The following is a 57,671-nucleotide window of genomic DNA, read 5'->3' on the forward strand; positions in this document are numbered from 1 at the left end:
CAACATCCAAAGGGTAACGAAAAAGGCCGTAACCCTGTCAACCTATCTTAGGACGAGACAACTACCAAGGCTCGGTTCAGACGCCTTCGGTCACCTTCGGCAGCGGCGCTTTCACCAGCGGCACCGGTTTCGCCGGAGGACGGCCGGTGGCGTAACCGACGCCACGCATGACCAGGCGATACAGCAGGCGCACGAAGGTCAGCGTCAGGATCGCTTCCACAAACGTCATCAGGAAGGCCGGCATGCCGTGATAGCGCTCGGCGCGGCGGTGGAACTTGGCCGCCATGCGGTCGCGTGCGATCTCGATGCTGTCGTAGAAGGTCGGCACCACCAGCAGGGTCAGGAAGGTGGAGGTGATAGTGCCGCCGATGATGGCCACGGCCAGCGGCTGGTAGAACTTGCCGTCCGGGCCCAACGCCAGGGCGACCGGCAACATGCCGGCGATCAGCGCGAAGGTCGTCATCAGGATCGGGCGCAGGCGCATGCGCCCCGCCTTCATCAGCGCTTCCTCGCGGTCATAGCCTTCCGCCTCCAGGGCACGCGCCGCGTCGAGCAGCAGGATCGCGTTCTTCGCTACCAGGCCCATCAGCATGATGATGCCGATCATGCTCATCAGGTTGAGCGTGCCGCCGGTCAGCAGCAGCGCCAGCACCACGCCGATCAGCGACAGCGGCAGCGACATCATCACGCCCAACGGCGCGGTGAACGAGCCGAACTGCATCACCAGGATCAGGTACATCAGGCCAATACCGCTCAGCAATGCAGTGATCATCGCGCCGAACAGGTCAGCCTGGTCCTTGCCGGCGCCACCGAGGGCCAGGCCATAGCCTGGCGGGAAGTCGAAGGTCTTGGCCAGGGCCATTGCGTCCTGCGTCACTTCGCCGTTGGAACGGCCTTGGGCATTCGCCGACACGGTGATCACGCGCTTGCCGTCCTTGTGCACGATTTCCGACGGACCCTTGCCCATGCTGATGCGGGCGATCTGCTCGAGCGGCACCATGGTGTTGGTGCCGGCGATCAGGATCGGCAGGCGTTCGATGTTCTCGATGTTGACGCGGTCTTCCGGATGCAGGCGCACCGCGACGTCGCGCGTTTCGCCGGTCGGGTCGACCCAGTCGCCCACTTCGATGCCCGCGAAGGCCACGCGCAAGGCGGTGGCGGCGTCGCTGACCGACACGCCCATCGAGTTTGCCAGGCCACGGTCGAGCTCGATCTGCAGCTCGTTCTTCGGGTCCTGCTGCGACAGCGTGACGTCGACCGCACCCGGCACCTGGCGCAGTTTCTCCATGTAGGCCGAAGTCAGCTCCATGAGCTTCCTCGAATCGGCGCCCGTGAATTCGATCTGCACCGGCTTGCCGTTGCCGTTCAGGTCGTCCTGAACGGTGTACTCGGCACCGACCAGGCCGGCGACCTTGGTACGCAGCTCGGCCGCGATATCGGCGGCGCTGCGTTGGCGGGTGTTACGCTTGCCGATCTCGACATAGATCTGGCCGCCGTTCGGGCGCGCCACGACGTCGGTGGCACGCACCTCCTTCATGGACAGCGCGAGCGACTCCGCCTGCTGCATCTTCAGCTTGGCGTATTGCAGGCTCGACGAAGCCGGGGTGCGCACTTCGATCATGATCTTGTTGCCGTCGCCCTTGGGCAGGAAGCTGGTACCGCCGAAGAAGTGCTGCAAGGCGATCGCGCCGGCGAAGCTGGCCACGGCAATTGCGCCCATCCAGCGGCGGTGGTGCAGCGCCCAGGCGATCACGTTGCCGTAACGGGCCGCCTGGCGGTCAAACCAGTCGTTGAAGCGGGCCAGCACCTTCGAGATGCCCTTCTTCGGCGCATGGTGGTGACCTGGAGGGTCGCCCCAATAGGCCGACAGCATCGGGTCGAGCGTGAACGAAATGAACAGCGACACCAGCACCGAGCAGGTCACGGTCAGCGCGAACGGACCGAACCATTCGCCCGAGATGCCCGGCATGAAGGCAACCGGAATGAACACGGCCATGATCGAGAACGTGGTCGCAGCAACGGCCATGCCGATTTCCGAGGTGCCGACCAGCGCGGCGGTGCGGCGGTCGGCGCCCATCTCCATGTGGCGCACGATGTTTTCCCGCACCACGATGGCGTCGTCGATCAGCACGCCGATCGCCAGCGAAAGCCCGAGCAGGGTCATGAAGTTCAGGGTGAAGCCGCACAGCCAGACCGCGATGAAGGCGGCCAGCACCGATGTCGGCAACGACAGCGCGGTGATCAGGGTCGAGCGCCACGAGTTCAGGAAGGCGTAGACGACGAACACGGTCAGCACGGCGCCGAAGACGAGCGACTCGATCACGTTGTTCAGGCTGCTTTGGGCTTCCTCGCCGCCATCCCGGGTGATCGTCAGTTCGGTACCCTTCGGCAGTTCCTTGTTGATCGCGGCCACTTCTTCGCGCACCCGCTTGGCGATCGACACGGTCGACGCCTCGCGCGAGCGGACGACCTGGATGCCGACGTTCGGGTTGCCGCTGTGGATCGAGGCGCTGTCGATGTCGGCGAAGCCGTCCTGGATCTCGGCCACCTGGTTCAGGCGCACGATGGTATCGCCGCTACGCTTGACGACGATCTGCGAAAAGTCTTCCGGACGCTCGATGCGGCCGATCAGGCGGATGCCCTTCTCGTCCATCTCACCGCGCACCTTGCCCACCGGCGCATTGGTGTTCTGGTTGCGCAGCGCTGCCGCCACTTCGTTAACCGAAACATTGTATTCACGCAGCTTTTCAGCGCGCAGCAGCACCGACAGTTCGCGCCGCAGGGCGCCATTCACGCTCACCGTGGCGACGCCGTCGATGCCGCGGAAGCGGTCCGCCAGCTCGTCTTCGGCCAGGCGGGACAGTTCGGCATGGGTCTGCCCTTTCGAGGACAGCGCCAGGCCCATGATCGGGCGCGCGGCCGGGTCGACGCGGCGCAGGATAGGCTCGCGCATCTCGATCGGCAGCTTGTAGCGCACCGCCGAGATGGCGTTGCGCACGTCGTCGGAGGCTTCGATCAGGTTGCGGTCGAAGTCGAACTCCATCACCAGGGTGGCGCTGCCTTCGTTCGCATAGGCCGTGACCTCGGTCACGCCCTGCACGCTTTGCATCTGCTTTTCCAGGCGGTCGATGATCTCGCGCTCGCTGGTCTCGGGCGAGGCGCCCGGATACGGGATGTTCACCACGATCACCGGGATGTCGACGTCGGGTTCCTGGTTGACGCGCAGCTTCGACAGGGCCAGCAGGCCCATGCACATCATGCCCAGGATCAGCACGATCGTCGCGATCGGCTTCTTGACAGAAAAATTGGACAGGAACATGGCTTAGTTCCCTTTGGCCGGCGCGGTAGCCGCAGTAGCAGCGCTGGCCACGCGCGGGCCCGTCAGCTCCACCTTTTGGCCATCCTTCAGGTTCGAGCTCGGGTTGCGCAGCACGGTGTCGCCGGCGGCGAGGCCCGACTTGATCTCGATGTTGCCGGTGCGCTGGTCGCGCATGCCGACCTGCAGGTCGACTTTGGACAGCTGTGCACCTTTCACGCGCCAGGTGTAGTTCTTGTCACCCGCTTTCACGATCGCGCTTTCCGGCAGCATCAGCGCATTCGAGGTGGCGGCATCGATCCGTCCTTCGGCATACAGGCCGGCCACTTTCGGCTGCTCGCCGGTCAGGCCCACCAGCACCTCGACCTGGCGGGTGATGGCGTTGGCCGACGGGTCGATGCGCTTGACGACGCCCGTGAACTGCTGGTTGCCATAGCCGTTGATGTGGAACTTGACCGGCTGGCCGACTTTCACGGTGGCGATCTTGTCGGTCGAGACGCGGCCCTCGAAGCGCATGCTGGTCGGGTCAATCACCTTGACCAGTTCCTTGCCCGGGGTGGCGGTGTCGCCGGCCGAGACCTTGCGGTCGCTGACGATGCCGTCGAAGGGCGCGCGCACCTGGGTGCGCGAGATCTGCTGGCGCGCGGCCGCTGCGCGGCTGCGGGCTGCCGACAGTTCGCTCTGGGCAGTGTTGCGGCGCACTTCGGCTTCGTCCTGGGCCGCAGCCGAGGTCATGCCCGAGGCGCGCAGGGTTTTGAGGCGCTCGAGCTGGCGGTTCGCCTGCTCGAGTGCCTGGCTTGCCGCGCGCACGCCGGCGTCGGCCGACAACAGGCTGTCGCGGATCGCCGTCTCGTCGAGTTTCACCAGCAGGTCGCCACGCTTGACGACTTCGCCGTTTTCCTTCAGTACCTGCAACACGACAGACGAGACCTCGGCGCGCAGGTCGGCGCGCCGCTCAGGCTGGATCGAGCCGGTGATCACCGGGCCGGAGGCGAGCGCATCGCTTTGCACCGTCAGCAAATCCTGGGGTGCGACCAGCAGCTGGTTCGGTTTGTTGTCCTTGGCCGCAGCCTTGGGGTCTTTCGCCTCCTTGCCGCAGGCGGCCAGGGCGGACGCAATGGCAAGGACAAGTAGAGTGTTGCGCAGCATGAGTTGGATCTCCCGATTGGACGCTGAATGTTTTTATAAAATTGGAATGGATATCTTCAGCGCGCAGTATCCGGGAGGCGACCCCACCCGTCAATTGACGATCCCGCCCACTGTGGTTTTGTATGGATGAACTGCATTCTGGCGCGATGGACTGCAAGCGCGCACGATGAAATGCATACGCGCCGATGCCGGCGCCTATACTGCGCTTCTGCCGGTTTATGCGCTGAAAACGGCGTGGATCAGGAAGCCCATGCCAATGCCGGTGGCGATGCCGCCGCAGATCTCGACCAGGGTATGCCCCATGCGCTCGCGCAGGATGATGTGGCCGGTCACGTCAACGGCCAGGCGGTTGATGGCAGCGGCCTGGCGTCCCACGTGCTGGCGCAGGCTGTTCGCGTCGATCATCACGATGAAGGCCAGCGTGACGGCCACACCAAAGGCCGGGTGATCGATCCCCTCGCGCAGCGCGATCAGCGTCGCCATCGCGGTCACCACTGAACTATGGTTGCTCGGAAAGCCGCCGTTGCCGACGAGGTTGAACGCCCAGCGGCGCTGGCGCGCACTGTTGATCAGGAATTTGATCGGGCCGACGACCATCCAGGTCAGCACCGGTGTAACGAGGTAAGCGAAGTCCATTCTGTTCCTAGTGTGTTTGCCATGCGGGTTGCATGCGGATGTTGCGTGCAGGTTTACTCGTGATGAGGGCCGCGCGGAATTATCGCAGAAGCAATGCGCGGCGGCGACCTGCGCTGCGCCGCCCTCCCCGGCCCGCGCGTAAGATGCTCCAAAACTGTGGCATTTCAACCAATAGGAAAGGAGGCAGCATGCGGCACTTCAGGATATCCATTGCAGTGACTGTCGTGCTGATGATCCTGGCCGGCTGGTGGGGGTACGAGCGCGGCGGCGTGGCCGGCCTTGCCAGCGCGCTGTGGATCACTGCGGTGCTCGGCGTGCTCGAAGTCTCGCTGTCCTTCGACAATGCCGTCGTCAACGCCTCGGTGCTGAAGCACTGGAATGAATTCTGGCGCAAGCTCTTCCTGACCGTCGGCATCCTGGTCGCGGTGTTCGGCATGCGCCTGCTGTTCCCGCTCGTGATCGTCTCGGTCGCCACCGGCCTCGGCATGGTCGACGTCTGGAACATGGCGATCGAGACCCCGGACGAATACTCACGCCACCTGACCGAGCACCACGCCGAGGTGTCGGCCTTCGGCGGCGCCTTCCTGATGCTGGTTTTCCTGAATTTCCTGTTCGACAACCAGAAAGAGCTGCACTGGCTCGGCTGGATCGAGGAAAAGCTCGGCAAGTACGGGTCCGAAGGACTGGCCACCCTGCTCACCCTACTGGCCGTGTTCTTCGCCATGAGCCTGATGCCCGAGGAACGCAAGCTGGCCGTGCTGACGGCGGGCGTCGTCGGCGTGCTGATCTATATCGGCGTCAAGTGGATCAGCAGCCTGCTGGAGGAAGAGGAAGAAGACCCGACCATCGGCAAGATGATTTCCCAGGGCAGCATCGGCGGCTTCCTGTATCTCGAAGTGCTGGACGCCTCGTTCAGCTTCGACGGCGTGATCGGCGCCTTTGCCATCACCAACGACGTCGTCATCATCATGCTGGGCCTGGCGATCGGCGCGATGTTCGTGCGCTCGATGACGGTGTTCCTGGTCTACAAGGGCACGCTGCAGGAATTTATCTACCTCGAACACGGCGCGCACTATGCGATCGGCATCCTGGCGCTGATCATGTTCGCGAATGTCCATTACCACATTCCCGAATGGTTCACGGGCCTGTCCGGCCTGGCCTTCATCGTCGTGTCGCTGTGGTCGTCGATCCGCCACCGCAAGCGCACAGAGCTCGAAGAAGCGCGCGACAAGGCCGAAGTGGTGTAATTGTGTGCGGACACGCGCTGCCATTTTGACAATCGGAGCGACCGTGGCAGAATGGCGCCACTTCCTCTACCTTACCGAACCAGAACAACCATGCCGAAAGCCCTGCCGCAACGCTCCATCGCCATCCTGCTCTCCGTGCTCGTCGCCCTCGTCGTCGTGTTCGCCCTGTACACCTGGTTCACGCTGACCTGGTCGTATTCCGAAGGCACGCGGGCCGGCTATTTGCAGAAATTCTCGAAGAAGGGCTGGCTGTGCAAGACCTGGGAAGGCGAGATCCTGCTCTCGAGCATGCCAGGTGCGATCCCCGAGCGCTTCGCCTTTACCGTGCGCGACGACAGCCTGGTACGCAAGCTCGAGTCGACCATGGGGCAGCGCGTCGAGATCAGCTATGAACAGCACCGCGGCGTGCCGACCAGCTGCTTTGGCGAAACCGAGTATTTCGTCACCGCCGTGAATACGGGGCCGAAGAATCCGGTGGCGCCGAGCGATGCGCCGGCGGCGGTGCAGTAAGTCAGTTTATGTAGCGCGGGCGGCCCTCCGCCCACGCGCTACGGCCGCACAGTCATTGCAGCTCAGGCAGCCACCGGCATGGCTTCCCGCAGGCTAGCCAGTTCTTCCTCGCCCAGCGTTTCCTTGTCCATCAGCCGCCTGGCGGCCGTTTCCAGCAGCTGGCGCCGCGCGCTGAGCAATTCCACCGCGCGCGCAAACGCCTGCTCGACGATCTCGCGCACCGCGCAGTCGATCTCGCGCGCCGTCATTTCCGAGTAGTCGCGCCCCCGGCGTTCGGCCAGGGGCATGCCGAGGGACGACTGGCGCTCCTCCTCGTAGGCAAGATGGCCCAGCTTCTTGTCCATGCCATAGCGGGTGACCATGCTGCGCGCGATGTCGGTCACCTTCGCCAGGTCGTCCGCCGCGCCGGTGGACAGGTGGCCGAACACGACATGCTCGGCGGCGCGTCCGCCGAGCAGCACCGCCATCTTGTTCTCCAGTTCCTCGCGCGTCATGAGGAACCGGTCCTCGAGCGGCCGCTGCAGGGTGTAGCCGAGTGCGCCGACGCCGCGCGGAATGATCGACACCTTGTGCACCGGATCGCTGCCAGGCAAGGACATGGCGACCAGCGCATGGCCCATCTCATGGTAGGCGACGATCTTGCGCTCCTGCGGGTTGAGCAGGCGGTTCTTCTTCTCGAGGCCGGCGACAATGCGTTCGATGGCGCCGGTGAAGTCATCCATGCTGACGGCTTCCTGCTTCCTGCGCGTCGCCAGCAGCGCCGCCTCATTGACGAGGTTGGCGATGTCGGCGCCGGAGAAGCCGGGCGTGAGCGCCGCGATCTTCTCGCGGTCTACGTCGGGCGCGGTCCTGATCTTGCGTATGTGCACATTCAGGATCTGCAGCCGCCCCGCCTTGTCCGGCCGGTCGACCAGGACCTGGCGGTCGAAGCGGCCGGCGCGCAGCAAAGCCGGGTCGAGGATTTCCGGACGGTTGGTCGCCGCCAGCAGCACCAGGCCCGATGTCGGGTCGAAGCCGTCCATCTCCACCAGCAATTGATTGAGCGTCTGTTCCTTCTCGTCATGCCCGCCGACGTAGGCGCCGCGCGCGCGGCCGAGCGCATCGAGCTCGTCGATGAAGATGATCGCAGGCGCCTTCTGCCGCGCCTGTTCGAACAGGTCGCGCACGCGGGCGGCGCCGACGCCGACGAACATTTCGACGAATTCCGAGCCGCTGATCGAGAAAAAGGGCACGCCCGCCTCGCCGGCTACCGCGCGTGCCAGCAGGGTCTTGCCGGTGCCGGGCGGCCCCACCAGCAGGACGCCCTTGGGCGTGCGCGCGCCGAGGCGGCCATACACCTTCGGCTCCTTGAGGAAGTTGACGATTTCCTTCAGTTCCTCCTTCGATTCATCGACACCGGCCACGTCGTCGAAGCTGACCTTGACGTCGGTTTCGACATAGATCCTGGCCTTGCTCTTGCCGATCGACATGAAGCTGCCGCCGAGGCCGCCCTGGTCGGCGAGGCGGCGCATCAGGAACATCCAGATGCCGAAGAAAATGACCGCGGGGAGAATCCAGCCGAGCAGCGTCCGGAAGAAGGTGTTCTGCACGACGCCGGTAAAGCGCACATTGTACGGGGCGAGATCGCGCGCCAGGTCGGTCTCGACGCGGGTGGTGACGAAGCGCGTGCTGCCGTCCTGCAGCGGTTTGCGCAGCTTGCCCCGGATGTAATTCGGGTCAACGGCAATTTCCTCCACATTGCCCTCTTTCAGTTCTGCCATGAACTGGCTGTACGGCAGGGGCTCGACCTCGCGCACGAGTACCCATGCATCGCGCAGCAGCAAGACGCCGAGCAGCGCAAAGGCCATGTACCAGAGATTGAATTTGGTCTGCTTTTCCATCATGTTCGCTCCAGGCAATAGCCGCCGGACGAAAGGCAACGGCGACTGCGGTTGCTGCATAACGGAGAGACTTCATGCGGGCAAAAAAAATCCCCCGGCGGGATGGCGGGAGGATTTTCGATGGACTGCAGGTTCAGCCGATGTCGTCCTGGGAACGACCGCTCCAGGAGCAAGTGGCAGGTCTTGCCGGGCGCCCTTAATCGTTCCCGGAGCGGCGCTGGTGCAGGATGACTTCAGCCAGGCGGGCGGCGGCCTGCTGGGCTGAGGGCAGCTGCTTCAGGCGGCCCAGGACTTCGCGGGTGATGTTTTCCGACGCGGCGCGCTGGCGCTCTTCGGCCTTGCGGTCGTTGATCGCGTCCTCCGTTGCCGACAGCTCGGCGGCCTGCTCTTCCAGCCGCTTCGTTTCCAGCGCCAGCAACTCGCGCCGGGCGTCGGCCATCTGCAAGGTGGTGGCGGCCGTCTTGCGCTGCATCTCCGCGTGCGCCTGGGCGTGCTCGAGCAGCGCGCGCTGGGCGTCGCGCTTTTCCAGGGCCGAGCTGGCAGCGGCCGCCTCGGCCAGTTCGCGCTCGCACGCCAGGCGCGCGGCTTCTTCCTCGGCTTCGGCGCGCACCCGGGCGGCGAGCAGCGTTTCCTGTTCGGATGCCAGGCGCGCCGCCGCCGCTGTCGCGGCCCGCGTTTCCGCTTCCAGCCGCTCGCGCTGGGCCGCCAGTTCGCTTTCGGCCAGCGCCAGCGCATCGCGCGCGGCCAGCACTGCCTGCTGTTCGGTTTCGGCGAGGGTGGCGGTGGCGCGCAAGGCTGCTTCCTCGCCCGCGGCGCGCTCGGCCTGCAGCTGCGCCAGCCCGGCTGCGGCCTGAGCGCGCGCCCCGGCTGCGCTTGCGGCAGCTTCCTCGCTGGCTGCCTGCTGGAACACCCTGGCGGCTTCCTCGCGCTGCGCGTCGAGCGTGGCCTGGCGCGCGTCGGCGATGCGGCGCTCGGCCTCGGCCTGCTCGCGCAGCAGCGATGCCGCATGCAGCTCGGCCCGGGCACGGTCCTCGGCGGCGGCGGCCAGCGCGCGTTCGGCGGCCAGCTTTTCTTCCAGCCGGGCCAGTGCCGCTTCCTCGATCGCGAGGCGCTCGCGCTCGGCGTTTGCCAGTTGCTCGGCCTGGCCCTGCCGGCGCTGGGCCAGCGCTGCCGCATCCACGGCCAGCGCGGCCTCCTGGGCCTCGAGTTCGATCGCGGCCGCTTGCGCCGCGTTGGCGGCAGCGCGCGCTTCGGCCGCGGCCTGGGCCTGGACGGCGCGCTGCTCGGCCAGTTGCCGTTCGCGTTCCTGCTCCTGCGCCTCGAAGGCCGCGGCTTGGGCTGCGGCGCGGTCGGCTTCGGCGCGCTGCTGCGCGTGCGCCGCCGCGACGGTTTCCGCCTGCAGGCGTGCTTCGACTTGCAGACCCGCTTCGTGCTCGGCCTCGGCGCGCGCGTCGGCCGCATCGCGCAGCTTGCGGTCCGCTTCGATGCGGGCTTCGGTGGCGGCGACGATGCGCGCCTCGGCTTGCACCCGTGCTTCGGCACTGGCGGCGGCCATCGCTTCGACCCGCTCGCGATGCACGGCGGCGTCGCGCAATTGTTTTTCCAGTTGCAGGCGTGCGCGCAGGGTATCGGCCGCGACCCGCTGCGAGTCGGCCTGGGCCTGGGCGATCGACGCGCGCTCATGCTCGACGTGGGCCAGCGCCCGTGCTTCTTCCAGGGCGCGCGCTTCGGCGCCGGCGCGGGCAAAGGCCGAGGTCAGCGCGACCTGGTCGGCGCGTTCGCGGGCCAGCGCCAACTCGAGTGCTTCGGACTCGGTTTCGGCCAGCTTTTCCGCCGTTTCGGCGGCGGCCTTTTCGGCGCGCTCGCGCTCGCGCGCCAGCACCGAGACGCGCGCATCGGCGGCGGCGCTGTGCAGCACGGCGTCGCGCGCGGCCTGCACGGCCGCGACGCGTTCGGCGGCCTGGCGGCGCGCGTCTTCGGCCTGGACCAGCAATTCCTCGGCGGCGCGCGCGGCCTCGATCGCCATCGCCGCTTCCGCTTCGATCTGTTCGGTGGCGCGCCGGCGCGCATCCTCGGCGGCGCGCGAACGCGCTTCGGTCGCCAGGCGGCTTTCGGTATCGGCCTGTACCCGGGCACGCAGCTCGGCCGTTTCCTGGCGCATCGCTTCCAGCCGCTCGCCCGCTGCCTGGGCCGCGGCGCGCAGCGTCTCCAGGCGGTCGCGGTTGGCTTCGATGGCTTCTTCCGATGCCTGGGCGTTGGCCAGCGCGGCCGCGGCGGCGGCGGCATCCATCGCCACGCGTTCCTCGGCCAGCGAGCGGGCGCGCGCTTCGGCGTGGGCCCGGCTTTCGGCTGCGACGTTCGCCCTGGCTTCCGCTTCGACGCGCGCGATCGCTTCCTTGATCGCGACCTTCTCTACCGGGCCGTGACTGGCCGCAGGCGCGCCAGGCAGCGCGCGGCCGGGGGCCGATGGCAGGTCGATCGTAATGTCGGTATCGTCGTCTTGGGCTGGCAGGTTTTCCATGGCGTTTCTCGTTCAGGCTGGCGCAGTCGGGGAGATCGCGCGCAATCCATTATCGACCAAACCCAGCAATCCCGTCACGCGAAGCTGCGCGGTAAAAGGCGCGCAATTCCGTGATTCAATTATTAGAGCGTCTCACAAAGCCCACAGGGCAAGGCGCACCGTCGAAGACAGTACGCTAGTACGGCGAGACGGTGCAACGCCCCATGTGGGCTTTTTGAGACGCTCAGACCGGCCACAGTGGCGGCTCATCCATGAGAGCCACCTGCTCGCGCAGTTCCAGGATACGGTCCTGCCAGTAACGCTGGGTGTTAAACCACGGGAAGGCGGCGGGAAAGGCCGGGTCGTCCCAGCGCATCGCCAGCCAGCCCGCATAATGGATCAGGCGCAGGGTGCGCAGGGCTTCGACCAGGTACAGCTGGCGCGGGTCGAAATCGCAGAAATCCTCGTAGCCGGCCAGCACGTCGGCCATCTGGCGCACCATGTCCTGGCGCTCGCCCGAGAGCAGCATCCACAGGTCCTGCACGGCCGGGCCCATGCGGCTGTCGTCGAAGTCGACGAAATGGGGGCCGTCCCCGGTCCACAGCACGTTGCCGCCATGGCAGTCGCCGTGCAGGCGCAGCAGCGGCACCTCGCCCGCGCGCTCGTAGCAGCGCGCCACCCCAAGCAGGGCCTGCTCGACCACGCTGGTATAGGTGGCGCGCAGTTCGACCGGGATGAAGTTGTTCCGGCAGACGAATTCGAAGGGCTCGCGCCCGAAGGTCTGGGCATTGAGCGCCGGGCGCAGCTGGTAGCTTGCAAGGCCGCCGACCGCGTGGATGCGGCCGATGAAGCGGCCGGTCCACTCCAGCACTTTCGGGTCGTCCAGTTCCGGTGCCCGTCCGCCGCGGCGCGGGAAGACGGAAAAGCGGAAACCTTCGAATTCGTGCAGCGTGCGGCCATCGATCACCTCGGCCGGCACCACCGGCACTTCGCGCTCGGCCAGCTCGGCGACGAACGCGTGCTCCTCGAGGATGGCTTCGTCGCTCCAGCGCGCCGGCCGGTAGAACTTGACCACCACCGGATCACCCTCCTCACGGCCGACCTGGTAGACCCGGTTTTCGTAGCTGTTGAGCGCAAGCAGGCGCCCGTCGCCGCGCAGGCCGACGCTCTCGACGGCGTCAAGCACCCGGCTCGGCTCGAGGCTGGAAAAGGGATGCGACGCCGCATTGGCGGAAGAAGTAGACTCGGTATGCATAAACGCCATTGTACGGCGACGCGCTCTCGGCGCGTTTTATTTGGTGCGCGCGCCGGTCGCTGGCGTTAAACTGCGACCTTCATTGAAAGAAGAGCCCACATGCAACTCGAACAGCCCCTCACCGAAAAAGAATTCGACGAACTCGACCAGTTCCTCCTCTCCGAGCGCAGCCCGGACGACGCGATGACGATGGATACCCTGCACGGCTACCTGACGGCCATTGCCATCGGCCCGGAGACCATCATGCCGGCCGAGTGGCTGCCGCGCGTCTGGGGCGAGGAAGACGGCGCCGCGCCAAAATGGAAGAACGCAAAGGAAGAGGAACGCATCCTCAACCTGATCATGCGCTTCATGAACGAAGTGCTGATCACCTTCGAAGTCGCGCCGAAAGAGTTCGAGCCGCTGTACTGCGAGCACGAGCACAATGGCCAGACCCTGATCGACGGCGAAGCCTGGTGCTGGGGCTTCTGGGAAGGCATGGAGCTGCGCCCGGGTTCCTGGGAGCCGATCTGGGAGTCCGAGGTGGCCGAGCTGATGCGTCCGCTCTACCTGCTCGGCGCCGACGAGATCGAGGAAGCCGAACTGCCGCTGGTCGAAGACCCGTCCAAGGCCCACCACCTGGCGCTCGAGGTCGAAGCGAACCTGCCCGCGATCTACCGCTACTGGCTGCCGCTGCGCAAGGCTGCGGTAGAAACCGTTCGCCACGACACCCCGAAACCGGGCCGCAACGACGACTGTCCTTGCGGCAGCGGCAAGAAGTTCAAGAAGTGCTGCGGCGCTGACGTGGCGTAAGACCGAGCAGCCACCTTGCCGACCGCACCGCCCTCCCCTTCGACCGAACAGGCGCGCCTTGCGGTGCTCGACTCCTACGGCATCCTCGACACGCCGCCCGAACGCGCGTTTGACGACCTGACCCGCCTGGCCAGCCAGTTGCTGGACGCGCCGATCGCCGCCGTCAACCTGCTGGCCGATGACCGCCAGTGGTTCAAGTCGGAGATCGGGCTGGGGGTGCGCGACATGCCGCTGGACGACTCGATCTGCAAGTTCGCCCTGTTGCAGCAAGGGCAGATGGTCGTTCCCGACACCCTGCTCGACCCGCGTTTCGCCGGCAATCCACTGGTGACCGGCGCGCCCGGGCTGCGCTTCTACGCCGGCGAACTGCTCATGACCGCCGACGGGATTCCGCTCGGCACCCTGTGCGTGCTCGACCTCAAACCGCGGCCCCAGGGCCTGTCTGCCCAGCAGCGCTTCGTCCTCGAAACGCTGGCGCGCCAGGTGATGAGCCTGATCGAACTGCGGAAATCCTTCAAGGACCAGGAACAGCTTCTGCTGCAACAAAAATCGGTCGAGGAAGAACTGCGGGTCGAGCGCGACCAGAGCCGGCGCCTGCTGGAGGGCATGGACGAAGGTTTCATTTTCCTCGATACGGAATTTCGCCTGCGCCAGATCAACGCCGGCGCCATGCGCTTCGAACACCGCGAGGCACGGGACATGCTGGGCCGCAGCCACTGGGACGTCTGGCCCGGCTCGGAATCGCTGGCCGTCGCCGATCATTACCGGCGCGCGATGACGCAGCGCGTGGCCGTCAATTTTGAGCAGGAATATGTGTTTCCAGACGGCCGCGGCTACTGGATGGACATTCGCGCGTATCCGGCCAATGGCGGCCTGGCCGTGTTTTACCGCGACATCACCGAACGCAAGAACGCCGAGCAGGCCCTGCAGGACAGCCAGGCCCAGGCGCTGGCGGTGGCGCGCCAGGCCGAGGGCGAGCGGCGCCGGCTCGACGCCCTGTTGGAGGCCGTGCCGGTCGGGATCATCGTCGCCGACGCCGGCGGCGCATTGGTCCGCGTGAATGCGGAGAACCGCAAGATCTGGGGCGGCCACCCGATGTCGGCCGACATCCACGAATACGTGGAATGGAAGGGCTGGTGGGCCGACGGCTCGAGCAAGCACGGCCAGCGCCTGCGCGAGGACGAATGGGCGATGGCGCGGGCCCTGGCCGGCGAAGCGGCGCCGCGCCAGGTCATCGAGGTCGAGTCGTTCGACGAGCCGCCACGGCGGCGCATTGTCCTGAACCAGGGCGCGCCGATCCGCGACGCGGCGGGAACCATCATCGGCGCCGTGGTCGGGCAGATGGACGTCACCGACCGCATCCGCGCCGAGGAAGCCCTGCGCGATGCCGACCAGAAGAAAGACGAATTCCTCGCCATGCTGGCGCACGAACTGCGCAACCCGCTGGCGCCGATCACCTCGGCCGCCGCGATCCTGTCCAGCCGGAACGTCGACCAGGCCACCGTGCAGCGCACCAGCGCCATCATCGCGCGCCAGGCCAGGCACATGACCGGCCTGATCGACGACCTGCTCGACGTGTCGCGCGTGACACGGGGCCGGGTCGACCTCGATACCGTCGACCTCGACGCGAAGGACGTGATCGCCGACGCTATCGAGCAAGTGCGCCCGCTGGTCGAGAAGCACGGTCACCGGCTGACGGTCGGCCTGTCGCCGGCGCCGTCGATCGTGCTGGGGGACCGCAAACGCCTGGTGCAGGTGATGACCAACCTGCTCTCGAATGCCGCGAAATACACGCCGAACGGCGGCAACATCGGCGTGCTGTTGGAGACTGAAGACAGCCACCTGGTGATCACGGTGCGCGACGACGGCATCGGCATGACGCCCGAGCTCATCGCCGATGCGTTCGACCTGTTCTCGCAAGGCAAGCGCAGCCTGGACCGCAGCCAGGGGGGCCTGGGCATCGGCCTCGCCCTCGTGAAAAGCCTGCTGCTGCTGCACGGCGGCACGATCAGCGTCCATAGCGACGGGCTGGATGCGGGCAGCACCTTCCAGGTCCGCCTGCCCAGGTCCAGCGGCATCGGGGCCCTGCCGGGCCTGGATGCCGCCCATCAGGGAACGAAGGCGCCGCCACTGCTGCGCATCGCCATCGTCGACGACAACGAGGATGCCGCGGCGACGCTGGCGATGTTCCTCGAGGCCTTCGGGCACCAGGTGTCGGTCGCGCACGCGGCGCGCGCCGCGCTAGAGGCGCTGCCGGCATTCGCGCCGGACGTGTGCCTGCTCGACATCGGCTTACCGGGCATGAACGGCTTCGACCTGGCCCGCGCCCTGCGCGCGCTGCCGGCCACGGCCAGCGCGGTCCTGATCGCCGTCACCGGCTACGCGCAGGAACAGGACCGGCAGCAGGCGCTGGCGGCCGGTTTCAATGATTTGTTTGCGAAACCGGTCGATCTTGCGGCCCTCAATAGCCTGCTCACCCGGATCGCCGAGCGCCGCCTGAGGTAACCGCTCACGCCGCCTCCAGTTTCTGCTCCACCAGCGCGGCCAGCAGGTCCGAGCGGCTGACAATCCCCACCACCGCCCCATCGGCCCCCGTGATGACGACCTGGTGGTAGCGCCCGTCGCGCAGCAGCGGCACCAGCTCGGCGAGCGGCGCGTCGGCCCCCAGGGCCGCCACCCGCTGCTGCATCACGGCAGCGACCCGCTGGCCGGCGCCCGGCACCAGCGCGCGCAGGCGCGCGCCCCAGCCGGCCTGGCGCAGCAGGTCTTCCTGCGCCAGCACGCCAAGGATATGGCGCTCGCCGTCGAGCACCGGCAGCGACTGCAGGCGGTGGCGCAGCAGCAGGGTCCGAGCATGGTCGACCGTGTCGCGCGGGTGCAAGGCGATGATGTGGGTGGACATCAGTTCGGCACAGGTGCGTTCGCGGAAATGGCGCGCCAGCGCCAGCTGGCGAGCGTCCTCGACGATGGCCAGCAGGTCGTCGCGGCTGACGTCGAGCACCTCGCCATAGCGCTCGAGGGCCGCTTCCAGGTCGTCCTCGGTGATGCCGAGGCGTGCCTCCGGGGCCGGGTCGCCGGTCGCGTGCAGGTTCTTGTCGGCGGCGTGCTGCGCATGCGGATAACGGCGCCCGGTCAGGTTGTTGTAGAGCAACGCCGTCGCCACGACCAGGGCGGAATTCAGGGCGACCGGCGTCAAGGCAAACAGGAAGCCGCTCTCGTGTACCGCCTGCCCGCCCAGCACGGCGGTGAGGGCCACGGCGCCGCCCGGCGGATGCAGGCAGCGCAGCGCGAACATCGCTGCGATCGCCAGGCAGCCGGCGAGCGCCGCGGCCAGCAGGAAATCCGGGACCAGCTGGGCGCAGGCGACGCCGACCAGCGCCGACAGGGTATTGCCTCCCACCACAGACCAGGGCTGGGCCAGCGGGCTGGCCGGCACGCAGAACAGCAGCACGCTCGATGCGCCGATCGGCGCGATCAGCCAGGCTGCCTGGCCAGGCGCCAGCAGGTGGGTGAAGAGCGCGGTGGCGAACAGGCCAAGGCAGGCGCCGAGCGCCGAGCGGACGACGTCGAAGCGGCCAGTGGCAAGTGGCTGCGGCAGGAAACCGTGCAGCCAACCGTGCAGCCAACCGATGAATATTCCTCGCATGGGGATACTTCAGGCAAAGAGTTCAATTACACCACAAAGCGTAGCCCTACGTTACTTGACTGAACGTCCCAAACAATTGCGGGGCCACCTCACAAACTTCGTCAAATTCGTCAGTGCGCGTTCGCGCACCGACGGGGGCGCCCTTGCCGTCCACTCTCCGTGCTCGGCAACCAGGAGCAGCGCACCGCGCTGCATGCTGCCGATTTGACGAAAAAGAGGTGAAAAAGATGAAAAAAGCGCTTCCACTGACACTGCTGGCAGCCGGGGTGCTGCTGGCGACCGGGGCCTGGGCCCAGTCCGCCAAGCCGCCCAAAGCCGAACCAGACATGCAAAAGGTGCTCGACGCGATGGCGTCCCTGAAACCGAAACCGATCGAGAAACTGACGCCGGCAGAAGCGCGCAAGCAGCCGACGCCGGCCGACGCGGTGAAGAAGGTGATGGGCGAGATGGGCAAGTCGACCGCGCCGGAAGCGGGTGTAACCGTCAAGACGATGACCATCGGCAGCGGCGCCGCCAGCTTCCCGGTGCACATCTACACACCCGAGGGCAAGGGTCCGTTCCCGGTGATGGTGTATTACCACGGCGGCGGCTTCGTGATCGCCGACACCAAAGTCTATGACGCGACTCCGCGCGCGCTGGCGAAGATGGCCAATGCCATCATGGTCGCGGTCGACTACCGCCAGGCGCCCGAGCATCCCTTCCCTGCCGCCCCGAACGACGCGTTCACGGCCTACCAGTGGACGATCGACCATGCGCGTGAATTCAATGGCGACCCGACCCGCGTCGCCGTGGGTGGCGAAAGCGCCGGCGGCAACCTGGCCACCGTTGTCTCGATGATGGCGCGCGACCGGAAGGTCGCGCTGCCGGTGCACCAGTTGCTGGTCTACCCGGTCGTGGACAACGACATGAACCGCCCCTCGTACAAGCGCAACGCCAACGCCAAGCCCTTGAACAAGGCCATGATGGCCTGGTTCTTCAAGCACTATGGCGGCGACCCGGCCAATCCCTACGCGCTGCCGATGAAAGCCGCCTCGCTCAAGGGCCTGCCCCCGGCGACCGTCGTCACGGCCGAAATCGATCCGCTGCTCTCCGAAGGGAAAGCGTATGCGGAGCGCCTGCAGCAGGACGGCGTGCCGGTCAGTTACAAGGAGTACAGCGGCGTGACGCACGAATTCTTCGGCATGGGCGCCGTGGTGCCGAAAGCGAAGGAGGCCGAGCAGTTCGCGGCGGAGGCGCTGAAGAAGGCGTTTGCGGCGAAATAGCGGAACGCGTGAACGGCGGAGCCGTCCACCCTGCGGATCACGCCCGCAAGGCCTTTTCCTCGGGGCGCAGCGTCAGGACACGCACGCCGTGGCGGGTGACCGCGACGGTGTGCTCGAACTGGGCGGACAGTTGGCCGTCGTTGGTAACGACAGTCCAGCCGTCGTCTTCGGTGCGGACGGCATTGCGCCCCTGGTTGAGCATCGGTTCGATGGTAAACACCATGCCTTCGCGCAGTACCAGGCCGGTTTGCGGCTTCCCCCAGTGCAGCACTTGGGGAGGTTCGTGCATTTCGCGCCCGATGCCATGACCGCAGTATTCACGCACCACCGAATAGCCATTCCTGCGCGCGTGGCGCTCGATGGCATGACCCACGTCGCCGAGCCGGGCGCCGGGACGCACGGCCTTGATGCCTTTCCACATCGCCTCATAGGTCACTTGCACCAGGCGCTTGGCCAATGGCGAGACCTGGCCAACCAGATAGGTTTTGCTGGAATCAGCGATATAGCCGTTCTTCTCCAGGGTGATATCGAAATTCACGATATCCCCGTCCTGCAGCAGCTCGGAGTCCGAGGGCACACCGTGGCAGACCACGTTGTTGCGGGAGGAGTTCAGTGCATAGGCATAGCCGTACTGCCCTTTGCTGGCCGGGCGTGCCTCCAGCGTATCGACGATCAGGCGGTCAACCAGGTTGTTCACCGCCATGGTGGACATGCCGATCAGATTCAGCCGGTCCAGGTGGCCGAACACTTCCGCCAGCAGCTTGCCCGCCTCGGCGAGCAATGCAATTTCTTCAGGACGCTTGGTCATCCCTAGGCCGCCTTGATGGCTTGCGGCACCACCCCCGCCGCGCGCAATTCGCGGGCGACGATCTCATTGAAACTCACGGTCGGATTCATTTCGCACAACATGCCGATCTTGACCCAGAACGCCGCCTGCGCGTTGATCGACCGGCACGAGACGACGCTGGCCTTGCGCAGCTGATCGTGCAACTCATCGTCGATATTCACAATACCCATGCTACCCCCTATATACGAAACGTATACGAAGTATATATAACGGTTCAGCAGCCGCGCAAGCGTTCTTTGTACATTCGACACGGCGCTTGCGTGACGCGGATCAAGCCTGTTGATGTACGATACGCAACGTTCTCTTGTACACATCAACATCAACAACGCCTGGAGACTCCATGACTGCCCGCCTTACTGCTACCACCCTGCGCTCGGTTGCCACCACCTTGGCCGCCGCCTGCGCCGCCGCCTGCATCGCCGCCCCCTCGTTTGCCGCCGCCCCCATGGCGAAGACCCCTGCCCCCGGCTACTTCCGCATGATGCTCGGCGATTTCGAGATCACCCCGCTCTCGGACGGCACCGTCGACCTGCCGGTCGACAAGCTGCTGACGCAAAAGGCCGACAAAACCACGGCCGCGCTGGCGAAAGCCCACCTGAAGACGCCGCTGGAAACCTCGGACAACGCTTTCCTGGTCAACACCGGGAGCAAGCTGGTCCTGATCGATACCGGCGCCGGCGTGCTGTTCGGGCCGACCCTCGGCAAGCTGCTGGCGAACATGAAGGCGGCCGGCTACACGCCGGAACAGGTCGACGAGGTCTACCTGACGCATATGCACAGCGACCACCTGGGCGGCCTCGTGGTGCAGTCGAAAATGGCCTTCCCGAACGCCCTCGTGCGCGCCGCGAAGCGTGAGGCCGACCAGTGGCTGAGCCAGGCGAACATGGACAAGGCCCCGGCCGAAGGGAAAGACACCTTCAAGAACGCGATGGCCGCGCTCGACCCGTACGTGAAAGCCGGCAAGTTCAAGACCTTCGAGGGCGACGTCGAGGTATCTCCCGGCATCCGCGCCCAGGGCGGGCACGGCCACACGCCGGGCCACACCACCTTTGTCGTGGAAAGCCGCGGCCAGAAAATGGTCGTCATCGGCGACCTGATCCACGTGGCGGCGGTGCAGTTCGAAAACCCGGCGGTGACGATCGGCTTCGACGGCGACCAGAAAGCGGCGGCAGCCGCGCGCAAGAAGCTGTTCGACGCCGCAGCGAAAGACGGCGCCCTGATTGGCGGCGCGCACCTGCAGTTCCCAGGCCTGGGCCACCTGCGCAGCGAAGGCAAGGGCTACCGCTTCATTCCGGTCAATTACACGCAGATGCGTTAAGAGCGCAGGCGGGCGGCGTCGGCGCCGCCCCGCGCCGCGCAGGTGCCGCGCACGGCCGCCAGCAGCGCGGCCAGGCGCTCGAAATCGACCGGTTTCACCAGGTGGTCGCTGAACCCGGCTTCCAGGGCCTGGCGCCGGTCCTGTTCCTGTCCATAGCCGGAGACGGCGATCAGCACACTGTGCGCCGTTTCCGGCTGCGCGCGCAGGCGCCGTGCCAGCTCGATGCCGTCGATGTCGGGCAAGCCGATGTCGAGCAGGAACACGTCCGGCTGCGCCGAGCGCGCCTGGGCCAGCGCGCGCAGCGGTTCGTGCTCGACCATCACCCTGTGACCCGACACTTCCAGCAGCATGGCGAGCATGCCGGCCGCGTCCACGTTATCGTCGACCACCATGATGTTCAGGCCGGATGGCGCGCGGCGCTCGGCGGGCGGCGCCGGCTGCGGGCTCGCCACGGGCACGGCCAGGGGCAGGCGCACGGTGAAGGTGCTGCCCTGCCCCGGGCCCGGACTGGTGCAGGTCACCGTGCCGCCGTGCAGTTCGACCAAGTTGCGCACCAGTGCCAGGCCCAGGCCGAGCCCGCCCTGCGAACGGTCCGACGAGCGTTTGGCCTGGGTGAACAGGTCGAAGGCGCGCTCGGTCAGCTCGCGCTCCATGCCGATGCCCTCGTCGCTCACGGAAAGGACGAGCATGCCGTCCTCGGCTGCCGCGTGCACATCGATCGCCCTGTCTTCGGGCGAGTACTTGACGGCGTTGCCGAGGAGGTTCGACAGCACCTGGACCAGGCGCGCGCGGTCGCCCTCGAGCAGCAGCGGGGCGGCCGGCAGGTGCAGCATCAGGCGCTGCCTGCGCCCCATCAACTGCGGCCGCACCTGCTCGGCCGCTTCGTCGACGATGGCGCGCACCTCGAGCGTCGTCTTGTCGAGCTCGATCAGGCCGCGCGTGACGCGCGACACGTCGAGCAAATCATCCACCAGGCGCGTCATGTGGCGCACCTGGCGCCCGATGATGGCGCTGCTCTGGCGCACCCGCGTTTCGTTGAGTGAGCCGATGTCGAGCAACTGCGCCGCCGCACTGATCGGCGCGAGCGGGTTGCGCAGCTCGTGGGCCAGCATGGCGAGGAATTCGTCCTTGCGCTGGTCGGCCTCCTTCAGCTTTGCTTCGGCCAGCTTGCGGTCGGTGATCTCGCGGAAGAACACGGCGATGCCGCCGTCCTGGGTCGGGAAGGCGCGGATCTCGTTCCAGCCGCCGCGCCCATCGATCTGCGGCACCCGGTATTCGACAGCGCCCGGCTGGTGGGCTTCCATGGCCCGGTACAGCATGTTGCCGGCTTCGGTTCCCAGTACTTCCGGGAACAGGTCGAAGTGGTTGCGCCCCACGACTTGGTCCGCCGTCTTGTGGCAGATGCGCAGGCCCTCGGCATTCATCTCGACGATGGTCCAGTCCGGGGCCATCAGCGAAAAGCCCTCGACCATGGTATCGAAGATGTAGCGGCTGCGGTCGCGTTCGGCGCGCAGCTCGGCCTGGGCGCGGGCCGTCTCCAGCGCCGCCCAGGTGCGCTCGGCGGTCTCGCGCGTGAAGCGCACGTCGGCATCGCTCCAGTGGCAGGGCTCGGCGCGGTTCAGGCTGAGGAAGCCGACCAGGTGGCCGCCGCGCATCAGCGGCACGGTCAGCACGGCGGCGGCGGCTTCCGCGCGGAAGATCATCCGCGACTCGATGCAGCGTGGATCGGTTTCGACATCGTCGACGACGAAGGTTTCCCCCGCGCGAGTAAGCGCGGCAATCCTCGGTCCGAATCCATCGAGGGGATACGCGGGGCGCGACAACTCGTGGGCGCCGTCGGCGTTCCACTGGTGGCGCACGGTAAATGAAAGGCCGGCGTCGTCCACCTCGGCATACGTGGCACGGGAGAGGCCCAGTTCTTCGCCCAGCAGGGCGCTCGCCGTGGCCAGCACTTCGTCGGGCGTGCCGAGCGGATGCAGGGCGTCGGAAAGCTTCAGTTCGAGCGCGGCGCGGCGCTCGGACTGCACCCGGTCGGTCGTTTCGATGGCGGTGCAATACAGGCCGGCGACGCGGCCCTTGCCGTCGTGCAGCGGCGAGTACGAGAACGTGAAATAGCCCTGCTCGGGGTAGCCCTGACGCAGGACGGTCAGCGGCAAGTCTTCGTGGAAAGCGGACTTGTCCGACAGGGCACGGTCAATGATCGGCACGAGGTCGGCCCAGATCTCGCCCCACACCTGCTGGAACGGCTGGCCGAGCGCGCCCGGGTGCTTGGCGCCCATGAGGCGGGAGTAGGCGTCGTTGTACAGGAAGCGCAGGTCCGCCCCCCAGGCAACGAACATCGGGAACGACGAATTCAGGGACATCTTGACGGCGGTCGCCAGCTCGGGCGGCCAGCAGTCGGGGTGCCCGAGGGGGTTGCCCTGCCAGTCGTGGCGGGCCAGCAGCGCGCGCACGCCGGCGGGGGGCATAGGAGAACTGCTGTGAAGGATTCCGGGCATCCCGCGATTTTCGCACAGGAATGCATTACCGACGTACACACAGCGCCGGCCGCGGCGCGCACCACGGCCGTTTCGCCTTTTTACAACTTGCGCATTACAATTTACGCATCACAACTTAATGAAATGCTCACGGTAATACTTCAGCTCTTCGACCGACTCGATGATGTCGGCCAGCGCCGTGTGCTTCTGGTGCTTCTTGAAGCCCGAAGCCAGTTCGGGCTTCCAGCGGCGGCACAGTTCCTTCAGCGTCGACACGTCGAGGTTGCGGTAATGGAAGAAGGCTTCCAGCTTCGGCATGCCGCGCGCCATGAAGCGGCGGTCCTGGCAAATCGTGTTGCCGCACATCGGCGATTTACCCGCAGGGACGAAATTCTTCAGGAAGGCGATCAGCGCGGTTTCGGCGTCCGCTTCGGTGACGGTCGAGGCTTTCACGCGGTCGATCAGGCCCGAGCGGCCGTGGGTGCCCTTGTTCCAGTTGTCCATCTTGTCCAGGGTGGCGTCGGACTGGTGGATGGCGAACACGGGACCTTCGGCCAGCACGTTCAGGTGCATGTCGGTGACGACGACGGCCACCTCGATGATGCGGTCGCTGTCCGGGTCGAGCCCGGTCATTTCCATGTCGACCCAGACCAGGTTCATCTCGTTTGGACGGTGCGCTGCCGCTGGTGCTGCTGCCTGTGCTGCGTTATCTGTGGCTTGTGACATAATTCTCTCTTTGCCTAATCAATCCTGCATTTTCTCACAGGCACGGAATGTCTTCATTCGCGTTTTCGGTTTTGTTCGTCGTTTTCTTCATGCTCACGCTCGGGCTGCGCTTCTGGCTGGCCAATCGCCAGATCCGCCACGTGCTGCGCCACCGCGCGAGCGTGCCGGCGGAATTCGCGCACAAGGTGTCGCTTGCTACCCACCAGAAAGCGGCCGACTACACGGTCGCCAAGACCCGTTTCGGCATCGTCGGCCTGCTGTGGGGCGGCCTGACGCTGATCGGCTTCACGCTGCTGGGTGGGCTGCAGGCCTTGTCCTCCGCACTATTGCAGGTGGCCGGCCCGGGAATGCTACATCAGATCCTGCTGGTGGCCGCATTCGCCCTCGTCTCCGGTGTGATCGACCTGCCCTTCGACTACTACCGCCAGTTCGTGCTGGAAGAACGCTTCGGCTTCAACAAGATGACGCGCGGCCTGTGGATCATGGACATGGTCAAGGGCGTGCTGGTGGGCGCGGCCATCGGCTTGCCCCTGCTGTGGGTGGTGCTCACGCTGATGGAGAAAACCGGCTCGCTGTGGTGGTTCTGGGTGTGGTGCGTCTGGAGCGGCTTCCAGCTGCTGATGATGGTGCTCTACCCGACCGTGATCGCGCCCCTGTTCAACAAGTTCACGCCGCTCGCCGACGACAGCCTCAAGTCGCGCATCGAGGGCCTGATGTCGCGCGTGGGTTTTGCTTCAAAGGGGCTGTTCGTGATGGACGGCAGCCGCCGCAGCGCGCACGGCAACGCCTATTTTTCCGGCTTCGGGGCTGCCAAGCGCATCGTCTTTTTCGATACCCTCATCGAGCGCCTGTCGCCGCAAGAGATCGAGGCAGTGCTGGCGCACGAACTGGGCCACTTCAAGCTGCGCCACATCGTCAAGCGCATCGTCGTCATGTTCGCCCTGTCGCTGGCCTTCCTCGCCCTGCTCGGCTACCTGAAGGAGCAGAGCTGGTTCTACACGGGCCTGGGCGTCACCCCGATGCTGGCCGCCCCCAACGACGCCATGGCGCTGCTGCTGTTCATGCTGGTGCTGCCGATCTTCACCTTCGTGCTCGGCCCCCTGAACTCGATCACCTCGCGCAAGCACGAATTCGAGGCGGACGCCTTTGCGGCGAAGCACAGCGACGCCAGCTACCTGGTGTCGGCGCTGGTGAAGATGTACGAAGACAATGCCTCGACCCTGACGCCGGACCCCGTGCACTCGGCCTTCTACGATTCGCATCCGCCGGCTTCGGTGCGCATCGCCCACTTGAATTCTCGCCTTGGCTCCCGCCTTGGCGCGGCGGCGGCATGAAGCTGCCGAGCTTAGTTGAGCAACGTTGCAGCCATGGCGCCCCGGCCCTGAGCGAAGCCGAACTCGCGCCGCTGCTGGCGCAGGTGCCGGCATGGCAACGCATTGGCAACCGCATCGAGCGCTCCTACGCGTTTCGCGACTATCATGAGACGATCGCCTTCGTGAACGCGCTGGCCTGGATGATCCACGCTCAGGACCACCACCCCGACCTGACAGTGCGCTATCGCCACTGCATCGTCTCCTATACCACCCATTCGGCGGGCCATGCGGTCTCGCTGAACGATGTTGTCTGCGCTGCGAAAGCCGACGCAATCTACGAAGAACGGACGCAGGCATGAGCAGCAAGCTGAAAACAAACGAATCAGGCGCAAACGAACTGCGAGGCACCATCATCGCGGCGCACGGGCGCCATTACCTGGCCGATGCGAACGGCGAAAAACTCCAGTGCGTTACGCGCGGAAAAAAAACGAATGTCGCCGTCGGCGACGTGGTGCACCTGGTGAAAACTTCGGAAAACCAGGCCGTGATCGAAAAGATCGCCGAGCGCACCACCCTCTTGTACCGCTCAGACCAGTACAAGTCGAAACTGCTGGCGGCGAACATCTCGCGCCTGTTCATCGTCATTGCCACCGAACCGGGTTTTGCGGACGACCTGGTCTCGCGCTCGCTGGTGGCTGCCGAGGCGGCCGGCATCGAGGCGCACCTGATCCTGAATAAAACCGACGTCGAAGAGCTGCTGCCGCGCGCGCGCGAACGGGCCGCCGTCTATGGCAGGCTCGGTTACCCGGTGCATGAAGTCTCGGCACGCGCCAATCCGGAACACGCGCTTGAAGTGCTGCAGCCGCTGCTGGCCGGCCAGTCGTCGATCTTCATCGGCCAGTCGGGCATGGGCAAGTCCTCGCTGATCAACCTCTTGGTGCCGGATGCCGACATCGCCGTGCGCGAAATCTCCGCCGCACTCGACACCGGCAAGCACACCACGACCTTTACCCGCCTGTACTGGCTGCCCGACGGCGCGGCCATCATCGATTCGCCGGGATTCCAGGAGTTCGGCCTGTACCACCTGAGCGAAGGCATGCTCGAGCGCGCGTTTGTCGAGTTCAAGCCCTACCTGGGCGGCTGCAAGTACTACAACTGCCGCCACCTGGCCGAGCCGCAGTGCGCGGTGCTCGATGCTGTCGCTAGCGGCAAGATCGCGCGCCACCGGCACGAGCTGTACGGCCAGTTGCTGCACGAGTCGGCGCAGACGCTGTATTAACAGGTGGACCGGGCCGCAAATGGCCGCTTTCCCTAGCGTCAAGCAAAACCCCTTATAATCGGAGGGATATCATGGATCCCGAAAACCACATGCCAGGCACCAAAGCGATCAAGCACTTCCTGCAGTTCTCCGATTTCTCGGCGGACGAATTCGAATACGTCATCGAACGCGCGAAGGTCATCAAGCGCAAGTTCAAGGCCTACGAGGTCTATCACCCGCTGGTCGACCGCACGCTGGTGATGGTGTTCGAGAAGAGCTCGACGCGCACGCGCCTGTCGTTCGAAGCGGGCATGCACCAGCTCGGGGGCGCCGCGATCTACCTGAACACGCGCGACAGCCAGCTGGGGCGCGGCGAGCCGGTCGAAGACGCCGGCCAGGTGATGAGCCGCATGTGCGACATCATCATGGTGCGCACCTTCGGCCAGGACATCATCGAGCGTTTCGCGGCGAACTCGCGCGTGCCGGTGATCAACGGGCTGACCAACGAACACCACCCCTGCCAGGTACTGGCCGACATCTTCACCTTCTACGAGCACCGCGGCCCGATCGCCGGCAAGACGGTCGCGTGGATCGGCGACGCCAACAACATGCTGTACTCGTGGCTGCAGGCGGCCGAAGTATTCGGCTTCCACCTGAACATCTCGACGCCGAAGGGCTACGACCTCGACCCGGGCCTGGTCACGACCACCCGCTATACCCACTTCGAGAACCCGTCGGACGCCTGCGAAGGCGCGCACCTGATCAACACCGACGTGTGGACCAGCATGGGCTTCGAAAAGGAAAACGCAGAAAGGCTCAAAGCGTTTGACGGCTTTATCGTCGACGCCGCCAAAATGGCGCGCGCCACGCCGGATGCGCTCTTCATGCACTGCCTGCCGGCGCACCGCGGCGAGGAAGTCGCGGCCGAGGTCATCGACGGCCCGCAGTCGGTCGTCTGGGACGAAGCGGAAAACCGCCTGCACGTGCAGAAGGCCCTGATCGAATACCTGCTGCTCGGCAGGATCGATAACTGAGCGAAGGCTAACCCGATTTTTGCAGCACCCTTGTTTGATCGTCGGCCCTCCGGGGCCGGCTGACCATCTCACTCCCCTCCACACTGGAATTTCCATGAGCGACATCAAAAAAGTAGTTCTCGCCTACTCCGGCGGCCTCGACACCTCGGTCATCCTGAAATGGCTGCAGGATAATTACGGCTGCGAGATCGTCACCTTCACGGCCGACCTCGGCCAGGGCGAAGAACTCGAACCGGCCCGCGCCAAAGCCATCAAGTTCGGCATCAAGCCGGAAAACATCTACATCGACGACGTGCGCGAGGAATTCACCCGCGACTTCGTGTTCCCGATGTTCCGCGCCAACACCGTCTACGAAGGCGAATACCTGCTCGGCACCTCGATCGCGCGTCCGCTGATCGCCAAGCGCCTGATCGAGATCGCCAATGAAACCGGCGCCGACGCCGTCTCGCACGGCGCCACCGGCAAGGGCAACGACCAGGTGCGCTTCGAGCTGGGCGCCTATGCCCTCAAGCCCGACGTGAAAATCATCGCCCCATGGCGCGAATGGGACCTGCTGTCGCGCGAAAAACTGCTGAAGTACGCGGAAGACGCCGGCATCGCGGTCGACATGAAGCACAAGAACGGCGGCGCGCCCTACTCGATGGACGCCAACCTGCTGCACATCTCTTTTGAGGGCCGCCACCTGGAGAACCCGAGTGCCGAAGCCGAGGAATCGATGTGGCGCTGGACCGTCTCGCCAGAGGCTGCGCCGGACGAAGCCGAGTACCTCGACATCGAATACGAGCGCGGCGACATCGTCGCCCTGAACGGCAAGCGCATGTCGCCGGCCGAAGTGCTGACCGAACTGAACCGCGTGGGCGGCAAGCACGGCATCGGCCGCCTCGACCTGGTGGAAAACCGCTATGTCGGCATGAAGTCGCGCGGCTGCTATGAAACCCCGGGCGGCACCATCATGCTGCGCGCGCACCGCGCGATCGAATCGATCACGCTGGATCGCGAAGTGGCGCACCTGAAGGACGACCTGATGCCGCGCTACGCCAGCCTGATCTATAACGGCTACTGGTGGGCGCCGGAACGCGTCGCGCTGCAAACGCTGATCGACCACACCCAGGCCACCGTCAACGGCTGGGTGCGCGTGAAGCTCTACAAGGGCAACGTGATCGTGGTGTCGCGCGACTCGAAGACGGATTCGTTGTTCGACATGAACATCGCCACCTTCGACGAAGACGGCGGCGCCTACAACCAGGCCGATGCCGGCGGCTTCATCAAGCTCAACGCGCTGCGCATGCGCATTGCGGCCAAGGCACGGGCCAAGCGCGGGCAGTAAGCTGCGCTTCGGTTAGACGAAAGCCGCCCTCGGGCGGCTTTTTTCATGAGCGGCGCTCCACCTACAAATACCCCGAGATCGAACTGACGATCTGCTGCGCTGTCGCCTGCGCCGGGATCATCGACCAGCGGTCGAGCCCGTCGTGGCCGATGCGCACCATCCCGGTGTGCTGCTTCAGGTCGGCATCGGTCACCGGGTTGGCGTTGTAGAAACCGAGCTTGAAGCGCAACAGCTCCACGTCGCGCGGCTCGCCAGTCAGGAAAGTCCAGCCGCCGCTGATGCCGTACTTGTCCATGTAGCGGCGCAGGTCGATTGGTTTGTCGATTGCGGGCTGCAGGGTCAGCGAGTACATGAAGACGTCGCGCCCGACCCGGCTGCCGAGCGCTTCCTGGACGCGCAGCAGGTTGGCGGTATTCGGCGGGCAGATGTTGGCGCAGTTCGCATACATCATGTTGAGCACGACGAGCCGGTCCTTCACCAGGTCGGTATAGAAATGAACGTCGCGCCCTTCATGGGTTTGCAGCAGCACATTCGGAAAATGGCCGGCCGCCGGCCTGCGTGGCCCCGCACGGCGCTGGGCCGCGCGGGCCATTGGACTGAGCAGCGGCGATACCGCCGCCATCGCCAGAAAAGATCTGCGTGTATGCATGGTTATCTCCTCACCCCTGTAGCGTTAGATGGCTCTCAGGCCACGACGTCGAAGCGCACCATCATGTGATGGTCTTCGTGCACGGTGTTATGGCAGTGCATGATGTATTTGCCGACGAAGTCATCGAAGCAGATCAGGATGCGCACGGTCTCGCCCGGTTTCAGTTCGAAAACGTCCTTGCGCCCGCGCTCGTGCGGCGGCGGCGGCAAGCCGTTGCGGGTCAGGATGCGCGCCTCCTCGAAGTGGACATGCACCGGGTGGTGCCAGCTGCCCTTGCCCTTCAGTTCCCAGATCTCGTCCACGCCGCGCTTGATGACCGTGGCCGGCCGGTTGATGTCGAACAGGCGGCTGTTGACGGTCCACTGGTCGTTCTCGCGGTCGAACTCCCAGCGCCGGACCCGTACGTTCGCCGGTGCCTTGGCCGGGGCCAGAGGGCGCAGCACGGCAGGCACCTGGCTCACGTCAGGCTCGTCCGGCTCGCGGTCGACGTCGAAGCGCAGGATTTGGGTGCCCGGCGTGAGCAGGAGCCCGGTCGGGCCGCGGCCATCGAGGTGTTCGAGGCGGTTGACGAAATAGACCTTGCTGCCGAGCGGGAATTTCGAAAAGTCGATGACGATATCGCCGCGTTCCGCGTTCGCCAGGCGCAGCTTGTCGACGGTCAGCGGCGCCGGCAGCAGGTTGCCGTCGTTGGCGATGTGCAGGAACTGCTGGTCCTTGCCATCGTGCACCAGGTAGAACTGGTAGAAGCGCACCGCGGAACCGTTCAGGCAGCGAAAGCGGTACTTGCGGCGCGCCACGGAAAAGTAAGGCTGGATCTTGCCGTTGACGAGAAACTTCTCGCCGACGACGCCTTCCGGGTCGAACTGGTTGAAATACAGGTAGCCGCCTGAATCGAAGGAGCGGTCCTGGAACGCGAGCGGGATGTCGTACTTGCCAACGCCGCTCGGCAGGCGCAGCGCGCCGGGCGTCGTGTCGTGCTCGTTGCCGGTATCGACGCCATCGAAGATCAGGTAGAAGCCCGCCAGACCGCGGTAGACGTTCGGCGAGGTGAACTCCATGCGGTGGTCGTGGTACCACAGCGTGCCGAGCGCGGCAGCCGGATCGCCGTCGGTGGCCGGAAAGTCGGCCGTGTTGGACAGCTTGTTCGGATAGTGATGGTCCTTGTAGCGGCCGGCACGGGTGAGCGTCGGCCCGTATTTGTCGCGGCTGTAATAGTCGCCCGGGAAGCCGTCGCTTTCCGATGGCGTATGGCCATTGTGCAGGTGGGTCGAAATTTCGGGCGAGCCGAAGCCCCGGTGATCGTCCGGCAGGTCGTTTTCGATGCGCACCAGGATCGGCTCGCCGTACTTGACGACAAAGGTCGGCCCCGGCGTCACGCCGTCATAGCCCCAGATCTTTTGCCTGGGCAGGTTGGGGTGGAAGGAATGGTCTTCTTCCCGGACCCGCAGTTCGTAGAACTTGCGTGGCGGGTAACGGTCCCAGGCCTGGTGCGGCAGCCGCCCGGCTTCGTCGTTGCCGGCTTCGCGCGTCGGCTCGGGGCTCAGGCCGCTTTGCGGCTGTTTCACTTCCGGAATCGGCAGCGGCACCATGAAGGGCGGCGTGGCGGGGCCGCGGACGACCGTGCTCGTCATGAAATCGAGGCGCACATCGTTTGTCGGCAGGGCCGCCTTGCCCGCCGCCGCCGTGCTGCCCGCCGTGCCTGCCTTTGCTTTCGTCGTCGTGCCCGGTGCCGGCGGCGCAGTGCCGCCCGGCGCCGGCGCCGGCGCCGGCGCGTTCAGTTCCAGGTTCGCCTGCGCCGCCAGCGCGGCGACGCCGGCGGCCGCCACCGAAGCGCCCAGCAGCCGCCGTTTCGGCTGGCTGGGTGCTTCGGATTCGTCGTTATGATCGTGGGTCAATTTCATCGCACTCTCCAGGACTTGTTCGAAAAACGCTCGCTGCGGTCTTCCTGCAGCGGGTCGGCGTGCGCGCATGCGCCTCCTTGCCGGCCCGGTACTGCGGTGGTGCGGCGGCATGGGCCGCCAGGTAAGTTCTGTGCAATATCATGACTTCCCCTCGTTCATTTGCCCGGTATGGCGGCGCCCGCCGACAGGCTTGGGACGGCCAGCGCCCCGCTCCTGGCGGCAAGGGGCCGGGCGGGATGCCGGGCCCGCTCCCCTACGGCGATGCGGGCGGAAGCGTTGCTCCCCGCCGCTCTGGGCGCGCCGCCCGTATTCGCCAGCGCGCCCGCGGCCGGCGCTTCGCCCTGCACGGCCAGCACGGCCAGCCCGGCGGCGATCATGACGATCGTGACGATGCCGCACCGCCGCAGCTCCGCCCACTCTTCCTGCTCATCCATGCTTGCCCCCATCTTTTCTCGGCTCCCGCCTACATTTGACGCCCCGCCTTGCGGATCGTGGACATGACCGGCTCTACCAGGTATTGCAGCGGCGTCTGGGTGGCGCCGTCGATATACACCTCGGCCGACATGCCGGCCTGCAGCTTGATGTCGCGCGCGGCAACGAGGGCCTGTTCGTTGGCCGCCACCAGCACGCTGAAATACGCCTGGCCCGTGGCCTTGTCGATCAGCCGGTCGGCCGAGATGTAGGTCACCTCTCCCTCCACCATCGGGGCGCTGCGGTATTTCAGGGCCGTGAACTTGATGCGCGCCTTCTGGCGCAGGTGGACGTGGTTGATTTCTTCGGGACGAATATGCGCTTCCAGCATCAGGCGCGCGTCCGACGGTACGATCTCGGCGATCGAGTCGCCCGGGCGCACGACCGCGCCCGGGGAGGTAAACTTGAGGTCGATGATTTCCCCGCTGGCCGGGGCGACCACCACCTGGCGGCTGGCCGCGTCGTCGGTCTTGCGCATTTCCTGGTCGATGTCGGTCAGGCGCGCCACGCTCGCCTTGACCTCGTCGCTGGCGCTTTGCATGTAGGCGTTTTGCAGCGAGCGGATGCGCAGCTCGATGTCGGCGATGCGCTGGCCGGCGCGCGCCAGTTCCGAGCGCCGCTCGTCGACCTTGGCGGCGTAGTCGGCCACTGTCGCTTCCAGCTGCGCCAGCTTGGCGCTGGAAATGAACTTGTCCTTGTGCAGGCCGCGGTTCTGTTCCAGGTCCTGGCGCTGCAGGGCCAGCGAGCGTTCGATGTTGCCGATCTGGGCGCGCAGCGAGTCGCCCTCGTTGACCACCTGCGCGCGCTGGGCGCGCATCAGCGCCACTTCGCTCTCGAGCGAGGTACGGCGGCTCGAGAAGAGGCTCATTTCCTTATCCACTGCCTGGCGCACGCGTTCGTCTTCGCGCGCCGCCGCCAGCAGGTCGCCGGGCAGGCGCAGGCTGCTGGTGCGCAGCTGCTCGCTCTCGAGGCGCGCCAGGGTGGCGCGTTCGACGACGGCGCGGTAGGCCAGCCGGTTGCGGTCGGCATCGACGCCGACATCGCCCAGCTTCAGGACCGGGTCGCCGGCGCGCACGCGCTGGCCGTCGCGCACCAGCACCTCGCGCACGATGCCGCCCTCGAGGTGCTGGATCGGGCGCCGGTTCAGGTCGACCTTCACATAGGCCGGCGCCACCACCGCCATCGACAGCGGCGCCACGCAGGTCCACACCGCCAGCGGTACCAGCGCCCCGTAAAACACCCGCATCCCGAGGCGGCTCAGGGAGCGTCCCTGTTCGCGCGCCGTCGCCATGCCACCGCCATCCACCAGTTCGTTCACAGTCATTGCGTTGCTCATGTCCGTCCCTCCTTATCGTGCGACCGCGGTGCCCGCGGTATCGACCACGGCCTGCGCCTGGCGCTGCATTTCCTTCATCACTTCGCCGGCGGCGCCGTAGCGCTTCACGCGGCCCGCTTCCAGCACGAGGATTTTCGTCACGTGCGCGATCAGCGACGGCCGGTGGGTGATGATGATCGTCGTCACGCCCTCGGCGCGCAGGCCGCTGACCGCCTGCGCCAGCGCGATCTCGCCGGCGCCGTCGAGGTTCGAGTTCGGCTCGTCCAGCACCACCAGGCGCGGGTTGCCGTACAGCGCACGCGCCAGCGCAATGCGCTGGCGCTGGCCCGGCGACAGGCGCAGGCCGCCCTCGCCCACCGGCGTGTCGTACCCTTGCGGGAACTCGTTGATCATGTCGTGGGCGTTGGCGCGCTGCGCCGCCCGGATCACGCGCTCGGAATCGACCGCATCCAGGCGCGCGATGTTGTCGGCCACGGTGCCGTCGAACAGTTCGACGTCCTGCGGCACGTAGCCGATCCACTGGCCGAGCTGCGCGCGGTTCCAGTAGGCGACGTCGACGCCGTCGAGCCGCACCGTTCCCGTGCTCGGCGCCCACACCCCGATCAGGAGGCGCGCCAGGGTCGACTTGCCGGCCGCGCTGGCGCCGATGATGGCGAGCGACTCGCCCGCGTCCAGGCTCAGGGCCAGGTTGTAGAGCACCGGCTTGCCGGACCCGTGCGCGCGAAACGACAGGCCCTCCACCTGCAGCCGCCCGACCGGGCAAGGCAGCTCGACCTGTTTGCTCGAGTCCGGGAAGTCATGCGACATCACCTCGAGGCGGCGGTAGGCGGCGCGGCCGTCGGACAGCGCGCGCCAGCTGCCGACCAGCTGCTCGACCGGCTGCAGGGCACGCCCGAGCAGCACGGTGGTGGCGATCATGATGCCGGCCGAGGCTTCCTGGCTGATCACCAGCCAGGCACCCAGCGCCAGCAGCAGGATCTGGATCGCCTGGCGCAGGCAGCGCGTGAGTGCCGTGAACACGACGCTGCTGCGGCCGGCGCTGGCCTGGAGGCCGGCGACCTCGCTTTGCAGCGCGCGCCAGCGGCCCAGCAGCTTGCCGGTCATGCCAAGTGCCTGCAGGATTTCGGCGTTGCGCAGCGAGCTCTCGACGTATTTCGAGGCGCGCCTGCCGTCCTGCTGCAGGCCCTCGATCGCGCCCTGGCTGATGCGGTGGTTCAGCCACGCCACGGCCAGCATCAGCAGCACGGAGGCGACCGCGCCCATGCCGAGCGCCGGATGGAAGCCCCAGATCAGCGCCAGGAACAGCGGCGCCCAGGGCGCGTCGAACAGCGCCGCCAGCGCATTCGAGGACAGCACGTTCTTCAGGGTGGCCAGGTCGCGCATGCCTTCGCCCACGCCGGCGTTCGGCATGCGGGCGGCGCGCTCGACCAGCGTCTCGACCACCGGGCGCGCGAGGCGCTCGTCGACCATCGCCGCCAGCACGCCCTGCAGGCTCTGGCGCACGTAATCGAGCAGCAGCATGATCAGCAGCGCCACCCCGGTGCCCACCAGCAGCACGATCAGGGTTTCGTGGCTGTTGGTCGTCAGGACCCGGTCGAATACCTGCAGCATGAACAATGCCGGCACCAGGTACAGCAGGTTGACGCAAAAGGAAAAAAGGCCCATATACCCGAGCAGGGGCCGCAGCTCTCGCCAGATCGTTTTCATGGTGGTCTCCGGGAGCGCGTGGATTACACCGGCGGCACGGTGGATTTTTTCGGGGCGGGAACGCATCGCCGCCAGGCCGGCGCACCATCCTGCTGATGGGGGCCGCGGTTCGCGGCAGGACGGGCTGCGGCGCAGGCAAGGGGACGGGACGCGTGCAGCCGCACGAGGACCCGGAATGCGGGCAGGTAGCCTGCCGGGCGAACGAGGATCAGGTCGATGCTGCCTGGATCGGTTTCGGCAAGCGCAGCGTGCAGCCGCTGCGCATCGGTGAAGCGCTTCTTACATTGCATGATGCTTTCTCCCAAGCTTGTTTCTTGTACTCGTATTCATGTTGTTGCGTGGACCGGAGCCGCCCGGCGGCGCGGCCGCCGGTCCACGCACTACACTGTCTCCCCCGCGGGGACGTTCAGACGGTCAGCAGCTCCCCCGGCGCGGCGACGGCGGCCGGTGCTGCCACCGGCGCCTGCCCCTGCAGGATGAAGTCCTCGATCGTGAGGTCGTCCAGATTCCCCACGCCCTGCAGCAGGAACGAGCCCATGGTGCCGATCGTCACGCGCAGGTCGGCGCCAAGGTCGGTGAAGCTGACGCTGGTGGCGAAGGTGTCGGCAGTGATGCCCAGGCCCGAGATGTCGAGCAGGTCCTGGCCGCCCAAGGCGTTGAAGTCGACCTCGCCGGCGACCGTGTCGGCGCCAAAGCCCGTTGCCGCGAACACGAAGACGTCGTTGCCGGTTCCGCCTTCGAGCCGGTCGTTGCCGGCGCCGCCCTCGAGCCGGTCGTTGCCAGCGCCGCCGCGCAGCGTGTCGCCGCTGGCGCCGCCGCGCAGGTAGTTGTCCAGCACATTGCCCGTCAGGATGGTGGTTCCGCCGGTGTGGATCACGTCTTCGACGCCGGTGCCAAGCGTGACACTGGTGGCGGTGGACATGATGGTGTCGAAGCCTTCGCCATCGGCTTCGACGACGATGTCGGTGGACGAGCCGACGAAATAGGTATCGTCGCCCAGGCCGCCGGTCATGCGGTCGGTGCCGGATCCGCCGTTGAGGCTATCGTTGCCGTCGCCGCCCGTCATCGTATTGTTCGACGTGTTGCCGACGCCGGTGAAGTTGCCCGTGCCGACGAACACGAGTTCCTCCACATTGCTCCCCAGCGTATAGCTGTTGGCCGACACGCGCGCCTGGTCGAAGCCGGCGGTGGTACCGGTATTTTCCACGATGACGTCGAGGGTGTTGTCGACCAGGTAGACGTCGTTCCCCGCACCGCCCGTCATCCGGTCGGCGCCCAGCCCGCCGTCGAGCGTGTCGGCGCCGGCACCGCCGACGATCGCATTCACGGCGGCGTTGCCGGTGCCGACAAAGGGTCCGGTGCCGATGAAGGTCAGGTTCTCGAGGGTTGCTCCCAGCTCGAAGCTCGCGAGCGTGGTGCGGATGGTGTCGGTACCCTCCCCCGCCACCTCGACCACGGAGTCGAGCGCCTCGTCGACCACGTAGGTGTCGTTGCCGCGCCCGCCAATCATCAGGTCCAGGCCCGCGCCGCCGTTGATGGTGTCGGAGCCGCTGCCGCCCTGGATCCGGTTGGCGAGGGCATTGCCGGTACCGGCGAAGCCCGATGTCCCGGTATAGGTCAGGTTTTCGAGCTCGTCGCCCAGCACATAGGCGGTAAGCGAGGTGCGCACGGTGTCGAGGCCCTCGTTGCCCAGTTCGGTGACGACGTCGCCGCTGCTGCCAACGACATAGGTATCGTCGCCGCTGCCGCCGCGCATGGTGTCGATGCCGCTGCCGCCGTCGAGTGTGTCGTCACCCAGCCCGCCCTCGAGCAGGTCGTCGCCGGCCTGGCCGCGCAGCGTGTCGTTGCCTTCGCCGCCAAACAGGCGGTCGTTGCCGCCGCTGCCGCCGTCGAGCACGTCGTTGCCGATGCCGCCCGTGATGGTGTTGCTGACGGCGTTGCCGGTACCGATGAAGTTAGTGGTGCCGGTGTACACCAGGTCCTCGACATTGAGCGCCAGCGCATGCGAACCAAGGCCGGTGCGCACCGTGTCCTGCCCCTGTGTCGCCAGTTCCGTGACGCGGTCGCCGCTCTCGCCGACGATATAGGTATCGTTGCCCAGGCCGCCGACCAGGGTATCGGACCCCAGCCCGCCGTCGAGGGTGTCGTTGCCGTTGCCGCCGGTGATGGTATTGGCCAGCGCGTTGCCGGTGCCGGTAAAGTCGCCGGTGCCGGCGAAGGTGAGCCGTTCGAGGTTGTCGGCCAGGGTGCGCGAGGCCAGCGTGGTCTGGACGGTGTCGGTTCCGGCGCCGGCCGCCTCGGTGATGACGTCGCCGAGGTCGTCGACCATGTAGGTATCGTTGCCGGTGCCGCCGGTGAGCACGTCGGCGCCGAGGCCGCCGTTGAGCACGTCATCGCCGCCCAGCCCGATCAGCTCGTCGTCGAAGATGGTGCCGCCCAGGGTATCGGCGAGCGTGCCGCCGATCACCTGGTCGCCCACGCCCTTGGTGGCCGCCGACGGGATGGCACGGTTGACGCCGGTGGCGTCGACGAAGCTGGCCACCACGCGCAACTGCTGCTCGACCTGGGCCTGCTGCGGCAGGAAGGTGATACCGGTGGCGCCGGCGATGTTCACGAAGGCGCCGCCGATGAAGGCCTGCCACTGGTAGCTGATGGCCGACTCCTGCACGTTGCTGAACGCGGCCACCGAACCCGGATTCGCGGTCAGCAGGTGGCGCTCGGTCGGCGACATGTCGTCGATGCTCGGTTCGCCCGTGAGGTTGATCACGTCGTTCAGGAATACCAGTTCCTCGATGTTGCGGATGGTGTCGACGCCGTCGGCCGCGGTGCCCCGCGCGTGGGCCACCGTCCAGGTATTGTCGATGTTGCGCGAGATGTCATAGTTGGCGCGCAGGTCCGAATAGACGGCCCTGTCGGTTTCCGTGGTCTTGGTCGTGGACTGCAGGATTTCGCGCACGATGCGTAGCTGGCCCGGGTTGATGGCGCCAGACAGCATGTCTTCCCTCAGCGCCGCGATGCTGTCGACCGAGCGGATTTCCAGGTTCGGATTCGTCTTCGACATCACGGCCACGCGCACGTTGAGCCAGGCGTCGCCGTCGATCAGGTCGTTGCCGGCCTTGCCGGTGATGCGGTCGCTGCCGGCGCCGCCGATCAGGATGTCGGCGCCCGTCCGCGGGTCGAACACGATGGCGTTGGGGTTGGCAACGGCGGGTTTGCCCAGCAATTCCTGGAAGCCGTTGATCAGCGCGACGTTCTTTTGCAGCAGGCCGCTCTGGTCCGTCGGTAGCAGGACGCCGGAATCGTCGCCGGTGACACCGGTCGGGCGCACGGTGCCAATCAGGACGTCGTCGAATTTCCAGCCCGACAGCGCCTCGACCGAATCGAAGCGGTCGCGCAGGATGAACTGGTCCTGCTGGCCGAACAGCGGGATGCCGAGGTCAGAGTTGGCGGCGTTCGGGTCACCCTTGTGGATGCCCCAGTCGAAGCCGAACATGCCGTTGCTGCGCTGGATGCCGGCGCCCTGCACCATGATGTCGTCGCCCGATTCGCCGTCGTAGTCGGTGTCGTTGCCCTGCCCGTTGAGCACGTCGTGGCCGATGATGGTGCTGTTGAAGAACAGCTGCGAGTTTTCGCCGGCGAGCGAATCGAAACCTTCGCCGCCCTCGAGCCAGTCGTCGCCTTCGTTGCCCATCAACAGGTCCGGGCCATTGCCGCCAATGGCGAAGTCGTTGCCTTCGCCGGCAAAGATCTCGGTAAAGTCGGGGCCGACGATGAAGAAGTCCTGGCCGGCGCCGCCGAACACGATGTCGTTGCCGGCGCCATTGCTGATGACGTCGTTGCCGTTGTCGCCGCGCAGGAAGTCGGCGGCGCCGGCCGGGGTGCCGTGGTCGGTGATGATGTCGTCGCCGTCGCCGCCATGCACCTGGTCGGCCTCGTCGCCGCCGTCGAGGATGTCGTTGCCGCCGTCGCCCCACAGCGTGTCCATGCCGCGCCCGCCCTTCAGGGTGTCGTTGCCGGGCGTGCCGCCCAGCACCACGTGGTCGGGACCGTCATAGGCGTAGATCAGCTGGCCGCCGTCCGCCTGGTTGTCGCCATCCACGTCCGCGCCCGGCGCCTTGCGCGTGACGAGTGAGGTAAAGGCGTTGAGCACCGGATTGTGCCGGCCAGGGTCGCCGTTCAGCACCCCGCCGCTGCCGGCGATGCCGGTGCGCTGGTCGGCCCTGTTCATTTCCAGGATATAGCTTGGCGTGGTGAACATCAGGCCCGGCAGGTGGCTGGTGTTCATGGCGTCGCCAAGGTCGGTGTTGCGCATCGCCATGGCCGAGAACAGGTTCCCTTCCAGCTCGTTGAGCAGGTTCAGGCCCTGGGTGCGGCTCAGGTAGTAAAAGCGGTCGCCGTTCTGCAGCATTTCCATCTGCGACTCGAACACGAAGTTGAAGGTCGGCGCCAGCATGCCGCCGAACTCGAGCTTCGCTTCGGCCAGGCCGCCGATCCAGAAGTCGACCTTGTTCAGGCCGCTCGTGGCGGCGGTCCAGCCGCTGTTTGCCGTACTGTTGAGGAAAGCGAGGCGGTCGGCCGGCGCGACCTCGAGCGGGCCGTCGCCGGCGCCGTCGTCGATGCCGTCGCCGTCGTCGTCGATTCCGCTGGGGAAGTCGATCCTGCCGTTGTTGTTCAGGTCCAGGTCGCCCATCACGAGCAGGGTGGCGGCGGCACGCTTGCCTTCGAGCGTGGTTTCATCCTTGATGCTCGGGTGCAGGCCATAAGCGGCGATGAAGTTGATGATCGAGGCCGGGTTCTTCATGTGCGGCGCGAAATCGGCCCAGCTCGTGTAGGGCTTGAGCTGGCTGTCGCCGGTCATCTTGTAGAACGCCGCGCGCGCTTCGTTGAAGCTGGGCGAACCGGTATCCCGGGCGCGCGCGATGTTCAGGGTCGCCAGGTCGAGCGGCAGGCCGACCAGGTTGTTGCGCAGCGCGTCGGTGACGAATTCGTCGATCTCGTTGCCGACCTGGCGCGACATGCCGCGCACGATCTCGCCGACCGCCAGGTGCGGGTCGAGCGTGCCGTCCTTGTCGAAGGCGATCGGGTTGAGGAAGGCCTCGATCAGGCCGATGTCGCTCGACTGCATGTCGCCGTCGATGCGGGCCACGGTTTCGTTGAGCATCGAGTGGCCGAAGCGGTACACGACGTTGGCGAACTCCTCCATGATGGCCGGGTCGATGTCGGCCGAATTCGAGAACACGAAGGGATCGATGCTCGGCTGCACGGCGCGCGCGAACTCTTCGAACACCATGTGCTGGTACTGCATCTCGTTGACGAAACGCCCGGCCTGGAATAGGCGTTCGCCGTCCCACTGGAGGGTGGACGGGTCGGCCGGCAGCGCCGTGATGTCGGTCGCCAGCCATTCGTTGATGAAGGCCAGGTCGCCGCTGGCGAGGATGGTGTCCTTGTACTGCTCGACCAGGCGGTTGTGCTCGCTGTGGAAGATCGCGTGGATCGCGGTCAGGCCGATGTTTTCGTTGCCACGGCCGTCGCCGGTGATGAAATGGCGGTCGAGCAGCTCGTCGTCATAGCGGCCCACGGGCACGGCTCCGCCGGCGACGCTGTCGTCGTCGGCCAGCAGCTGCACGCGGGGCGTGCGCGGGTTGTGGTCGTCGTCGTAGGTGCCGGGCGCGGCGCTATGGGCGATATCGTCGAGGAAGGCGTGGCCGGTACGCTGGGTATCGGCCGGCAGCGCCACGCCCAAACCGCCGTTGGCGGCCGGGTTGCCTTCGACCAGGCCGGTCGCGGTGACGATCTGCACGAAGCCGTTCGGTCCGCGGATGAATTCGCCGTAGCGGTCGGTCGCCAGCAGCGGCACGTTGAGGACGTCGGTATCGGTCAGCTGGATGCCCAGCAGTTTGGCGGCCTGTTCCTTCACCTCGGCCCAGTTGCCGGTGCCGTGGGCGCCGTCGAGCAGGCGGCCGGTAGCCAGCGGCCTGCCGTCGACCATCGCGTAGTCGCGCAGGAACACCTGGTGCGAGGGGTGCGAGGTATAGGTCTGGTTCTGGTCGATGAACGGGGTCGTGGTATTGACGTGGCCGCGCAGGTCGTCGTCGGCGGTGTTCATCTTGCCGTCGGGGCCGGGCGCACGGGTATTCGTGGCGCGGGTGAGCACCATGAAATTGGTCGGGCTGCCTTCGACGTAGAGCGGGTCGTCCGGCTGCAGGGGCACGAACACCGTGCCGCCGCCCTTGCTGATCAGGTCCAGGCCATGGTCGAAGAACTGGCCGAACAGCGCCATCATGCCGTTGAAAGGTGGCGACAGGCCGATGTCGGGCGACTGGTTCGGGATCAGGAGCGTGCCGTCGGGGGATTCGTGGACGGTGCCCATGCCGGGGTAGGTCGCGATGTCGGCACGGTCGTCGGCGGCAACGATGGCGGCGGGATTGCTTTTGGTCTGGTCGACGATCAGGTTCGAAATGATGCGCGGCTGCGAGTCGAACACCATGTTCCCGGGACTCGTCTGCGCATAGCTCGAGCCGGCGACTGCCGGGTTGCCGCCGAGGACGCCGGCCGCGACGCCCTCGGCGTCGTGCCAGACGCCGGCAATCAGGCGCGGCATGACGTTGTCCGCCGCTCCCATCTTTTCCATGCCCGGCAACAGGCTGTTCCATGTGCCGTCGACGGTGCGCAGGCCCCAGGGCAGCAAGGGGCTTCCCACCAGGTCGCGCAGTACTTGGCCGTTGACGGCGCCGGTGACGGGATTGGTGCTCCCTTCCGCAATCTTGATCTGCTTCAGGATGAACGTCAGGTCATCCAGATTCACGTTGAAATTGTATTGCGCGTTCTCACTCATGACCATTCCCCAGGTAATTTGGACGTTCGTATTTATGCATCCGACTGCACTCAGAAGTGAACAGGCAAGGGAATGCCCGTCACGTCCGGCTATCCGTTGCATATATGCCCGGACAGGCAGAGTAACCATTAGTCGCAGCAGGTGTATTTACTAAGCTAGCATAAAAAATTTACGCAATTTGCATAAATTTTATAGCGTCACAAAAACAACACATCGGTCCGCTCGCGGTTCCATTAAATATTTCTATTGCCGTTATTTTATGCATAGTAAGTAAGACAGAACCTACAGCGCTGTCAGAGCACGAAATTCCCGCAGCGTCATAGGAGGCAGTCTACGCCCCGCAGTTCGAAGAAATACGTGGAGCAACTTTGTAGGCGCAGCCCAGGCCCGACCGGCGCGCTTATTGACTTGCCGGTTATATTTCATGCATTGTGCATCGACCTGATTAAGGCGCACAATATTTTTCCATCCGCGATTCCGTCAGTTTCCAAAAGAACCGCACAAAGAATGTTTCTTGGATTCAATAACCGTCTATTACAACTAATCGGATGGTTCTTTTGTTATTGGTAAGAAGAAATCCGTGATGAACTGGGGAGGAGAATATGCACGCACCGCTGATGGATACGTCGTCCGTTGTTGCTTTTCATAAGTTTATGCTGCCCGACTGCAATTTACACACGCAGCACGGGATAGCCTTGTTACGGATTGCGTTGATGCGGAAAGTTCTCGTATTGGCTGCCTGCGCGGGATTGGGCGCATGCGGCGGCGGAGGCGGTGGAGGCACCACTACAGAGGCAAGCGCCGCTGTGCCGCCACCGGCCGCCGCCGCGCCCCCCACGACACCGCCAGTGACGCCGCCGGCAGTGCCGCCCGTCACCACGTCGGCGCTGGCGAAATATGCCGGGACCTGGTACGGACCCTGCCAGGGCCGGGTTCAGGACACGGCCACGCTGGCCATGGACGCTGGCGGGGCGAATGCCCTGCAGCTGAAGCTGGTGCGCAATTTTCATGACGCGAGCGGCTGCAGCGGCACGGCGCTCGCCTCCGAGACGCTGAGCGCCGACTTCTCGCTCACGTTCACCAGCACGGCGCTTGCCACGGCAGTCCTGGCGCCCACTGCCGCCCCGGTACAGGCAACGCTCGACCTGGTGACGATCGCGATACCGGCCTACACGCGCACTCGCAGCGGCCCGGCCGTGACCACGACAGTGGACAACGGCGTGCGCAACTGGTGCATCGCGTATTCCGATGGACCGGTCTGCAGTCTTGATGCCGGGCAGCAGCCGGCGGCGAGCGCGCCGAGCGCCCTCACCCTCGACCAGGGCGAGCTGGTCCTGCTTTCGCCGGCGGGAGGGGGCTACCTGGCCGACAGCCGCTATACGAAAGACCGGGCGAGCACACCGCAGGGCCAGGGTCCAGCCTTCCAACGCATCGACACCGTGGCGGGCACCGGCACGCTGGCAAGCTCAGGGCGCAGCCTGACGGTGCATTACACCGGCTGGCTGTACGATGCCGGCAAGGCCGACTTCAAGGGTGCGCAGTTCGACACCTCCATCGGCAAGACGCCGTTCACGTTCCGGCTCGGCGCCGGGCAGGTGATCCAGGGCTGGGAACAGGGTCTGCCGGGCATGCGCATCGGCGGCAAGCGCACCCTCATCATTCCCGCCTCGATGGCCTATGGCCGCGCGGGCAGCGGCAACGGCATCCCGCCCGACGCGGCCCTGGTGTTCGAGGTCGAACTCATCGACGTGCAATAAGGGTCGCCGCATGACCAGCCTGACCATGCCGATGGACGGCAATGCGGCCGCACGCCTTGATGGGCCGGGGATGGAGAACGCCTTCGCTTTCAGGGAGCGCCAGGGGGACCGGCGCGCCGACCCGGTGCTCGGCGCCCTGATCGACGTGGCCATCGCCTATCGCGACAACCTCGGCTCCCGGGTGGCAGAAGCCTTCCTGCGCGAAACCGGCGTGCCGGAGGCCGTTGCGCAACGCGTGCTCGATCGTTCTGCCCGCCAGCGCACGCTGGTGCCGCGGCGGCGGCCGCGCGGGGTACCCGAGCCATTTTAGCCAGGCAGCTCAGGCATTGCGCAGGTCGTCGACCGGGCGGTCGCCGAAGCCCGGCGCCAGCAGGTAGTCGACCAGCTTCGCCGCGCAGGCCTCGGGCGAACTCAAGGCGCCTTCCTGCTTCAGCTGCACGAAGCGCTCCTTCAGCGGGAAGCGTTCTTCGGGCGTGGCGCGGATTTCGGCCTGCATGCCGGTGTCGATCACGCCGGGCGCCAGGCTGCAGGCGCGCACCGCCGGGTCGCCGTCGAGCGCCACCGCTTCGGCATGGCGGTCGAGCGCGGCCTTGGTGGCGCAGTAGACGCTCCAGCCGGGATAGGCGCCCCGCCCCGCTCCGCTCGACACGTGCAGGATGCGCCGGTGCGCGTCAGGATTCGCGCGCACGGTGGCGGCGGCCAGCGCCAGCGGCGCGGCCACGTTCAGCGTCACCGCCCGGACGGCGCCCCCCGGGTCCTGCGCGGCCAGCGGGCCGACGGGCCAGACCACCCCGGCGTTGTTCACCAGCAGCACGGCGCCCTCGCCTTTTAGATAATCGGCGAGCGCGGCGCCGGCCAGCCAGCCCGTCAAGGCGGCGCTGTCGGACAGATCAACCTGGAGCTCGGTCAGCAGGCCGGGGAAGCGCGCGGTCAGGCCGGGTGCGTGGCCACGGGCCAGGCCCAGCACCGGAATACCGCGCCCGAGCAGTTCGGCGGCGATGGCGGCGCCCAGGCCCTTGCTGTGGCCGGTCACGATGGCTTTCATTGGGGTTCTCCTCTTGAGTAATGACGCGAGGATAGCCGATCTGCCTTGCACGCCGCAGACCGTTGTAAGCAGGCACGCGAGATGGGCTAAATGCAACAATTTGTCATTGCCTCGGGGTAGAATGGCCCGCCCAGACCACTTCATCCGATTCGATGTCACCTGCCCTTGCATTCCAGCCGCCCCACCTCCCATGCCGCGTGCTGCTGGTGGGTGCGCCGCCTTTCGCCGCCGCCCTGCGCGAAATGCTGCATGGCGCCGACGATATCGAACTATTGCTGACGGACGCCGCCGGCGCCGCCCGCCAGGCGGCCGCCACGCGTCCGTCTGTCATCATCCGCGCCCTCGCGGGCGCCGAGGATTGCAGCGAATTCCTGCGCGCCTGCCGCCAGGACGCGGCGCTGCGCGAGCTGCCGCTGCTGGTGCTGGCCCCCGGCTGTGATGGCAGCCATCGCGACGCCGCCTTTGCCGCCGGCGCCACCGATTACCTGTCCGCGCTGCCGGGCAGTGCCGAAATGCTGGCGCGCCTGCGCTACCACGCGGCCGTCGGCCGCGCCGTGGAGGAGCATCAGGACACGCTGCGCCGCTTGCGCGACAGCCAGGGCACCCTGGCCCGCATCCAGTCGCAACTCGACCGCCACGCCGGCGTCGATCCGCTCACCGGCATTCCGAGCCGTACGCGCTTCGACGAGTCGGCACAGGCCGAATGGGCGCGTGCGCGCCGCAACGGCCAGCCGCTCTCGCTGCTGGTGTGCGACGTCGACAATTTCGGTCATTTCAACGAGCGCCTCGGGCGCGAGGCTGGCGACCTGTGCCTGCGCAAACTGGCCGGCGTGCTGACCGGCCAGCTCAAGCGCCCGTCGGACCTGGCGGCGCGCTTCGAGGGCAAACGTTTCGCGATCCTGCTGCCGGACACCAAGCTCGATGGCGCGGTGCAGGTGGCCGAGGCTTGCCGTGGTGCGCTCGAACGCCTGGCCCTGTCGCACCCGCTGCCGGAGCGCCGCATCGTCACGATGTCGGTCGGCGTGGCCACCACGGTGCCGTCCGAGGATAGCCAGTTCGAGGCCGTCGTCGTCCGTGCGCATGAAGCGGCGAGCGCGGCAAAAGCGCGCGGCCGCAACCGCGTGATGGCCTTCCGCGCTTAGACGCGCCCGACAATGCCGCGCGGCCTGCCGCCGGCACAGGATGGCAGCACATGCCGCATTCAGGCAAATCGGGACTGATACTCGCTCGGCAGTACACCAAGCTGGGTGGTAAAGGCGCGGCGCAGATTGTATTCGGTGGTGTATCCACATTCGCGCGCTGCCTGCTTGACGGTCATGCCTGGCCGTTCGAGCATCAAACACGCGTTTTCCATTCGTAATCGCGCCAGGAGCTGGGCCGGCGTGATGTCGGCTTCAAGCCGTAATTTGCGGTGCAGGGTGCGCACGGACAGCGCACATGCTGCCGCCATGTCTTCGATACGCACTTGCCGCTTGAGACGCGGCCGCAGCCAGGCCGTCAACCGGGCATACACGCCCCCCTCGTGCGATGGCGATGGCAGCTCGGAGCTGAATTGCCGCTGTCCTCCCGGCCGCTTCAGGAACAGCACGAGCCGTTTTGCCACGGCAAGCGCGGCCTGGCGCCCCAGATCCTCCTCGACCAGGCTCAAGGCCAGATCCATGCCGGCACTGATGCCGGCGGATGTATAGAACTTGTCGTCTTTCACATGGATGGCGTCATCCACCACCATGAGCGACGGATGCCGGGATCGAAGTTCCGCAAGGTCCTGCCAATGCGTGACGGCGCGGCGCCCCTCGAGCAGGCCAGCGCGCGCAAGGACGAAAGCGCCGGTACAGACGCCGCAACAACGCGCCACCGTGCCGCTGGCGCGCTCGACCCACTGCAGGCTTAGCCGGCCGGCGGCAGTATCGCGCGAAGGCAGGTCTTTGACGCGCCCACCGGCCACGATCATCGTTGCACCGCAGAGCTCACGCTGCGGCAAGGCCTGCGTCAGGACGCTGACGCCAGCCGATGAGGTGACCGAACCGCCGCCAGGCGCGGCCAGGCGGATGCGATAGGGCGCCGTCAACCCGGCATCGGTCGCTTCGTCATTTGCAGTTGAAAAGACCTGGATCGGCCCGGTGGCGTCCAGCAGCAGGAAATTGGGGAACACAACAATCCAGACGTCGATCGGGAAACGCAGGGTTCCGCTTTCTGGCGTGCCGGTTTGAACAGGTGGCAGAGGGAAACGTGGCATTGGCAGATATTCATCCATCGCTGTCATTTTTGTCAACGCTGGCCTCGCTACAATGCCCGCAGTTTCCGGAATATGACTTCACTTTGAATGGATGGGACATGCGCTTTCGTTTTTTCCTTGTATTGATAACGGGCCTGCTGGCCAAACCGCTGTGGGCCGATCAACTTGACGATGCGATCGTGCGCGAGATGGCGCGGCGCCACGTTCCCGGTGTGGCGGTGGTCGTCATCAAGGATGGCCGGATCGTCCGTGAACAAGGATATGGCCTGGCCAACGTCGAGCACGGCGTTCCCGTGACACCCCGCACCGTTTTCCAGTCCGGATCGACGGGCAAGACATTCACCGCAGCCCTGGTGCTGCTGCTCGCGCAAGACGGCAAGCTGAAACTCGATGACCCGGTGTCCCGCTATCTCGACAAGACGCCCAGGGCCTGGGACGGGATCACGATCCGCCATCTTCTCACCCATACCTCCGGCCTCGGCGACCCCTACCAGAAAATCGACCTTCGCAAGGATTACACGGACGAAGAGCTGATCGCGCTGGAAGCGACGCTCCTCCTGCTCTTCGCTCCGGGCGAGCGCTTCAACTACAGCAATGCCGGCTATCACCTGCTCGGCTTCATCGCCAACAAAGCCGGCGGCAAATTCTGGGGCGACCAGGTCCGCGAACGCATCTTCGCGCCGCTCGGGATGGGCGCGCGCGTGATCAGCGAAGCGGACATCGTCCCGCATCGGGCGGCGGGATACGAATGGGCCGATGGCAAGCTGAAAAACCAGGACTGGGTGTCGCCGAGCCTGAACCGGACCGCGGACGGCACGATTCACCTGACCGCGCACGACCTGGCCTTATGGGCCCAGGCACTCGATGGCGACAAGATCCTCGACGCGCGCTTGCGCGATGCGAGCTTCACCCCACCCCGCCTGGCCGACGGGAGGACCGGCCCTTATGGTTTCGGCTGGTATATCGGCAGCCAGAACGGCCGGCGGACCATCCTGCACGGTGGCGCTTGGCAGGGCTTTAAAACCATCATCCAGCGTTATGTCGACGACAAATTGACGGTCATTGTCCTGGCAAACTCGAAAAACGCCAGGCAGGGCAGGATCGCCGACATGATCGCAGCGCATTATGTGCCGGCCCTGGCCATTGTCCGGTCCAAGCCCATCAGCGACACCGAACCAGGCGTCACCGCGCGGGCACGCGCAGCGATCGGCCAGCTCGCCGCCAACCAGATGCCGGAAGGCTTGTCCGAATCGGAGCGCAAGCGCTTCACGCCACAGTGGATCAAGATCGTCGCCGATGAGCTCACCGGCGCCGGCCCGCTTGCCAGCGTCGACCTGCTGGCGCGCGCCAGCGAGGATGGCAAGCAGCGTTTTCGCTATCGCTTCAGTTTCAGGGACGAGACGATGATCGTGTCGCTGCTGCTGGGCCCGAAGGGAAGCATCGACAGCCTTGGCATCTCGCTGGAGTGAGCCTTCAGACGAACACCGGCTCCGGCTCGAGTTGCACGCCAAAGCGTTGCAGCACATCGTCCTGGATCGCGCGCGCCAGCGCCATTACCTCGGCGCCCGTCGCCCCGCCATTATTCACCAGCACCAGCGCCTGCTTCGGATAGACCCCGGCGGCGCCGATCCCCTTCCCTTTCCAGCCGCACTGGTCGATGAGCCAGCCGGCGGCCAGCTTTTCGCTGCCGTCCGGCTGGCTGTGGTGCACCAGTTGCGGGTGACGCGCGAGCAAGGCCTCGCACTGGGCCTGCGTCACGACCGGGTTCTTGAAGAAGCTGCCGGCGTTGCCGATCTCGAGCGGGTCGGGCAGCTTGCGGCGGCGGATGGCGACGACCGTGTCGCTCACCTGGCGCGGGGTCGGCTGAAGGACGCCCGCCGCGTCCAGCTCCCTTGCCAGTTCGGCGTAACGCAGGTTCGGCTGCCAGGCGCGCGGCAGGGCGAAGGTCACGTCGAGCACGATCAGGCCGGCGCCTTCGGGGTGCTTGAAGATGCTGTCGCGGTAGCCGAAACGGCAGTCTTCGCCGCGCATGGTGCGGCGCGAACCGCTTGCCGGGTCGAACACCGTCAGCGAATGGAAGACATCCTTGATCTCGAGGCCATAGGCGCCGATATTCTGGATCGGGGCGGCGCCCACGGTGCCGGGGATAAGCGACAGGTTTTCCAGCCCGCCCAGTCCCTGGTCGAGCGTATAGCCGACGAAGCCATGCCAGCTTTCGCCGGCGCCGGCGCGCACCAGCACAGCGCCATGCTCCTCGCCCACGACCGCGCGGCCCGCGATCGCCATGTGCAGCACCAGCGCGTCGACGTCGCGCGTGAGCAGGACGTTGCTGCCGCCGCCGAGGACGAAGCGCGGCAGCGCCGCCAGCGCCGCGTCGGCGTGCAAACGCTCCAGCTGGCCGGCGTCAAGCACGCGCAGGTAGCGCCGGGCACGCGCCGCCAGGCCGAAGGTATTGAAGCGTTGCAGCGGGAAGTCGTGTTCGATGGGGAGAATCGGGTGCATGGGTGCCGGAGAAGAGCGGAAAACCGTCCGATTATAGTGCCAACCAGGGTGGCAAGCCCGGCTGCGACGGCAAAAACCATCGTCGTCGCCAGCCTTGTCCGTTAAAATACCGCCAATCCCAAATTCAGCAGTAACAGACAGATAAAGGAAACCGCCATGCCATCGTTTGACGTGGTCTGCGAAGCAGACATGGTCGAAGTGAAGAACGCCGTCGAGCAATCGAACAAGGAAATCACCACCCGCTTCGACTTCAAGGGGAGCTCGGCCAAGGTCGAGCAGAAAGAGCGCGAACTGACCCTGTTCGCCGATTCCGACTTCCAGCTGAGCCAGGTACGCGACGTGCTCGTCAACAAAATGACGAAGCGCAAGGTCGACGTGCGCTTCCTCGACGAAGAAAAGATCGAGAAGATCGGCGGCGACAAGGTCAAGCAGCTCATCAAGGTGCGCAACGGCATCGAGACCGAGGACGCCAAGAAGATCACCAAGGCGATCAAGGAAAGCAAGATGAAGGTGCAAGCCAGCATCCAGGGCGAAACCGTGCGTGTCACCGGCGCCAAGCGCGACGACCTGCAGGCCGCGATGGCCCTGCTGAAAAAGGACATCCAGGACTTGCCCCTGGCATTCAATAATTTCCGTGATTAATCAGGCAGTCAATTAATCAGGTTTAATAATAAACTGGAGCGGCGCCCGTGCGCCGCCCGGCCACGTCCCTCCCGTCGACGCACGCCCCGTTCCGGCCCCATGCCCTTGGGGTAGAATGAGGGCTGCAAAAACTCGCTCTTCTGCAATAGCGCGGCTTCGGGCGAAGGCAACTTTGGTAGTCTAAGGATAGCAATGAAACGTGTTGATGATTTCCGCCTGCGTCTGGGCAACAAGGAATATGTGCCCATCATGATCGGCGGAATGGGCGTGGACATTTCGACCTCGGAGCTCGCGCTGGAAGCGGCGCGCCTGGGCGGCATTGGCCATATCTCGGATGCGATGGTGCAGGACGTGTCGGACCGCAAGTTCGATACGACCTTCGTCAAGGACAAGACCAAGCTCTACAAGTTCAACATCAACAACATGGACAAGGCGGTGGTGCAGTTCGACCTCGAGCGCCTGGCCGAGGCGACCCGCCTGCACGTGGGCGCGACGATGGCGGCGAAAAAGGGCGATGGCCTGATTTTCGTGAACTGCATGGAAAAGCTGACCATGAACGCGCCGAAGGAAACGCTGCGCGTGCGCCTGTCGTCGGCGCTGGACGCCGGCATCGACGGCATCACCATGTCGGCCGGCCTGCACCTCGGTTCGTTCGAGCTGATCAAGGACCATCCGCGCTTCCGCGAAGCCAAGCTGGGCATCATCGTGTCGTCGGTGCGCGCGCTGCAACTGTTCCTGCGCAAAATCTCGCGGCTGAACCGCCTGCCCGACTTCATCATCGTCGAGGGCCCGCTGGCCGGCGGCCACCTGGGCTTCGGCTCGGACTGGAGCAAATACGACCTGCACACGATCATCGACGAAATCCTGGCCTACATGCGCGAGGAAAATATCGATATCCCGCTGATCGCGGCCGGCGGCGTGTTCACCGGCTCGGACGCCGTGAGCTTCCTCGAAAAAGGCGTCGGCGGCGTGCAGGTGGCGACGCGCTTCACCGTGACCCACGAATGCGGTCTGCCCGACAATGTCAAGCAGGAGTATTTCCGCGCCAGCGAAGAAGACATCATCGTCAACGGCATTTCGCCGACCGGCTACCCGATGCGCATGCTGAAAAGCACGCCTGCCATCGGCTCGGGTATCCGTCCGGGCTGCGAGTCCTACGGCTACCTGCTCGACGCCACCGGCAACTGCGCCTATATCAACTCGTACAACCGCGAGGTGCTGGCCAATCCCGAGGTCAAGAACCCGCCGGTGCTGGACAAGACCTGCCTGTGCACGCACATGCGCAATTTCAATTGCTGGACCTGCGGCCACTACACCTACCGCCTGAAGGACACGACCCACAAGCTGGACGACGGCAACTACCAGATCCTGAGCGCCGAGCACGTGTTCAAGGACTATCAGTTCAGCGTGGGCAACGAGATCGCCCTGCCGCCACTTGCGGAAAGCGCAGTGGCGTAAGCCGCACCGGTCCGGAATGACGAGCCCAGGGGGCCGTGGCGGGAGCTGCGGCCCCTTGTCTTTTGTTTTTACACAGTCGCGACACGACTGGCGGGAACGCGCGTAAGCTTAGCGAGTCCAACTGAGGTTGCCCATTTCGCGAAAGGCGCCCAGCATGACCACCGCCGTACCGACTGTCAATGCCGCGTTCCTGCTCGACGGCACTGGTAACATCGCGGCCTGGAACAGTGCCTGCGAGCACCTGCTTGGATTCACCGCAAGTGCCGTCATCGGCGAGCCGCTCGGCGCCTTGCTCATCGGTACCGATCCACAGGACAGCCGCGAACGCTGGCAGGGCCTGGCGGAAAACGACGGCCACACCAGCCGGGTCGTACTGCGCCATGCGGACGGCGGCACCGTCAATGCCGAGCTCACGCTCCAGCCCCAGACCGGGCTGGATGGGACCACCCGCACCTGGGTCGCCGCCATCAACAACGTCCACGACGACGCCACGCCCGAGTCGGTACTGGTCGGGCGCACCCCGCTTGCCCGGGTCGTGGACGTCCTGCCCGGCACCTTCTATGCGCTCAACCGCGACGGCCGCTTCGTGCTGTGGAACCGCAACCACGAGCGCATCACGGGGCTCACGCCCGAGGAAACGGGCGCCACCAATGCCCTCGAACTGTTCGACCTGCAAACCCGCCCGATGATTGCCGAGCACATCCGCCGCGTGTTCGAGAACAACGAGGAAGTCCTGCTCGAAGCCGATGTCATCGCGCGCAGCGGCCATGAAACGCCAATGCTGCTGTGCGGCTCGCGCATCGACTGCAATGGCGGGCAGTACCTGTTCGGCATGGGGCTCGACATCTCCGAACTGCGCCGCCAGCAAAGTGCCCTGCGCCTGCGCGAGCGCGCCCTGCACGCCGCCAACAACGGCATCGTCATCACCCGCATCGAGGGGACGGACTGCCCGATCGAATACGTCAACCCCGCCTTCGAGCGCATCAGCGGCTACGCCGCCTTCGAAGTCATCGGGCGCGACTCGCGCTTCATGGCCGCGCCCGGCATGGATACGAACGAACGCGCTCGTGTGCACGATGCGATCGCGGCGCGCCAGGCGATCAACGTCGTGTTCCGCAACCTGCGCAAGAACGGCGAGCTGTTCTGGAACGACCTGAGCATCACGCCGGTGCTCGACGAGCATGGCGATGCCACCCATTTCATCGGCATCATCATGGACGTGACCGCGACCAAGCAGCGCACGGCCCACCTCGAGCACGAGGTCAACCACGACGCCCTGACGGGCCTGGCCAACCGCAACCTGCTGTGGGACCGGCTCGAGCAGGCGTTGCACCTGTCGCAGCGCCAGAAGTCACTGGTCGCCGTCGTGCTGATCGACCTGAACAATTTCAAGGCCATCAACGACAGCTTCGGCCACGAAGCGGGCGACGTCGTGCTGAAGGTGGTGGCGCGGCGCCTCCAGGCCTCGGTGCGCGACAGCGACACGGTGGCGCGCCTGTCCGGCGACGAATTCGTGCTGGTGCTGGTCAACCAGCCCTCGCTGCGCTTCACGCTGCGCATGATCGAGCGCCTGCGCCAGGGCCTGAACCAGCCGGTCTCGTTCATGCACAAGGAAATTGCCGTCGGCGCCAGCCTGGGCGTTTCCGTGTACCCGCACGACGGCGTGACGGCGGCCGACCTGATCCGCGCGGCCGACGTCGCGATGTACCACGCCAAGGCGACCGGGCGCGACGAGGTCCACTTCTTCTCGACCGACATGAAGTCGACCACCGAAGCGCGCCAGGAGCTCGACTCGGGCATGTCGCACGCGATCGAGCGCAACGAACTGTTCGTCCTGTACCAGCCCTCGATCGACGCGCGCAGCGGGCGCGTGAAATGCTTCGAAGCCCTGCTGCGCTGGCGCCATCCCGTGCACGGCGTGCTGCTGCCCTCCTCCTTCCTCCAGGAAGCCGAGGAAAACGGGCGCATCGTCCAGTTCGGCAGCTGGGTGCTCGACCAGGCCTGCCTTTTTCTCGCCGACCTGAAGACCTTCGGCGTGGTCGACGTGCCGGTCACGGTGAACGTCTCGGCGCGCGAGTACGGCCAGCAGGACTTCGTCTCCGGACTTGCTTCGCGCCTGGTGCAATACGGCCTGGCGCCGGACAGCCTGCAGATCGAGCTGCGCGAAGAAACCCTGATCCGCAACCCCGGCCAGGTGCGCGACCTGGCCGGCCAGCTGCGCCAGCTCGGCCTGACGCTGTCGGTCGACGAATTCGGCCACGGCATGTCCGACCTCGGCTTCCTGCGCGAACTGTTCGTCGGGCAGCTGAAGCTGGCCAAGGAAGCGGTCCATGCGATCGCCGACGATCCCGACGGCGGCGAAGGCAGCACCATGGCGCGCACCCTGATCGATATCGGCCACAACCTGAAAATGCCGGTCATCGGCGAAGCGGTCGAAACACGGGCGCAGATGGACTTCCTCACCTCCCACGGTTGCGACGCGCTGCAGGGCATGCTGTTCGGCGAACCGATGGCGCCGGAACTGGCGCGCGAGATGGTGCGCGACCGGATGCCGGCGTAAGGAGGATTACCGGGGCGCTCGGCGTCGCCGCGCCGCGACGAAGTGGCCTTTTGCCCATGCCAGCCGCAGGAACCAGCCGCCCACCAGCACCAGGGCCAGCAAGGTCAGTACCGAGGCCTCGAGTCCATAACTGCCGCCGGTGATCCAGCCGGGGCCGGTCATTTTACCGACCAGCAAGCCATTGCTTTCGTTTCCAGATACCGCAATCGAAAAAATCGTGCCCAGCGTGTAGTTCCAGGCGGCGTGGATGCCGATGCACAGCCACAGGCGGCGCGTCAGCATGTAGGCCGCGGCAAAAAAGGCGCCGGCGACGACCGTGATGCTGATCGAGAGCAGACCCGCACCCTCATTCGGGAGATGGAGCAGCCCGAACAGCATCGCAGAGATGAGGATCGCAGGCCAGCTGCCGAGGGATTCCTCGGTGATCCGGAAAACGATACCGCGCCCGATCACTTCCTCGAGGACGCCGACAAACAGCATGACAGCCAGCGGCTGGCCGATCTTCATGGTCCAGGCATTTGTCCCACTCAGTTCGTAGAAGCCCAGCGCATACAGGATGCCGATCTCAACTGCGACCATGGCCGCGCCAATCAGGAGCCCAAGGGCAAATTCGGGGATCGCCCCGGCGCGGGACAGCTCGGCCACCGGTCGCTTTTCGACATAACGGACATAGGACGCATACGTCAGCAAGACCCCGATGGCGCTGATGATCTCGGGCCACATGATGCGCGCATCCTTGTCTGCAATCGCCGACGCAATGGAGAAGGTCACGCCTGCGGACGCCGCAGCGAGCACCACCGCCAGAATAATTTTTATCAAAGAAAAGCGCAGCAGCCGCCTTCCCCACCCTTGGTGCGCTGGCGCAGTGCTCGAGACTGTTGTCATCTCTTCTTTCCCTGTCGTTGTGTGGAAGTTGAATCGAGGCGCGCCCGCGCTTCGCGGATACGCGCACCGAAGGGTTTTGCCTGCAGTGCTGAAATCGCCTCGGCGAGGCAGATTGAAAGCGGCGTCGCCAGCCGGGTGGCCAACTCGGCATCGAGCTCGTCAGCTGCGGCTTTGGTCGCTGCCCAGCAGGCCTCCAGCGCCGGCAGCAGGTCCTTGCCCTGCGCGCTAAGCCTGACGAGTCGCTGGCGCCCATCCACGCCCGCTTCGACCGTGACCAGCCCTTCCTTCTTCATCAGGCTGACCGTCTGCGTGGCCGCCGGCTGGGTGATGCCGGCGGCCGCCGCGATGTCGCCGATGGATGCCGATTCCAGAGCCTGCAGCGCGCGCATGACGGGCGTGTAGCGCGGACGATATGCGAGCCCCGCGTCCTTGTATTGCTGGGCCACATCGCCGTCGAGCAGGTCGATCAGGTGGCGCAGTTGGGTTCCGAGTCCTTGTTTCATGTTCAAATACTAGCACCGTTTATATAAGCGCTTATGTATTGTTTCAGACCTTTGCACCGCAAGCTGCCTGGCAGTGATTTCCTTGCCATTCAGGCAGTTTTTGTGGCTGCGTAAAATACGATTCCTACAACAGATTTCATGGGGTATAGTCGTCGTATCGGTGACGGCAACAGGGCGCCAGTTTCGGAAATGACATCGTGTATCCACCCATGGATAAAGGTTGATTTGATGAATAATCGTCTGCAGGGCGCGCGGTATGGGAATTTGTTCTTGAGCCTGGCAACGCTGGCTTTGCTGGCCTGTCCGCTGCGCTCGCCCGCCCAGGAGGTCGATGCAGCCTGGGCGGCATTGCAAACCTCCTACTTCCCCGGCAAGAAACTGGAAGCGGCGCCTTTCATCCGCCTGACTGCGCCCGCGCGCGCGGCCAGCGGCGACCAGGTGCCTTTCGCTTTCAGCATCGAGCATCCGATGACTGCAAAGCAGTACATCAAATCGGTCACCGTGTTCGTCGATACCAATCCTGTGCCCGTGACCGCGGTGTTTCACTTCAACCCGCAGAGCGGCAAGGCGGAAATTTCCACCCGAATTCGTTTTGAATCCGAGTCCCCGGTGCACGTCGTCGCCGAAACGAACGACGGCAGATTCTATGTGAATGCCACGACCGTGAAGGCGTCCGGCGGTTGCGGCGGCCCGGCACTCGGTGACAATGCGGAAACGGCGGCAGCGGCAGGAAAAATGAAGATCGCGCTGGACGCGCCATTCAAGCGCGGAGAGATCAACAAGGCCAGGCTGTTGATCAAGCATCCGATGTACACCGGTTTGCAGCGCGACCTGACCACGAATGGCTTCCGGCCGGCCTGGTTCATCGACAAGATCGACGTCACGTATAACGGCAAACCGGTCATGACGGCGGACACGTCCATCGGCATCAGCGAAAATCCTTCCCTCCAGTTTGGCTTCGTCGCCGACCAGCCCGGCGCCCTGCAAGTCGCCATACGCGACAACCAGGGCGCCACCTTCCGCCAATCGCTCGACATCGGAGGCTAGATGCGCCTGCTCCGCCTGGCCTGGCTGCTGGCAGCCGCCGCTGCCGCGCAGGCGGGCGCGCAGGTTGGCGCGCAAATTAGCCCACCGCCGCTGAAGGTCGAGCAAGTCGCGCCGGGCGTGTATGTGCACATCGGGCAGCACAAGGACTTCGAGGACGGTTACGACGGCGATATTGCCAACATCGGCTTTGTGGTCGGCAGCGAAGCGGTCGCGGTCATCGATACGGGCGGCTCGTACGCCGTCGGCATGGCCCTGAAAGAAGCGCTGCGCAAGATCACCCGGCTGCCGATTCGCTATGTGATCAATACGCATGGGCACCCCGACCACGTCTTCGGCAACGCCGCCTTTATCGATGCCGATCCTGCCAGGGCCGGCGCGCAACCGCGTCTGATCGGCCATGCCATGCTGCCCCAGGCGATGGCCTCGCGGAGCAGCACCTACCTGCGCAACCTGAAGCAACAACTGGGCAGCGCGGCTGCCAACAGCACGCTGATCGCACCCCGTGAAACGGTCCGGCACCGTCTGACCCTCGATCTCGGCGATCGAAAGCTGGAACTGACTGCCTGGCCGAAGGCGCATACGAACCATGACCTGACCGTGTTTGACGCCACGACCGGCACCCTGTGGACGGGCGATTTGCTCTTCATCGAGCGCACGCCTTCCCTCGACGGCGATGTCGAAGGCTGGCTCTCCGCCATGGATGCATTAACCAACCTGAAGGCTGCCAGGACCATCCCGGGGCACGGCCCTGTTACCCGCGATAAAGACCAGGCGCTGGCCAGGCAGCGAGCCTACTTGGCGACCCTGCTGCAGGACGTGCGCGCCAGCATCCGCACAGGCGCCGACATGACCGCTACCATGGCAACGGCAGCCGCCTCGGAACGGCCGCGCTGGCAACTCTTCGACATCGTCAACCGGCGCAATGTGAACCTGCTCTACCCCGCCCTGGAATGGGAGTGAGGCGATGCGCAGGCGCGATTTTCTCGGGTTGGCGCTGGCCGGACCGGCCTGGGTCTCGATGGCTGCGGCAGCCGGCAAACGCCGCCAGGCACACCATTCCCGGCTGGGGCGTGTCGTCGTCGTCGGCGCCGGCTTCGGCGGCACAACGGCGGCCAAGTATGTGCGGCTGCTCAGCGGCGGGCGCATCGACGTCATCCTGGTCGACCAGAGGGCCGATTTCATTTCCTGCCCGGTCAGCAACCGCGTGCTGGGCGGCCAGAAAACGCTCGAGCAACTCACCTTTGGCTACGATTCGCTGCGCCAGCATCACGGCGTCAAATTCATGCGGGGCCGCGTGACCGCGATCGATGCGGACCGGTCGCAGATCGTGATGGCAGGACAAAAGCTGGCGTATGACCGGCTGATCGTCGCCCCCGGCATCGACTTCATTTTTGATGACTTTCCGATGCTTGCCGGCGCGCAGCAGCAGATTCCCCATGCGTGGCGGGCGGGGCCGCAGACGCGCAATCTGCACCGGCAGCTGGAGGCGATGCGCAATGGCGGCGTCTTCACCATCGTGGTTCCAGCGCAGCCTTATCGCTGCCCGCCTGCGCCCTATGAGCGCGCCTGCCAGGTCGCGTTTTACCTGAAAACGCAGAAACCCCGGTCAAAGATCGTGGTGCTCGATGCCAATCCCGTCATCAC

The 57,671-nt window shown here is 65.7% G+C and carries 44 protein-coding genes (1 of these 44 running past the window's edge); 21 read left to right on the forward strand and 23 right to left on the reverse strand.

The features are described 5' to 3' along the window. Nucleotides 1–76 precede the first annotated feature (76 nt). The 3 genes from ACFPN5_RS20950 to ACFPN5_RS20960 all read right to left on the reverse strand — a co-directional run bounded on the left by ACFPN5_RS20950 (nt 77) and on the right by ACFPN5_RS20960 (nt 5,101). Nucleotides 77–3,319: an efflux RND transporter permease subunit gene (locus tag ACFPN5_RS20950; RefSeq protein ID WP_379785758.1), complete on the reverse strand. Its 3,243-nt coding sequence runs from the start codon at nt 3,317–3,319 to the stop codon at nt 77–79. Between the two features lie 3 nt (nt 3,320–3,322). Continuing rightward, nucleotides 3,323–4,465 (reverse strand): efflux RND transporter periplasmic adaptor subunit, encoded by a 1,143-nt coding sequence (locus ACFPN5_RS20955; protein ID WP_379785759.1) that lies wholly within the window; start codon nt 4,463–4,465, stop codon nt 3,323–3,325. Nucleotides 4,466–4,681: 216 nt separating this feature from the next. Then, nucleotides 4,682–5,101, reverse strand: a complete 420-nt coding sequence (locus tag ACFPN5_RS20960; protein WP_379785760.1) for a divergent PAP2 family protein — start codon at nt 5,099–5,101, stop codon at nt 4,682–4,684. A gap of 188 nt (nt 5,102–5,289) precedes the next feature. Here ACFPN5_RS20960 and ACFPN5_RS20965 point away from each other — a divergent pair, with 188 nt between their 5' ends. Together ACFPN5_RS20965 and ACFPN5_RS20970 are read left to right on the forward strand one after the other, a co-directional pair. Then, nucleotides 5,290–6,348, forward strand: a complete 1,059-nt coding sequence (locus ACFPN5_RS20965; RefSeq protein WP_379785761.1) for a DUF475 domain-containing protein — start codon at nt 5,290–5,292, stop codon at nt 6,346–6,348. A gap of 90 nt (nt 6,349–6,438) precedes the next feature. Next, nucleotides 6,439–6,858, forward strand: coding sequence for a hypothetical protein (locus ACFPN5_RS20970; RefSeq protein ID WP_379785762.1), 420 nt, complete (start codon nt 6,439–6,441; stop codon nt 6,856–6,858). 62 nt (nt 6,859–6,920) lie between these two features. Here ACFPN5_RS20970 and ftsH read toward each other — a convergent pair whose 3' ends face one another. From ftsH to ACFPN5_RS20985, 3 genes are all read right to left on the reverse strand, one after another. After that, the gene (gene ftsH / locus ACFPN5_RS20975) at nt 6,921–8,738 is read right to left on the reverse strand and encodes an ATP-dependent zinc metalloprotease FtsH (RefSeq protein ID WP_379786093.1); all 1,818 of its coding nucleotides are present in this window, start codon (nt 8,736–8,738) and stop codon (nt 6,921–6,923) included. A gap of 196 nt (nt 8,739–8,934) precedes the next feature. Then, nucleotides 8,935–11,259 carry a coiled-coil domain-containing protein gene (locus ACFPN5_RS20980; RefSeq protein WP_379785763.1) on the reverse strand — a complete coding sequence of 775 codons (2,325 nt, stop codon included), beginning with the start codon at nt 11,257–11,259 and terminating at the stop codon, nt 8,935–8,937. 223 nt (nt 11,260–11,482) lie between these two features. Continuing rightward, the gene (locus ACFPN5_RS20985) at nt 11,483–12,493 is read right to left on the reverse strand and encodes a serine/threonine protein kinase (RefSeq protein ID WP_379785764.1); all 1,011 of its coding nucleotides are present in this window, start codon (nt 12,491–12,493) and stop codon (nt 11,483–11,485) included. Nucleotides 12,494–12,592: 99 nt separating this feature from the next. Between ACFPN5_RS20985 and ACFPN5_RS20990 the strand changes: the two genes are divergently transcribed. Next, entirely contained in the window at nt 12,593–13,285 is a 693-nt protein-coding gene (locus tag ACFPN5_RS20990) for a UPF0149 family protein (protein ID WP_379785765.1), read from the forward strand. 15 nt (nt 13,286–13,300) lie between these two features. Further along, nucleotides 13,301–15,790 (forward strand): ATP-binding protein, encoded by a 2,490-nt coding sequence (locus ACFPN5_RS20995; protein WP_379785766.1) that lies wholly within the window; start codon nt 13,301–13,303, stop codon nt 15,788–15,790. 4 nt (nt 15,791–15,794) lie between these two features. Here ACFPN5_RS20995 and ACFPN5_RS21000 read toward each other — a convergent pair whose 3' ends face one another. After that, nucleotides 15,795–16,931, reverse strand: a complete 1,137-nt coding sequence (locus tag ACFPN5_RS21000) for an HPP family protein (protein WP_379785767.1) — start codon at nt 16,929–16,931, stop codon at nt 15,795–15,797. A 227-nt stretch (nt 16,932–17,158) separates the two neighbouring features. Here ACFPN5_RS21000 and ACFPN5_RS21005 point away from each other — a divergent pair, with 227 nt between their 5' ends. Further along, nucleotides 17,159–18,193, forward strand: a complete 1,035-nt coding sequence (locus ACFPN5_RS21005) for an alpha/beta hydrolase (RefSeq protein WP_379785768.1) — start codon at nt 17,159–17,161, stop codon at nt 18,191–18,193. A gap of 37 nt (nt 18,194–18,230) precedes the next feature. Here ACFPN5_RS21005 and map read toward each other — a convergent pair whose 3' ends face one another. Both map and ACFPN5_RS21015 read right to left on the reverse strand, forming a co-directional pair. Continuing rightward, nucleotides 18,231–19,001, reverse strand: a complete 771-nt coding sequence (map, locus tag ACFPN5_RS21010) for a type I methionyl aminopeptidase (RefSeq protein WP_379785769.1) — start codon at nt 18,999–19,001, stop codon at nt 18,231–18,233. Nucleotides 19,002–19,003: 2 nt separating this feature from the next. Then, nucleotides 19,004–19,210 (reverse strand): ParD-like family protein, encoded by a 207-nt coding sequence (locus ACFPN5_RS21015; protein WP_379785770.1) that lies wholly within the window; start codon nt 19,208–19,210, stop codon nt 19,004–19,006. 170 nt (nt 19,211–19,380) lie between these two features. On the opposite strand from ACFPN5_RS21015, the gene ACFPN5_RS21020 reads away from it, so the two are divergent. Then, nucleotides 19,381–20,358 (forward strand): MBL fold metallo-hydrolase, encoded by a 978-nt coding sequence (locus tag ACFPN5_RS21020; RefSeq protein ID WP_379785771.1) that lies wholly within the window; start codon nt 19,381–19,383, stop codon nt 20,356–20,358. Here ACFPN5_RS21020 and ACFPN5_RS21025 read toward each other — a convergent pair. Beyond that, a complete protein-coding gene (locus tag ACFPN5_RS21025) occupies nt 20,355–22,826 on the reverse strand; it encodes a hybrid sensor histidine kinase/response regulator (RefSeq protein ID WP_379785772.1) in 2,472 nt (823 codons plus the stop codon). The genes ACFPN5_RS21020 and ACFPN5_RS21025 overlap by 4 nt on opposite strands. Nucleotides 22,827–22,964: 138 nt before the next feature. Beyond that, entirely contained in the window at nt 22,965–23,561 is a 597-nt protein-coding gene (orn, locus tag ACFPN5_RS21030; RefSeq protein WP_379785773.1) for an oligoribonuclease, read from the reverse strand. 47 nt (nt 23,562–23,608) lie between these two features. On the opposite strand from orn, the gene ACFPN5_RS21035 reads away from it, so the two are divergent. From ACFPN5_RS21035 to ACFPN5_RS21055, 5 genes are all read left to right on the forward strand, one after another. Beyond that, nucleotides 23,609–24,895, forward strand: coding sequence for a M48 family metallopeptidase (locus ACFPN5_RS21035; RefSeq protein WP_379785774.1), 1,287 nt, complete (start codon nt 23,609–23,611; stop codon nt 24,893–24,895). Then, nucleotides 24,892–25,233: a 4a-hydroxytetrahydrobiopterin dehydratase gene (locus ACFPN5_RS21040; protein ID WP_379785775.1), complete on the forward strand. Its 342-nt coding sequence runs from the start codon at nt 24,892–24,894 to the stop codon at nt 25,231–25,233. Before ACFPN5_RS21035 ends, ACFPN5_RS21040 begins: the two co-directional genes overlap by 4 nt. After that, the gene (gene rsgA / locus ACFPN5_RS21045; protein ID WP_379785776.1) at nt 25,230–26,153 is read left to right on the forward strand and encodes a ribosome small subunit-dependent GTPase A; all 924 of its coding nucleotides are present in this window, start codon (nt 25,230–25,232) and stop codon (nt 26,151–26,153) included. Before ACFPN5_RS21040 ends, rsgA begins: the two co-directional genes overlap by 4 nt. A gap of 89 nt (nt 26,154–26,242) precedes the next feature. Beyond that, nucleotides 26,243–27,166: an ornithine carbamoyltransferase gene (argF, locus tag ACFPN5_RS21050; protein WP_379786094.1), complete on the forward strand. Its 924-nt coding sequence runs from the start codon at nt 26,243–26,245 to the stop codon at nt 27,164–27,166. Nucleotides 27,167–27,260: 94 nt separating this feature from the next. Then, entirely contained in the window at nt 27,261–28,493 is a 1,233-nt protein-coding gene (locus ACFPN5_RS21055; protein WP_379785778.1) for an argininosuccinate synthase, read from the forward strand. Nucleotides 28,494–28,554: 61 nt separating this feature from the next. On the opposite strand, the gene ACFPN5_RS21060 is transcribed toward ACFPN5_RS21055, so the two are convergent. From ACFPN5_RS21060 to ACFPN5_RS21090, 7 genes are all read right to left on the reverse strand, one after another. Then, nucleotides 28,555–29,142 carry an SCO family protein gene (locus ACFPN5_RS21060; protein ID WP_379785779.1) on the reverse strand — a complete coding sequence of 196 codons (588 nt, stop codon included), beginning with the start codon at nt 29,140–29,142 and terminating at the stop codon, nt 28,555–28,557. A gap of 35 nt (nt 29,143–29,177) precedes the next feature. Next, the gene (locus tag ACFPN5_RS21065; protein ID WP_379785781.1) at nt 29,178–31,043 is read right to left on the reverse strand and encodes a multicopper oxidase family protein; all 1,866 of its coding nucleotides are present in this window, start codon (nt 31,041–31,043) and stop codon (nt 29,178–29,180) included. 155 nt (nt 31,044–31,198) lie between these two features. Continuing rightward, nucleotides 31,199–31,477, reverse strand: coding sequence for a hypothetical protein (locus ACFPN5_RS21070; protein ID WP_379785782.1), 279 nt, complete (start codon nt 31,475–31,477; stop codon nt 31,199–31,201). Between the two features lie 29 nt (nt 31,478–31,506). Continuing rightward, on the reverse strand, nt 31,507–32,850 hold the full coding sequence (locus ACFPN5_RS21075; protein WP_379785783.1) for an HlyD family type I secretion periplasmic adaptor subunit: 1,344 nt from the start codon (nt 32,848–32,850) through the stop codon (nt 31,507–31,509). A gap of 12 nt (nt 32,851–32,862) precedes the next feature. Then, entirely contained in the window at nt 32,863–34,557 is a 1,695-nt protein-coding gene (locus ACFPN5_RS21080) for a type I secretion system permease/ATPase (protein WP_379785784.1), read from the reverse strand. 23 nt (nt 34,558–34,580) lie between these two features. After that, complete coding sequence (locus ACFPN5_RS21085; RefSeq protein WP_379785786.1) at nt 34,581–34,847, reverse strand: hypothetical protein; 267 nt, start codon at nt 34,845–34,847, stop codon at nt 34,581–34,583. A 116-nt stretch (nt 34,848–34,963) separates the two neighbouring features. Beyond that, nucleotides 34,964–41,392 carry a peroxidase family protein gene (locus ACFPN5_RS21090; protein WP_379785788.1) on the reverse strand — a complete coding sequence of 2,143 codons (6,429 nt, stop codon included), beginning with the start codon at nt 41,390–41,392 and terminating at the stop codon, nt 34,964–34,966. A gap of 848 nt (nt 41,393–42,240) precedes the next feature. On the opposite strand from ACFPN5_RS21090, the gene ACFPN5_RS21095 reads away from it, so the two are divergent. Beyond that, on the forward strand, nt 42,241–43,149 hold the full coding sequence (locus tag ACFPN5_RS21095; protein ID WP_379785790.1) for an FKBP-type peptidyl-prolyl cis-trans isomerase: 909 nt from the start codon (nt 42,241–42,243) through the stop codon (nt 43,147–43,149). Between the two features lie 10 nt (nt 43,150–43,159). Beyond that, nucleotides 43,160–43,459: a hypothetical protein gene (locus ACFPN5_RS21100; protein ID WP_379785791.1), complete on the forward strand. Its 300-nt coding sequence runs from the start codon at nt 43,160–43,162 to the stop codon at nt 43,457–43,459. A gap of 9 nt (nt 43,460–43,468) precedes the next feature. Here the strand turns inward: ACFPN5_RS21100 and ACFPN5_RS21105 are convergent, their stop codons facing one another. Further along, entirely contained in the window at nt 43,469–44,194 is a 726-nt protein-coding gene (locus tag ACFPN5_RS21105) for an SDR family oxidoreductase (protein ID WP_379785792.1), read from the reverse strand. A 152-nt stretch (nt 44,195–44,346) separates the two neighbouring features. Between ACFPN5_RS21105 and ACFPN5_RS21110 the strand changes: the two genes are divergently transcribed. After that, a complete protein-coding gene (locus ACFPN5_RS21110; RefSeq protein WP_379785794.1) occupies nt 44,347–45,336 on the forward strand; it encodes a GGDEF domain-containing protein in 990 nt (329 codons plus the stop codon). A 59-nt stretch (nt 45,337–45,395) separates the two neighbouring features. Here the strand turns inward: ACFPN5_RS21110 and ACFPN5_RS21115 are convergent, their stop codons facing one another. Continuing rightward, a complete protein-coding gene (locus ACFPN5_RS21115) occupies nt 45,396–46,448 on the reverse strand; it encodes a GlxA family transcriptional regulator (RefSeq protein ID WP_379785796.1) in 1,053 nt (350 codons plus the stop codon). 80 nt (nt 46,449–46,528) lie between these two features. Here ACFPN5_RS21115 and ACFPN5_RS21120 point away from each other — a divergent pair, with 80 nt between their 5' ends. Then, nucleotides 46,529–47,899 carry a serine hydrolase domain-containing protein gene (locus ACFPN5_RS21120; RefSeq protein ID WP_379785798.1) on the forward strand — a complete coding sequence of 457 codons (1,371 nt, stop codon included), beginning with the start codon at nt 46,529–46,531 and terminating at the stop codon, nt 47,897–47,899. Nucleotides 47,900–47,903: 4 nt separating this feature from the next. Here the strand turns inward: ACFPN5_RS21120 and murB are convergent, their stop codons facing one another. After that, nucleotides 47,904–48,932, reverse strand: a complete 1,029-nt coding sequence (gene murB, locus ACFPN5_RS21125) for a UDP-N-acetylmuramate dehydrogenase (protein WP_379785800.1) — start codon at nt 48,930–48,932, stop codon at nt 47,904–47,906. 156 nt (nt 48,933–49,088) lie between these two features. On the opposite strand from murB, the gene ACFPN5_RS21130 reads away from it, so the two are divergent. The 3 genes from ACFPN5_RS21130 (at nt 49,089) to ACFPN5_RS21140 (ending at nt 53,592) form a co-directional block, all read left to right on the forward strand. Then, complete coding sequence (locus ACFPN5_RS21130) at nt 49,089–49,574, forward strand: YajQ family cyclic di-GMP-binding protein (RefSeq protein ID WP_379785801.1); 486 nt, start codon at nt 49,089–49,091, stop codon at nt 49,572–49,574. Nucleotides 49,575–49,766: 192 nt separating this feature from the next. Next, entirely contained in the window at nt 49,767–51,032 is a 1,266-nt protein-coding gene (locus ACFPN5_RS21135) for a nitronate monooxygenase (protein WP_379785802.1), read from the forward strand. 154 nt (nt 51,033–51,186) lie between these two features. After that, a complete protein-coding gene (locus ACFPN5_RS21140; RefSeq protein WP_379785804.1) occupies nt 51,187–53,592 on the forward strand; it encodes an EAL domain-containing protein in 2,406 nt (801 codons plus the stop codon). A 6-nt stretch (nt 53,593–53,598) separates the two neighbouring features. Here the strand turns inward: ACFPN5_RS21140 and ACFPN5_RS21145 are convergent, their stop codons facing one another. Both ACFPN5_RS21145 and ACFPN5_RS21150 read right to left on the reverse strand, forming a co-directional pair. Further along, nucleotides 53,599–54,477, reverse strand: a complete 879-nt coding sequence (locus tag ACFPN5_RS21145) for a CPBP family intramembrane glutamic endopeptidase (protein ID WP_379785805.1) — start codon at nt 54,475–54,477, stop codon at nt 53,599–53,601. Further along, entirely contained in the window at nt 54,474–54,980 is a 507-nt protein-coding gene (locus ACFPN5_RS21150) for a MarR family winged helix-turn-helix transcriptional regulator (protein WP_379785806.1), read from the reverse strand. Before ACFPN5_RS21150 ends, ACFPN5_RS21145 begins: the two co-directional genes overlap by 4 nt. A gap of 138 nt (nt 54,981–55,118) precedes the next feature. Here ACFPN5_RS21150 and ACFPN5_RS21155 point away from each other — a divergent pair, with 138 nt between their 5' ends. The 3 genes in view from ACFPN5_RS21155 to ACFPN5_RS21165 are tightly spaced (at most 4 nt apart) and all read left to right on the forward strand, a layout consistent with a single transcriptional unit that may run on beyond the window. Next, nucleotides 55,119–56,027 carry a quinoprotein dehydrogenase-associated SoxYZ-like carrier gene (locus ACFPN5_RS21155; RefSeq protein WP_379785808.1) on the forward strand — a complete coding sequence of 303 codons (909 nt, stop codon included), beginning with the start codon at nt 55,119–55,121 and terminating at the stop codon, nt 56,025–56,027. After that, nucleotides 56,028–56,987 carry a quinoprotein relay system zinc metallohydrolase 2 gene (locus ACFPN5_RS21160; RefSeq protein ID WP_379785810.1) on the forward strand — a complete coding sequence of 320 codons (960 nt, stop codon included), beginning with the start codon at nt 56,028–56,030 and terminating at the stop codon, nt 56,985–56,987. 4 nt (nt 56,988–56,991) lie between these two features. Beyond that, nucleotides 56,992–57,671 carry the 5' portion of an FCSD flavin-binding domain-containing protein gene (locus ACFPN5_RS21165; RefSeq protein WP_379785812.1) on the forward strand. Its footprint extends 586 nt past the window's final position, so the window shows 680 of its 1,266 coding nt (coding positions 1–680); its start codon is at nt 56,992–56,994; the stop codon falls past the right edge of the window.

Origin of the sequence: Massilia niabensis, assembly GCF_042655085.1 — a bacterium.
GTDB lineage: Bacteria > Pseudomonadota > Gammaproteobacteria > Burkholderiales > Burkholderiaceae_D > Telluria > Telluria niabensis.

Bases quoted from the DNA above. Each gene is read 5' to 3' on its own strand.
- ACFPN5_RS20950 (WP_379785758.1), bottom strand. From the start codon at position 3,319: ATGTTCCTGTCCAATTTTTCTGTCAAGAAGCCGATCGCGACGATCGTG.
- ACFPN5_RS20955 (WP_379785759.1), bottom strand. From the start codon at position 4,465: ATGCTGCGCAACACTCTACTTGTCCTTGCCATTGCGTCCGCCCTGGCC.
- ACFPN5_RS20960 (WP_379785760.1), bottom strand. From the start codon at position 5,101: ATGGACTTCGCTTACCTCGTTACACCGGTGCTGACCTGGATGGTCGTC.
- ACFPN5_RS20965 (WP_379785761.1), top strand. From the start codon at position 5,290: ATGCGGCACTTCAGGATATCCATTGCAGTGACTGTCGTGCTGATGATC.
- ACFPN5_RS20970 (WP_379785762.1), top strand. From the start codon at position 6,439: ATGCCGAAAGCCCTGCCGCAACGCTCCATCGCCATCCTGCTCTCCGTG.
- ftsH (WP_379786093.1), bottom strand. From the start codon at position 8,738: ATGGAAAAGCAGACCAAATTCAATCTCTGGTACATGGCCTTTGCGCTG.
- ACFPN5_RS20980 (WP_379785763.1), bottom strand. From the start codon at position 11,259: ATGGAAAACCTGCCAGCCCAAGACGACGATACCGACATTACGATCGAC.
- ACFPN5_RS20985 (WP_379785764.1), bottom strand. From the start codon at position 12,493: ATGCATACCGAGTCTACTTCTTCCGCCAATGCGGCGTCGCATCCCTTT.
- ACFPN5_RS20990 (WP_379785765.1), top strand. From the start codon at position 12,593: ATGCAACTCGAACAGCCCCTCACCGAAAAAGAATTCGACGAACTCGAC.
- ACFPN5_RS21000 (WP_379785767.1), bottom strand. From the start codon at position 16,931: ATGCGAGGAATATTCATCGGTTGGCTGCACGGTTGGCTGCACGGTTTC.
- ACFPN5_RS21005 (WP_379785768.1), top strand. From the start codon at position 17,159: ATGAAAAAAGCGCTTCCACTGACACTGCTGGCAGCCGGGGTGCTGCTG.
- map (WP_379785769.1), bottom strand. From the start codon at position 19,001: ATGACCAAGCGTCCTGAAGAAATTGCATTGCTCGCCGAGGCGGGCAAG.
- ACFPN5_RS21015 (WP_379785770.1), bottom strand. From the start codon at position 19,210: ATGGGTATTGTGAATATCGACGATGAGTTGCACGATCAGCTGCGCAAG.
- ACFPN5_RS21020 (WP_379785771.1), top strand. From the start codon at position 19,381: ATGACTGCCCGCCTTACTGCTACCACCCTGCGCTCGGTTGCCACCACC.
- ACFPN5_RS21025 (WP_379785772.1), bottom strand. From the start codon at position 22,826: ATGCCCCCCGCCGGCGTGCGCGCGCTGCTGGCCCGCCACGACTGGCAG.
- orn (WP_379785773.1), bottom strand. From the start codon at position 23,561: ATGTCACAAGCCACAGATAACGCAGCACAGGCAGCAGCACCAGCGGCA.
- ACFPN5_RS21035 (WP_379785774.1), top strand. From the start codon at position 23,609: ATGTCTTCATTCGCGTTTTCGGTTTTGTTCGTCGTTTTCTTCATGCTC.
- ACFPN5_RS21040 (WP_379785775.1), top strand. From the start codon at position 24,892: ATGAAGCTGCCGAGCTTAGTTGAGCAACGTTGCAGCCATGGCGCCCCG.
- rsgA (WP_379785776.1), top strand. From the start codon at position 25,230: ATGAGCAGCAAGCTGAAAACAAACGAATCAGGCGCAAACGAACTGCGA.
- argF (WP_379786094.1), top strand. From the start codon at position 26,243: ATGCCAGGCACCAAAGCGATCAAGCACTTCCTGCAGTTCTCCGATTTC.
- ACFPN5_RS21055 (WP_379785778.1), top strand. From the start codon at position 27,261: ATGAGCGACATCAAAAAAGTAGTTCTCGCCTACTCCGGCGGCCTCGAC.
- ACFPN5_RS21060 (WP_379785779.1), bottom strand. From the start codon at position 29,142: ATGCATACACGCAGATCTTTTCTGGCGATGGCGGCGGTATCGCCGCTG.
- ACFPN5_RS21065 (WP_379785781.1), bottom strand. From the start codon at position 31,043: ATGAAATTGACCCACGATCATAACGACGAATCCGAAGCACCCAGCCAG.
- ACFPN5_RS21070 (WP_379785782.1), bottom strand. From the start codon at position 31,477: ATGGATGAGCAGGAAGAGTGGGCGGAGCTGCGGCGGTGCGGCATCGTC.
- ACFPN5_RS21075 (WP_379785783.1), bottom strand. From the start codon at position 32,850: ATGAGCAACGCAATGACTGTGAACGAACTGGTGGATGGCGGTGGCATG.
- ACFPN5_RS21080 (WP_379785784.1), bottom strand. From the start codon at position 34,557: ATGAAAACGATCTGGCGAGAGCTGCGGCCCCTGCTCGGGTATATGGGC.
- ACFPN5_RS21085 (WP_379785786.1), bottom strand. From the start codon at position 34,847: ATGCAATGTAAGAAGCGCTTCACCGATGCGCAGCGGCTGCACGCTGCG.
- ACFPN5_RS21090 (WP_379785788.1), bottom strand. From the start codon at position 41,392: ATGAGTGAGAACGCGCAATACAATTTCAACGTGAATCTGGATGACCTG.
- ACFPN5_RS21100 (WP_379785791.1), top strand. From the start codon at position 43,160: ATGACCAGCCTGACCATGCCGATGGACGGCAATGCGGCCGCACGCCTT.
- ACFPN5_RS21105 (WP_379785792.1), bottom strand. From the start codon at position 44,194: ATGAAAGCCATCGTGACCGGCCACAGCAAGGGCCTGGGCGCCGCCATC.
- ACFPN5_RS21110 (WP_379785794.1), top strand. From the start codon at position 44,347: ATGTCACCTGCCCTTGCATTCCAGCCGCCCCACCTCCCATGCCGCGTG.
- ACFPN5_RS21115 (WP_379785796.1), bottom strand. From the start codon at position 46,448: ATGGATGAATATCTGCCAATGCCACGTTTCCCTCTGCCACCTGTTCAA.
- ACFPN5_RS21120 (WP_379785798.1), top strand. From the start codon at position 46,529: ATGCGCTTTCGTTTTTTCCTTGTATTGATAACGGGCCTGCTGGCCAAA.
- murB (WP_379785800.1), bottom strand. From the start codon at position 48,932: ATGCACCCGATTCTCCCCATCGAACACGACTTCCCGCTGCAACGCTTC.
- ACFPN5_RS21130 (WP_379785801.1), top strand. From the start codon at position 49,089: ATGCCATCGTTTGACGTGGTCTGCGAAGCAGACATGGTCGAAGTGAAG.
- ACFPN5_RS21135 (WP_379785802.1), top strand. From the start codon at position 49,767: ATGAAACGTGTTGATGATTTCCGCCTGCGTCTGGGCAACAAGGAATAT.
- ACFPN5_RS21140 (WP_379785804.1), top strand. From the start codon at position 51,187: ATGACCACCGCCGTACCGACTGTCAATGCCGCGTTCCTGCTCGACGGC.
- ACFPN5_RS21145 (WP_379785805.1), bottom strand. From the start codon at position 54,477: ATGACAACAGTCTCGAGCACTGCGCCAGCGCACCAAGGGTGGGGAAGG.
- ACFPN5_RS21150 (WP_379785806.1), bottom strand. From the start codon at position 54,980: ATGAAACAAGGACTCGGAACCCAACTGCGCCACCTGATCGACCTGCTC.
- ACFPN5_RS21155 (WP_379785808.1), top strand. From the start codon at position 55,119: ATGGGGTATAGTCGTCGTATCGGTGACGGCAACAGGGCGCCAGTTTCG.
- ACFPN5_RS21160 (WP_379785810.1), top strand. From the start codon at position 56,028: ATGCGCCTGCTCCGCCTGGCCTGGCTGCTGGCAGCCGCCGCTGCCGCG.